The organism is Hydrogenispora ethanolica (assembly GCF_004340685.1).
Taxonomy (GTDB): Bacteria; Bacillota; UBA4882; order UBA8346; family UBA8346; genus Hydrogenispora; species Hydrogenispora ethanolica.
This window is the reverse complement of the sequence record NZ_SLUN01000045.1, coordinates 1-42431: the sequence shown is the minus strand read 5'-3', so window position 1 is coordinate 42431 and position 42431 is coordinate 1. Positions and strand designations below refer to the sequence as shown.

The 42431-nt window shown below is 56.1% G+C and carries 35 protein-coding genes and 1 pseudogene; 29 read left to right on the top strand and 7 right to left on the bottom strand.

Annotated features, from left to right (window positions below; translation table 11 throughout):
• Positions 1-335: 335 nt before the first annotated feature.
• Positions 336-671, top strand: a complete 336-nt coding sequence (locus tag EDC14_RS26960; RefSeq protein ID WP_165908271.1) for a hypothetical protein — start codon at positions 336-338, stop codon at positions 669-671.
• Positions 672-1460: 789 nt separating this feature from the next.
• Here EDC14_RS26960 and EDC14_RS23645 read toward each other — a convergent pair.
• Complete coding sequence (locus EDC14_RS23645; RefSeq protein ID WP_132017088.1) at positions 1461-1775, bottom strand: hypothetical protein; 315 nt, start codon at positions 1773-1775, stop codon at positions 1461-1463.
• Between the two features lie 289 nt (positions 1776-2064).
• Between EDC14_RS23645 and EDC14_RS23640 the strand changes: the two genes are divergently transcribed.
• From EDC14_RS23640 to EDC14_RS23610, 8 genes and pseudogenes are all read left to right on the top strand, one after another.
• A complete protein-coding gene (locus EDC14_RS23640; RefSeq protein ID WP_132017086.1) occupies positions 2065-3990 on the top strand; it encodes an ABC-F family ATP-binding cassette domain-containing protein in 1926 nt (641 codons plus the stop codon).
• A 421-nt stretch (positions 3991-4411) separates the two neighbouring features.
• Positions 4412-5389: a DUF362 domain-containing protein gene (locus EDC14_RS23635; protein ID WP_341540188.1), complete on the top strand. Its 978-nt coding sequence runs from the start codon at positions 4412-4414 to the stop codon at positions 5387-5389.
• A gap of 41 nt (positions 5390-5430) precedes the next feature.
• A pseudogene (locus tag EDC14_RS27440) lies at positions 5431-5589 on the top strand (Sec-independent protein translocase subunit TatA/TatB); the annotation flags it as partial.
• On the top strand, positions 5578-5832 hold the full coding sequence (locus tag EDC14_RS27850) for a zinc ribbon domain-containing protein (RefSeq protein WP_424337432.1): 255 nt from the start codon (positions 5578-5580) through the stop codon (positions 5830-5832). The pseudogene EDC14_RS27440 and the gene EDC14_RS27850, both read left to right, overlap by 12 nt.
• 15 nt (positions 5833-5847) lie before the next feature.
• Positions 5848-6591, top strand: coding sequence for a twin-arginine translocase subunit TatC (gene tatC / locus EDC14_RS23625; protein WP_132017080.1), 744 nt, complete (start codon positions 5848-5850; stop codon positions 6589-6591).
• Between the two features lie 284 nt (positions 6592-6875).
• The gene (locus tag EDC14_RS23620) at positions 6876-7166 is read left to right on the top strand and encodes a hypothetical protein (RefSeq protein ID WP_132017078.1); all 291 of its coding nucleotides are present in this window, start codon (positions 6876-6878) and stop codon (positions 7164-7166) included.
• A 171-nt stretch (positions 7167-7337) separates the two neighbouring features.
• Positions 7338-7688 (top strand): hypothetical protein, encoded by a 351-nt coding sequence (locus EDC14_RS23615; RefSeq protein ID WP_132017076.1) that lies wholly within the window; start codon positions 7338-7340, stop codon positions 7686-7688.
• 20 nt (positions 7689-7708) lie between these two features.
• Positions 7709-8221, top strand: coding sequence for a cupin domain-containing protein (locus tag EDC14_RS23610; protein WP_132017074.1), 513 nt, complete (start codon positions 7709-7711; stop codon positions 8219-8221).
• A 111-nt stretch (positions 8222-8332) separates the two neighbouring features.
• On the opposite strand, the gene EDC14_RS23605 is transcribed toward EDC14_RS23610, so the two are convergent.
• Positions 8333-8860 (bottom strand): GNAT family N-acetyltransferase, encoded by a 528-nt coding sequence (locus EDC14_RS23605; protein ID WP_132017072.1) that lies wholly within the window; start codon positions 8858-8860, stop codon positions 8333-8335.
• Positions 8861-9260: 400 nt separating this feature from the next.
• Here EDC14_RS23605 and EDC14_RS23600 point away from each other — a divergent pair, with 400 nt between their 5' ends.
• Both EDC14_RS23600 and EDC14_RS23595 read left to right on the top strand, forming a co-directional pair.
• Positions 9261-9656, top strand: a complete 396-nt coding sequence (locus tag EDC14_RS23600; protein ID WP_132017070.1) for a winged helix-turn-helix transcriptional regulator — start codon at positions 9261-9263, stop codon at positions 9654-9656.
• A gap of 95 nt (positions 9657-9751) precedes the next feature.
• Complete coding sequence (locus tag EDC14_RS23595; RefSeq protein ID WP_165908269.1) at positions 9752-10282, top strand: GNAT family N-acetyltransferase; 531 nt, start codon at positions 9752-9754, stop codon at positions 10280-10282.
• A 534-nt stretch (positions 10283-10816) separates the two neighbouring features.
• Here the strand turns inward: EDC14_RS23595 and EDC14_RS23590 are convergent.
• Positions 10817-11197 (bottom strand): VOC family protein, encoded by a 381-nt coding sequence (locus tag EDC14_RS23590; protein ID WP_132017066.1) that lies wholly within the window; start codon positions 11195-11197, stop codon positions 10817-10819.
• A gap of 395 nt (positions 11198-11592) precedes the next feature.
• Here EDC14_RS23590 and EDC14_RS23585 point away from each other — a divergent pair, with 395 nt between their 5' ends.
• The 6 genes from EDC14_RS23585 to EDC14_RS23560 all read left to right on the top strand — a co-directional run bounded on the left by EDC14_RS23585 (position 11593) and on the right by EDC14_RS23560 (position 17759).
• Entirely contained in the window at positions 11593-12978 is a 1386-nt protein-coding gene (locus EDC14_RS23585) for a sensor histidine kinase (RefSeq protein WP_132017064.1), read from the top strand.
• Positions 12863-13480 (top strand): response regulator, encoded by a 618-nt coding sequence (locus EDC14_RS26955; protein ID WP_243663096.1) that lies wholly within the window; start codon positions 12863-12865, stop codon positions 13478-13480. The genes EDC14_RS23585 and EDC14_RS26955 overlap by 116 nt, the downstream gene beginning before the upstream one ends.
• A gap of 359 nt (positions 13481-13839) precedes the next feature.
• A complete protein-coding gene (locus EDC14_RS23575) occupies positions 13840-15111 on the top strand; it encodes an ABC transporter substrate-binding protein (protein ID WP_132017060.1) in 1272 nt (423 codons plus the stop codon).
• A gap of 64 nt (positions 15112-15175) precedes the next feature.
• Complete coding sequence (locus EDC14_RS23570) at positions 15176-16036, top strand: carbohydrate ABC transporter permease (RefSeq protein ID WP_132017058.1); 861 nt, start codon at positions 15176-15178, stop codon at positions 16034-16036.
• Positions 16037-16046: 10 nt separating this feature from the next.
• Positions 16047-16892, top strand: a complete 846-nt coding sequence (locus EDC14_RS23565; protein WP_132017056.1) for a carbohydrate ABC transporter permease — start codon at positions 16047-16049, stop codon at positions 16890-16892.
• Positions 16893-16937: 45 nt separating this feature from the next.
• Positions 16938-17759 carry a sugar phosphate isomerase/epimerase family protein gene (locus tag EDC14_RS23560; protein ID WP_165908268.1) on the top strand — a complete coding sequence of 274 codons (822 nt, stop codon included), beginning with the start codon at positions 16938-16940 and terminating at the stop codon, positions 17757-17759.
• A gap of 270 nt (positions 17760-18029) precedes the next feature.
• Here EDC14_RS23560 and EDC14_RS23555 read toward each other — a convergent pair whose 3' ends face one another.
• The gene (locus EDC14_RS23555; RefSeq protein WP_132017052.1) at positions 18030-21347 is read right to left on the bottom strand and encodes a methyl-accepting chemotaxis protein; all 3318 of its coding nucleotides are present in this window, start codon (positions 21345-21347) and stop codon (positions 18030-18032) included.
• 819 nt (positions 21348-22166) lie between these two features.
• Here EDC14_RS23555 and EDC14_RS23550 point away from each other — a divergent pair.
• From EDC14_RS23550 to pdxR, 4 genes are all read left to right on the top strand, one after another.
• Complete coding sequence (locus tag EDC14_RS23550; RefSeq protein WP_132017050.1) at positions 22167-23903, top strand: radical SAM/SPASM domain-containing protein; 1737 nt, start codon at positions 22167-22169, stop codon at positions 23901-23903.
• Positions 23890-24609: a hypothetical protein gene (locus EDC14_RS23545; protein WP_132017048.1), complete on the top strand. Its 720-nt coding sequence runs from the start codon at positions 23890-23892 to the stop codon at positions 24607-24609. The genes EDC14_RS23550 and EDC14_RS23545 overlap by 14 nt, the downstream gene beginning before the upstream one ends.
• A 110-nt stretch (positions 24610-24719) precedes the next feature.
• Positions 24720-25220 carry an HD domain-containing protein gene (locus EDC14_RS23540; protein WP_132017046.1) on the top strand — a complete coding sequence of 167 codons (501 nt, stop codon included), beginning with the start codon at positions 24720-24722 and terminating at the stop codon, positions 25218-25220.
• Positions 25221-25256: 36 nt separating this feature from the next.
• Entirely contained in the window at positions 25257-26663 is a 1407-nt protein-coding gene (gene pdxR / locus EDC14_RS23535; RefSeq protein WP_132017044.1) for a MocR-like pyridoxine biosynthesis transcription factor PdxR, read from the top strand.
• Here the strand turns inward: pdxR and EDC14_RS23530 are convergent.
• Both EDC14_RS23530 and EDC14_RS23525 read right to left on the bottom strand, forming a co-directional pair.
• A complete protein-coding gene (locus tag EDC14_RS23530; RefSeq protein ID WP_132017042.1) occupies positions 26655-27584 on the bottom strand; it encodes a DMT family transporter in 930 nt (309 codons plus the stop codon). The genes pdxR and EDC14_RS23530 overlap by 9 nt on opposite strands.
• A 154-nt stretch (positions 27585-27738) precedes the next feature.
• Positions 27739-28908 carry an MFS transporter gene (locus EDC14_RS23525; protein ID WP_132017040.1) on the bottom strand — a complete coding sequence of 390 codons (1170 nt, stop codon included), beginning with the start codon at positions 28906-28908 and terminating at the stop codon, positions 27739-27741.
• A 396-nt stretch (positions 28909-29304) separates the two neighbouring features.
• Between EDC14_RS23525 and EDC14_RS23520 the strand changes: the two genes are divergently transcribed.
• The 4 genes from EDC14_RS23520 to EDC14_RS23505 all read left to right on the top strand — a co-directional run bounded on the left by EDC14_RS23520 (position 29305) and on the right by EDC14_RS23505 (position 33705).
• Positions 29305-30462 (top strand): efflux RND transporter periplasmic adaptor subunit, encoded by a 1158-nt coding sequence (locus EDC14_RS23520; RefSeq protein ID WP_132017038.1) that lies wholly within the window; start codon positions 29305-29307, stop codon positions 30460-30462.
• A 3-nt stretch (positions 30463-30465) separates the two neighbouring features.
• Positions 30466-31176: an ABC transporter ATP-binding protein gene (locus EDC14_RS23515; protein ID WP_132017036.1), complete on the top strand. Its 711-nt coding sequence runs from the start codon at positions 30466-30468 to the stop codon at positions 31174-31176.
• Complete coding sequence (locus tag EDC14_RS23510; RefSeq protein WP_132017034.1) at positions 31173-32345, top strand: ABC transporter permease; 1173 nt, start codon at positions 31173-31175, stop codon at positions 32343-32345. The genes EDC14_RS23515 and EDC14_RS23510 overlap by 4 nt, the downstream gene beginning before the upstream one ends.
• Positions 32346-32580: 235 nt before the next feature.
• Positions 32581-33705, top strand: a complete 1125-nt coding sequence (locus tag EDC14_RS23505) for a VIT1/CCC1 transporter family protein (RefSeq protein ID WP_132017032.1) — start codon at positions 32581-32583, stop codon at positions 33703-33705.
• An 18-nt stretch (positions 33706-33723) separates the two neighbouring features.
• On the opposite strand, the gene EDC14_RS23500 is transcribed toward EDC14_RS23505, so the two are convergent.
• Entirely contained in the window at positions 33724-36411 is a 2688-nt protein-coding gene (locus EDC14_RS23500; protein WP_132017030.1) for a sigma-54-dependent transcriptional regulator, read from the bottom strand.
• A 645-nt stretch (positions 36412-37056) separates the two neighbouring features.
• Between EDC14_RS23500 and EDC14_RS23495 the strand changes: the two genes are divergently transcribed.
• The 4 genes from EDC14_RS23495 (at position 37057) to EDC14_RS23480 (ending at position 42202) form a co-directional block, all read left to right on the top strand.
• On the top strand, positions 37057-38502 hold the full coding sequence (locus EDC14_RS23495) for a glycoside hydrolase family 1 protein (RefSeq protein WP_132017029.1): 1446 nt from the start codon (positions 37057-37059) through the stop codon (positions 38500-38502).
• 86 nt (positions 38503-38588) lie between these two features.
• Entirely contained in the window at positions 38589-41339 is a 2751-nt protein-coding gene (locus EDC14_RS23490) for an MBL fold metallo-hydrolase (protein ID WP_132017027.1), read from the top strand.
• A 222-nt stretch (positions 41340-41561) separates the two neighbouring features.
• Positions 41562-41870, top strand: a complete 309-nt coding sequence (locus EDC14_RS23485) for a PTS sugar transporter subunit IIA (RefSeq protein WP_132017090.1) — start codon at positions 41562-41564, stop codon at positions 41868-41870.
• Between the two features lie 32 nt (positions 41871-41902).
• Positions 41903-42202: a PTS sugar transporter subunit IIB gene (locus EDC14_RS23480; RefSeq protein ID WP_132017025.1), complete on the top strand. Its 300-nt coding sequence runs from the start codon at positions 41903-41905 to the stop codon at positions 42200-42202.
• The last annotated feature ends 229 nt before the right edge of the window (positions 42203-42431 follow it).

Sequence of the window (42431 nt, the reverse complement as noted above, 5' to 3'; positions counted from 1 at the left end):
CCGTAGGTTTTGTGAAGAACGGATCTTTGATAAATTGCTCAGAGCTTGCGTTTCTCATGTCCCGATTACCTATGCGGATCTAACTTTATAATCATCAGCAAGCTTGTTTTGTGAATGAGAGAGCTCTTTTTGTGAATAAGTGTTCTATTCCTGTGGATAAACGGGATCGTTGAATGAGGTTAATGATTTCGGCTGTGGATAAGTCGGGAAGTACCGGCTAAACCGCATAAAGTAAGGGGCCGGACGTTCAACCTTTGGGACAGTTTGCCGCCCAAAGGCAAATTGGCATGAATTGCAGGTTGAAATCGGGAAGTATTAGGAGTTCATTTTTAAAAGTGGCTGAGCAGGACTATTTGATAATCAGAATACGCTTAATCCGTTTTAGCAATATTGAAACTGCGGGTACAAAGATATCATACATCGAAAAAAGAAGGTTTTTGTTAGCCTTCTTTTTTCACTCCAATCATCCCATTTTCCTTCTCCAAACGCATCAATACACTGCTCAATCAACAGCTCAAGCTGTCCGCTCAAGGATCGCTTATTCTTATCAGCATCACCCTTATTTTATCATAAAGTTCGTCATCCACCCGGAAGGTGAAAACTACTTTTTCTACCTAGCCCGGCACAGCAGGAACCCAAAAGATAGTGAGTTTAATGAAGCGATGAAGTAAGTCCAAAAGCGACCTCTCCCCGGTCCCCTCCCCGACGCAGCAAATTCCGGGGGCGTATTCGGCGGGGAGGGGTCCATCGCTTGAAATGAGGGCCAATGTCTAAAAAAGTAAGTTTTTCCGTGAATTCAATCGACAGAATTTAGGCCCGAGATGAAACTCCAAAATTGGCAACAGTTTATGGCAATTCGCCCCTCCCCGTCGAGTCAACCTTCAAAAAAACTGCGCCGGGGAGGGGAAGGGGGAGAGGTCAGTTTTTAGACAATCAGAGTAACAAGGGGCGAAGGCCATCGTTTCAAAGCGTTTTTTTGCACAAAGTTCCCGGGTGGCAAGGTATCAAGCTATCGTGGGAAAATCTTCCGGACGAAAATGAACGCCGACCGGGCGATAAATCACCCGGCTACAAGGCGAAAGGACCTTAAAAGCCCCTAAAAAACGGGATAAAATATTCTGCTGAAAATTAAGCCACGGAAGGGGCTGCGCGTATTGCCATCCCTGGCCGCTTGCCTTTAGCCGTCCTGGCTCGGACTTCCATCTTGTAGCCGGGGCATTCATGCCCCGATTGGCCCGTATATCGTCTACAGTGTAGGCATCGTTGAAACCAAATTCCAAGATATGTAATCATCGCTTGATGACACTGCCTTGCCAGGGAAGGGAGATAAGTCGTCTTTTAACCAGTATCATCGGCTGAAAATGGGAGAGGGGGACTCGCCGGATTATCAAGGGGTAACATAGCCCGGAAAGTTTAACCCTTGCATTTTTTACGGATTTTGGGTATAATACGAAGGAAAATTAAAGCGCAAATGCGCCAAACCAGTATGAGAGGCATTTGAAGACCATGATCAGCCGTTTCCATCCCATACTGGCGTTGATTTCCGGCGTTTGCTCCGTGCATTGACCAAAGAGTTTTATATTTCGGTTAACTGCTTTGCCCGGAGCTAAATCCGCCAGCAACCGACGCCGTCGCCATGATTCTGCGGTGACTATGAACTGAAACGACCGGCATTCCCCCTGCACGATACGGGAGGTTTGTTTGAGTTTGCCTTGTTTGGGCGTCGGCTGGCGATGGAAAAACGGCTTGAATTCCTCATTGGGATCCCGTTGCATGATGGATCCGAGCGATTTCTCGCCTGGTGTTGATCCGGTTTCAGGATAAGCGCTCAACTTCGCTTATGAGCCGCGGCAAGCAGTACGATGCCGCGGCTTTAATTTTTCACTGTGAAATGCGCACATCGACCCGCGCCGGAGATCATTGCGTAGAATTGCCATGATGGCAATCTGCGATGCTCGGCCGCTTCGTGCTGGCAGTCGAATATTTTACGAAGACCGCGGTAAAACTCCGCGGTCTTTTTGATTTTCGTAAAAGACGCGTATTGCAGCCAAAGGAGCGGTAACGATGAGTTTATTGATATTGGAAAACCTGATGAAAGAGTTCGACGGCAGGACCCTCTTTGACGGAGTGAACCTGCGGGTCCAGCGCGGCGAGCGGGTGGCGCTGGTGGGACCGAACGGTTCCGGAAAATCCACCATCCTGAAGATCGTAATGGGCTTGGAAGAAGCGGACCGGGGCCGGGTGATCGTCGCCAGAAACACCAAAGTGGGCTATATTTCGCAGAGCCTGTCGGAGCTGGCGGACAACAACATCATGAGCGAGACCGCCAAGGTTTTTGCGCACGCTTTCGATCTGGAGCGGCGGCTTCGGGCGGTCGAGGCCGCGATGGCTGAACCCGCCATCGCGGACCGGCCGGAAGCCTTGGAAGAACTGTGCCAGGTATACGGCCGCCTGACGGATGAATATGAAAAGCTGGACGGATACCAGTTGGAGGCCAAAGTGAAATCCACCTTGCTGGGCCTGGGGTTGCGCCGGGAAGCGCTTACCCAATCCATCGCCACCTTGAGCGGAGGCGAAAAGATGCGGGTCGCGCTCGCCCGGACCTTGCTGTTGGCTCCGGAGCTGCTGATTCTGGATGAGCCCACCAACCACCTGGATCTGGTGGGCATGGAATGGCTGGAGAAGTTTTTGCGCCGTTTTGCCGGCGGGGTGCTCTTGGTCTCCCATGACCGCTATTTTCTCGACCAGGTGGCGACCCGGGTGGCTGAATTGGCGGCCGAGGGCATCTCCTGCAAAAGCGGCAATTACAGTACTTTCTGCGCTCAAAAGGAGCGCCGCCGCGACTACCTGGCGGCCGAGCGAAAAAGGATCCAACGGGAGATCCGGCTCAATAACGAGCTGGTCTCCAAGCTCAAAGGCATGCGCCGGATCGGAGCCGCCGCAAGCAGGGCCAAAGCCGGAGAACGGCTGCGGGAAGAGTTAAATACCCGGATCCGGGAGGCGGTGGCCACGGAGCATCTGGTACAGACGGCCGCGCTGAACCTCCCGTTATCCCAGGCGAAGCACATCAGCGCCGAAATCGCCAAGGCGGAAAACCTCACCAAAAAATACGGGGAGGTCGTCATCTTTGATGCGGCCCGCTTTCTGATCCGGGGTGGGGAGCTGATCGGCCTGATCGGACCCAACGGCAGCGGCAAAACGACCCTCCTCAATATCTTGCTGGGAAAGGAGCGTCAGTTCGAAGGGGTCGCCCGGCTGGGGCCATGGGTCCGCTATGGCTACCTGGGACAGGAGATCCGCTTCGCCAGTGCGGACCATACCGTGCTGGAAGAGTTGCTGGCGACCGGCGCGGAGCTTGGGAAGGAGCTCAAAGAGCGGGAGGCCCGGGATTATCTGAGCAAGTTTCAATTCTATGGCGCGGATGTCCAAAAACAGCTGCAGGTTTTGAGCGGCGGCGAGCAAGTGCGGTTGGCTCTGGCCTGCATCTGTCTGCGGGAACCGCATTGCCTCATCCTGGATGAGCCGACCAACCATCTGGATATGCCGGCCCGGGAGGCGCTGGAAACGGCGTTGGCCGGTTTTAAAGGCACCGTGATCGCGGTCTCGCACGATCGCTACTTCTTGAACCGTTGCGTCAACCGGATTTTGGCGATCGAGTCCGGAAAGATAACCTCATACGAGGGGAATTACGAAGATTACCGGAGGCTAAGCGGCAAATCCGCTGAAGCCGACAGCGGACAGCCGCAGCAGCGCGCCGCGGGAACGGCCAAGGCTAAGCCGGGCCGGACGGCGGGACATTCGGGCGGAGGACCCGGCCAAGGCGATGAGCGGGCGGCCATCGAGACGCGGATCGAAGTCATCGAAAAGCGGCTGAAGGAGCTGGAGGCCACCTTCGACCGCGACACTCCTTACCACGCTTATCAGGAGTATCAGTCGCTCATGGCCGAGGTTGACGCGCTCTATGCAGAATGGCACCGGCTGACGGAATAAGCATGAATTGCCGGGGAGCGCTTTTCAGGCAAGATTTTCCGGACAGGGCGTGGTTTGGAAGCTGCCGGGGAAGAGAAACGCCTTGATATTCATGAATCCATTATCGATATTTATCTAAGGAGCAAATTGTAATATAATGGGTTTGTGGCATCTTTATGTAATAATAAAGGAATCGATTGGCGAGGGAGAACCGGGGGATTGGGGAACGCCATCCCCTTGTATACAACTTTGGTGCAAAAATATGAAGGGGGTGGGCATTCCGGCATTGACATCCGTGAAATCCAGCATCATTCCGAGAACCGGAACGCATATGCGGGAGTGCTAATGTGGGTCGCCGGGCCAGGTAAAACCGAGCGCGATAATTTAAAAACTATTCCAGGAGAGGGTGATAATCATGACGAATATGTCAAGGCGGAATTTTTTGAAACTTGCCGGTGGGGCGGTGCTGGGAATGGCCGTTTTGAAAATGACTGGCAACAGCGCTGCTCAAGTCAAAGATGCGTTATCCGGTGGCGGCAAATCGGAGGTATTCTTCACCGATGATATCAGCGTGAAGGGTTTGTTGAATATTTATTCAAAGATTAATCAGGGAATGACCGGGAAAATCGGTATCAAGCTCCATACCGGCGAACCCCATGGCCCCAACCTGCTGCCGGTCGGGCTGATCAAAGGCTTGCAGGCGACGATTCCCAACAGTACCATCGTGGAATGCAACGTGCTCTATGGGGGCCCGCGTTATCAAACAGCCAGCCATCGCGAAGTCATCAAGACGAACGGCTTCGATTTCTGTCCCGTCGATATTATGGACGAAGCAGGCGACGTGATGTTGCCGATACCGGGTATGAAAGAATTCCTCGCCAAAGGCCAGGGTTATCTTCCCGGCGATCATCTCACGGAGGTAGCGGTCGGCGGCCATCTGTTGCGTTATAACTCGTTACTGGTTTATACGCACTTTAAAGGCCATACCATGGGCGGTTTCGGCGGATCGTTGAAAAATATCGGCATCGGCAATGCTTCCGGCCATGTCGGCAAGGCGATGGTCCATGGTCCGGGTTGGCCCACCGGTCCGGGTTTTCTTGAAAGAATGGTTGAAGCGGGCAAGGCGACCACCGAGCATTTCAAAGGGCACATTACTTACATCAATGTATTGAAAAATATGTCGATCGATTGTGATTGCGATCCCAACGGCGCCCCGCCAACCTGTAAAGATATCGGTATCCTCGGTTCAACCGATATTCTGGCGATTGACAAAGCATCGCTCGATCTGGTTTATAATCTCCCGGGCGCACAAAAAACCGATCTCATCGAACGGATTGAATCCCGCAGCGGGCGTCATCAAATCGAATATATGAAGACGCTCGGCATGGGCAATACCGAGTATAACCTCATCCGAGTCTAAACCAACAGCTTGTCGAAGTTAACCAGTGGAGGGTGATGAACATGTTCGGGCTGGGCGGCCAGGAGTTATTACTAATTTTAGTGATTGTACTGATTTTTTTTGGCGCGGAAAAGATCCCGCAGCTCGCTAAAGCTTTGGGCAAGGGAATGGGCGAATTTCGAAAGGCTCAAAATGATCTCAAGCAAGAAATAAACTCCGCGGGGGAAATTCTAGCCAATGGAGCCGCGGCCGAACCGGCATCCGCCAGGACTGATGCCGACACTCCTGCCGAGACCGCGGCGACGGTAATCTGCCCGGCATGTCAGGGAAGAAACTTGGCGGGAGCGCGATACTGCTCCCAATGTGGGAAGCTGTTGGGCGATTCTCCAAAATGTTCAGTCTGTCAGCGGCCCTGGCAGCCTGAGGAAAAATTCTGCCCAAAGTGCGGCGAACGGCGGCCCTGAGCGGGTGAATGGCGCATGGAGATGAACTTTTGGCAACATCTTGCCGAATTACGCAAACGGCTGATGAAAGTTTTGGCTGCCGTCGGCCTGGGTTTTGTGGGCAGCCTCTTTTTTAGCAAAACGTTGTTACTGGTTTTAACCTATCAAGCGGGGAACCTGGTGTTTCTGCGCCCGGCCGAAGCATTGATAGCCCAGATGAAACTGGCATTGTGGAATGGTTTGGTGGTGGCGGCGCCGGTAATCCTTTGGCAACTCGGCGCCTTTTTATGGCCCGCGCTTTACCCGCGGGAACGTCAATTTTTGGGATGGATCATGTCCAGCGGATTCATCCTCTTCTGTGCGGGACTGGCCTTTGGCTACTGGGTGGTGGTGAGATTAGGCTATCGCTTTTTGCTCTCATTCGCCACCGCCAACATCCGGCCGATGATCAGCCTGGAGACGTATCTGGCGTTTATCATGTCGGTAATGGTGTTATGCGGCCTAATTTTTATCATGCCGCTGGTGATCCTCCTCTTGACACGGCTGGGACTGATCAAGGCTTCGCTGTTATGGCGGCATCAAAAGCTGCTGATCATCGGCCTCGCGGTTGCGGTTGCAGTGATCACACCCACGGTGGACTGGTTCAGCATGATCTTAGTGCTCGTCCCCGTGTTGCTGTTATTGGAAATCAGCATTCTCTTGAGTTGGTGGATTGAACGGCGGGCCAAAAAAAGACAGAATCAGTCCCCGGATCATGGCGATGTCGGAGAATCGGTGTAAATTCCGCCGCTGCCGAAAGTGCATTTGCGGAGAGAGCTTGAAGGCTGGGGCGATGCGTGAGCCGGCGGCGTTGCCCATCGCGCCCGCCTGGGCTTTTAAAAAAGGGGTTCCAGGATGGGGAGAAACTCTGAAATTGTTGGGGAAGTGTGCGGTATCTCATAAAAATTCATTCCACCCATATTTTATTTTTTTTTAATCCCTGGGATGAAATGGTTCGACGGGGGGCCATTTTTTGATAGAGGTCCTACCCAAAGTATGGTAAGATAATTGAGGAGGTGATTGGGATGGATGATAACAAGGTCGCTGTATTAATCGAGAATTTATTATCACAATTCCGCAGCTTTGGCGAAGGATTGCAGCAATTAAACGATAAAATCGACCGGACTATCACCGAAAACCGGCGCGAGCATCAGCAAATGATCGAAAGAATGGATCGGATCGTCGGGGAAAACCGCCAGGATCACCTGCAACTGAAACAAATGGTTCGAGAACTAAGCGACGAGCAAAAAGAGTTCAAACAGCAGATAACCGCTCTCGATCAGGAATTTGAGGTCGAATTGCGACGGGCAAAATAAACGAATTCAGTTAACTCATCCTGTTTTCTTCATTTACCTTTTCGTCAAGCTCATCCGTTAACTTCGTTACTTCTTCAAAACATCGAGCCGCCTTTAGCGTTGTTCTGGGTTAACTTGAACCATTTTTACCGGATTAAGGCAAAGGCTTCCACTTCTTCGGTGAAATATCCGTTGCCCCAAACGGCAGAGAATTTGAACGTTCCCGACCGGTTCCTGCAAGACTTGGCCCAGCTCCTGCCGGAACTGGGAATCGGGATGATCCAGGAGCCGCTCCGGGAGCCGGCGGCGCTGCTCGTCGCCGCCGGCGGAAGGCGCTTCTTTAGCCAGGAATTCCGGGACGGGACGGGGCGGGGTTCATCAAGATGCTTGGGGAAGCAAAAGAGGTTGAATGCATTCCACAGTGTGTTTCCGGATAATTCCCATTCGACATTGACGGAGAATAACTGGGAGATTATACTAAAATCAGCGAACCGTCCTCTTGCGCCGCCGGATGTTCTCTCCGGGCGGAACCGCACCCCCTAAAACGCGAAAGGAGCCGAAACATGGTTCAGATCTTTAATCAGAAGAATCTCTCGTTTGAATTCGAACGTTTTGACATGCCGGATTTCTCCAGCCATACCAGTCCGGATTTAGCGCAATGGGTGCAATCGAAACACCTCCAGTTTGACGTGCGCTCCCTCGATCCGGATAAATATTCCTGCCCATACCATTTCCACCGCAACGCCGAAGAACTGTTTGTAATCCTCTCCGGCCGGGCCACGCTCCGGACGCCCGAGGGATTGACCGAATTGTCCGAAGGCGATATCGTATTCTTCGGAACCGGGCCGGAGGGCGCGCACCAACTCTACAACCACACCCAGGAACCCTGCCGCTACCTGGACATCCGTACCGAAATCGGCCTGGACGTCTGCGAGTATCCCGACTCCGGCAAGATCAATGTCCGGCCCTATGGCGAAATCTACCGCAGCGAAAGCAAAGTCGATTATTTCGACGGAGAGGACAAAATCCGGGAGAAATGGCGGGAATTATCGGAGAAGCCGGCGCAAAACCGCTAAATAATCAAAAAGAAGGTTTCAGGACCTTCTTTTTTTTGCAACGGTCATTGTTTCACCACTGCGCTTGATATGCCCCAAAAACCGGAGTCCGCCCGTTGCGTCGAGGCCGCCTCAGCTATTCCTCAACACCGTAATAAATCCATCAAGTATCGGGTGGCTGATGGCAAAACCTTTGCCGAGATAGAACCGGAGCGCCTGGTCGTTGCCGTTGGAGACAAAGATGAACCGGTTGTTGATTGACGCGAAGGATTGGAGCCAAGTCATGGACCTTTCGAATAAAACGGTGCCAATCCCTCGATTGCGGTACTTCTCCCGGATGTAAAATTGGGAAAGGCAGCCCACGTCATTTCCTTTTACCGAATCAAGGTCAAAAAAAGTGGCAAATTCATTTGAATAGGTCTCCTTGGGCGAAATATTGCTATAGGCATACCCCACAATTTGGTCCTCATCTTTGGCAATCAGAATCAAGTTCGCTTTGGCGCGCTTGAGCGACGGGATCATTCTCGTCTCAAAACACATGCTGTCGAAGAGCTCCGGCCGGATACGCGCCAGCGTTTTTTGATACGCCATCAGCTCATTGCATAAATCCCGGATGCAAAGAACTTGATCTTCCGAGACGGCCTCGTAATGAATACTCATTTTCATCTTCCTTTCTAAAAGCCATGTGATAAAGTCTCTTTCCAATCGGTTCAGCCTGAAAAGGTTTAAATATCGACTTTATCACTTGCTTCTCTGAGCTTTTGTGTTCACCCCGACCTTCGGACGGGTTTATCACAACGCTTCTAAAAGAGCTGTGATAATCCCGGCTTAAAAAGCCGGAAGGGTCACAGCGATTATTTAAAGCAAGTGATAAAGTCGTTTCCTTTTAGCAAGAGAATTTCTAATTTGAAAGACTTTATCCCATGGCTTTCTAAATGGATCAAAAACCGGTTTGCTTCAACAAGCGCTTTTCGATACAATTCTATCAGGGACAACGCGGATGGCAAGTATGCAGTTTTTTCTGCCCAAGGAAGCAAAAACTGAGTATTGGAGTGATTCCATGGATGACCAAGCATGGTATAAAAACAGCTTCGACGGCTGCCCATTGACATTTGCCCTCAACCTCATCGGCGGCAAGTGGCGGCTGCCGATCATTTGGGCCTTAAATAAAAACCGCACCATGCGGTATAATGAGCTGAAACGGAGCATCGACGGGATCACCAACATGATGCTGACGCAATCATTAAAAGAACTGGAGCTTTACGGCATCATCCGCCGGGAGCAATTCCCGGAGGTGCCGCCCCGGGTCGAATATTCGCTGACGGAGCATGGGGAAGAGCTTATGGCGGCCCTGAAAGCGCTGGCGGGTTGGGGCAAGAAGATGAAAACCGTGGTGATTCAAAACAATATCGAGTTGGAACCCGCGGCAGGGATCCCTGATTCTTCGGATAGCTAACAGCATCGGGGCTTCCACAATAATGATTGCCCGGGGAGCCGGATGGGATAAACCGGTAACAGGGATGTAATTCTATGGGACAAGGAGGTTTTATCGTGACAATACACTTTCGAAAACTTCGGCAGGAAGAATTCCCTGCGGTCTATGATTTAATGAAATTATCGTTCCCTGCTGCCGAATTACGCAGCTGCGAAGAGGCGTTAGCTCTCTTGAACATCCCCGATTATCAGGTGTTGGTTGTAGAAAAGGGCACGATTCTACAAGCTTTTCTGGCGGAATGGGCGTTACCTGATTTTCATTATATTGAACATTTTGCGGTAAACCCCGCTGCCAGAGGCGCGGGATTGGGGACCCGGATCATGCAGGAATATTTGGACCAAGCCAATCTTCCGGTGGTTATCGAGGTAGAAGCCGCGGCTACAGTCAATGCCAAACGCAGAATCGCATTTTACCAGCGCCTGGGTTTTGTCTTGAGTGACTTGGAATATGTCCAGCCGCCGCTGCGGAAAATGGCTCCGGGAATATTATTGCGATTGATGCATTACCCCGGCGGAATGTCGCAGGAGGCATTACTGGAGGCGAAGCAAAGTATCTTTCGGGCTGTTTACAGCCGGAGCACCGGGTAACCATCACCGGTTGTAGGTACGAGGTTTGGGGCAGGAATCGCCCCGAGGCGGCAGCAATCCATTTTGAGGACTTTGACTTCACATGGTTTTAGAGCTGTACTTTCCCGACTTATCCACAAGCAAAATTCATTGATCCTATTCAATGATCCCGTTTATCCACAAAAATAGATGGCTTATCCACAAAAAGAGCTTGCTGAGCGACTGAGCAAGCTCATTCTTGCGAAAAAGAGCTTGTTCATTCACAAAATGAGCTTGCTTATCCACAAAAAGAGCTCGCTCGACGACTGAACAAGCTCGCTCATTCACAAAACAAGCTTGTTTATTCACAAAAAGAGCTTGTTGAGTGATTGAGCGAGCTCTTTTTCCCCAAAATGAGCTCCTTGAACGACTGAGCGAGCTCTTTCAGTCACCAAAAGAGATCCGTTACCCGCAAAAGGTTCTCTTTCAGCCCCTCAACCCGGTCACTGAGAGTATCAAGTTACCTCCGCGGGGAAATACGGAGGCATCATCGGGATTAAGTCTCGCCAGCATCCTCTAGTTCAAACGGTGTACGATCTCATACTTGTTCCCGCACGGATCCTCGAAATAAGCTGCGTAATAGGTCGGGCTGATCGGAAAAAGCCTCGGCCCGTCGCTGATTTTCCCGCCGCTTCGGACCACCAGTTCCGCGATCCGGTCTACCTGCTCCTGATTCTCAGCCCAAAATCCGATCAGATTCGCATCCGGCCGATGGCCGGGATCTTCGGTAATGGCAAAATAAGCCGCTTCCGGCAAATCCCCGTCCGCCGCGAACACTCTCCAACGCTCGCTGTGGAAAGTGCGGGTAAAGCCCAGGGCCGGCAGGAGCGCTTCATAGAAAGGCAACACGGCTTGGAAACTGTTGACCCTCAAATCGACATGGCTGAAGGGATTCATCGTCAAAAACCTCCTTATAAGTTGGATTCCGGAAAGGATATAAAAACTTCGGCATCGAGCCGGCAAAGGGGCAAGAGACTGAAATGCCGGATTCCGGGTACCTTGCGGCATCCAGTTGATTTCATTATAAAGCATCGCCCGGGGAGTTGCAAAAGAAATGAGACAGCTCAAGCTATCGACGGGAAAGGCAAACTTGCCGATAAAAGAACGGAAGGGCATATTCGCGGCTGCCGTTCGGCCGGCCCGGCGTTTCGTTGAAGGAGTTTCCGGAAAAACCGCCGAAATAGTCGGAATAGCGGATCCGAAGCCGATGAAAATCACCGGTGCAGGGTTTTCATCGGGAATCCGCTTGAAAATGAGTCGTTGCAGCGATGAACGGATGGGAAGGGTAACCGGTGGAGTTGTATCGCAAAGTGGTTTACACACTCATCAACCTCCTGGTGCACCTGGCGGTCCTCCATGACTACTGGGACAGCAATTTGGCGTCGATCTATCCCCAGAAATGGTCCAGCCAGTTTACCATCGCCATCCTGCTGCTGTTGCTGCTGGCCCTGCCGATGCCGTTTGGAAAACCCTTCTTGCAGCAGGGCCTCTTTTTCTGCCGGCTGTTTTTGATCCTGGCGATATCCTTTCCGTTCATCGAATACCCGGGCAACTTCGGCCTTTTACTGATGCTGCTGGCATTCGAAGGTTTTTTTTATTTCTCCAAACGGAGCGCCATCGGCCTGGGCGGCCTCGTCATCGCTTTCCTGTACTGGCTGTACTCCTCGCCGGTGCAATTGTGGGGCTATTACACACCGCAACAATCGCCCAAGCTGGTGGCGTTCATTACGCTCTCGCTCAACTGCCTGCTGGGCGGGATCGTCGGCGAGCTGCTGTCCCGGGAGCAACGCCAGCGGCAGCAGGAAAAGGAACTCATCGGCGAGATGCATTCGGCCAACCGGTATTTGGCCGAGGCCAATATCCAGCTGCAAGACACGGCGGCCCAGGCCGAATTGTCGTCGATGTTCCGCGAACGGACCCGGATCGCCCGGGAGATCCATGATTCCATCGCCTACACGCTCACCAACCTCATCGCCCTGCTCAATGCGCACCGGGCCGAGGTCCAGGAGGAGGGGCAGACAGTCTCGCAAAAGATCGAAGAGGCCCGCATGCTGGCCCGCGAGGGACTGACCGATCTCCGCCGCGCGCTGCGGGCCTTGCGCCCCCGGGAGAACGAGGGCTATAACGGCTTGGGCTCCATCCTGCGGCTGGCCAAAGTCTTTCAGCAGGCGACCGGGATCGCCATCAATGTCCATTACGGCCAAGTTCCCCAGTATATCGGGGAAAAGCTGGAGCAGGTGATTTACCGCCTGGTCCAGGAAGGGCTGACCAATGCCTTCCGCCATGGCCGGGCCAGCGAGGTTTTCATCGCCTTTCACCTCGTCCGGGAGGGGGTCGAGGTCCTGGTCAAGGACAATGGCTGCGGCACGGCGACGCTGCCCGAAGCGGGCGTCTCCGGGTTCGGGCTGGTTGGAGTCCATGAACGGGTATCCGAGTTGGGCGGCACAGTGAAGGTCCACTCGAAGCCGGGCGATGGATTTACACTGCAAGTATGGTTACCCTTGCCAAAGGAGGCAGAGACCGATGGAGCCACTCGAGATCATTATCGTGGACGATCAGAAACTGTTCCGGGAGAATCTGAAGATCGTCATCAACCTGCAAGTTCCCAACGCCAGGGTGGTGGGGATGGCCACCAACGGCCGGGAAGCGTTGGAGATCTGCCGGAACACGCCTCATAATCTGATTCTGCTGGATATCCGGATGCCGGAGATGGACGGGGTGGAATTCATCCGCTGGCTCAGGGCGTCCGGGGACCAGTGCAAGGTGATCGTCCTGACCACCTTCGATGACGATGAATACGTCTTCGAAGCCCTGCGTCTGGGGGCAGTCGGCTATCTGCTCAAAGACATCGATCCCGAGGAACTGACCAAAGCGATTCAGACCGTCCAGGGCGGCGGGACGCTCATATCGCCCGCCATCGCCACCAAGCTTGTAAAAGAGGTTACCCGGTACCGGGCGGTAGATCCGGCGGTCTCCAAGGAGATTCTGGCCAAGCTGACCCCCCGCGAGATCGATGTGCTGCACCGGCTGGCCCAGGGAGAGGACAACCGGGAGATCGCCAGCCAACTGCAACTGGCCGAAGGCACGGTCAAAAACTACATCAGCAGCATCTATGAGAAGCTTGAGCTGAAAGACCGCGCCCAAGCGATCCGTTTCGCCATCATGCACGGCCTGTTGTAGTCCGACCGGCCGGAAACGACCCGCCTCGCGACTCCCGCACATGACTCCAGTCATACCCGCCGCGGATAATCATGACTAAAATAATGAACATGAGCACTGGCTGGCCCGCCAGTGCTTGTGTTACATTTTAGTCAAACATCATTAACCTGAACGCAATATTTCCAATTTCCGTTCCGTTTTTCAGCCTCGGATTCCTTGTTGCATTTCCATGCCCAGTCCTCTTTGACAGGCACGTCCGCGATAACGCGGCGTTCCTGGGCTTATAGGCGTCAACCCGCTAGAAAAACCAGGCGGGAGGAGGTGATCCCGGCAAACCGTACGGTCCACTGAAACGATAAAAACAATGAGGGGGAGATTGAGTGAAGAAGTTATTCCTGATTTGCCTGGTAGCATTATTGGCCTTTTCCAATCAGATTCTGGCCGCCAAGACCGTGGTCCGGTTCCAGGACTGGCATATGACCGAGGAAGTATGGCTCAAATGCCTCAAAGAGATCAAGGCCGACTATGAGAAGCTCCATCCCGACGTGGAGATCCGCTTTGAACCCGTCTCGCAGCCCGAGAAGGCTAAAAAGTTCGTGATCGCCTCCGAAGCGAAAAACGCTCCGGACGTGGTCCACTGCGAGATTCAGGACATTCCGCCCTATATCATGAAAGATTACCTGCTGGACCTGACGCCGCTGATCAAAAAGGAGCATAAAGGGTTCTTCGATCAATTCGCCAATAACGCCAAGGCCATCTGCGTCCAAAAAGGCAAGATCATGGCGATGCCGGACAGCGACCAGACCATCGTCCTTTTCTACAATACCGAGCTGTATAAAAAGGCCGGCCTGGATCCCAACAAACCGCCGAAGACCTGGAACGAGTTCGTCCAGTACGGCAAGAAACTGACCAACGGCAAGGATCAATGGGGCTTCGGCATGGTCGCCAACAAGAGCGCCTCGCTGATCAGCCGTTTCTTCCCGATCCTCTGGTCCTTCGGCGGCGATATCTTTAACGCCAAGATGACCAAATCGATGCTGGATTCGCCCGATTCCATCAGAGCCTTCAAATTCTACGTCGATCTCTTGCTGAAGGAAGGGATCACTCCGCCGACCCCCAACGAGATGTCGGCCCAGGACGTCCGGACCTACATGGCCCAGGAGAAGGTCGCGATGAAGTTCGGTTCCGGCTGGACCATCTCGATCATCGACGGGATCAACCCGGCGCTGAAAGCCGCCGAGGTGTTGCGCTGCGCGCCGTTGCCGGTGGGCAAGAAGAAAGTCACCTTCGCCCAGATGGACTTCTGGGGAATCAGCGCCTACACCAAGCATAAAGACGCCGCCTGGCAATGGGTCAAATACTTGACCAGCAAGGACGTTCAGCTCAAGATCTTCAAGGACAACGGCGTCACCTCCGCCCGGAAGGACGTCGGCGAATCGCCGCTGGTCAAAAACGATAAATTCGCCAGCGTGATCGTATCCCAGATTCCTCACGGCAAAGCGATGCCGATGTTCATCGGAATGAGCGAAGTCAACGATGCGATTATCGTCGCCGCCCAAGAGGCCCTCGTCAAAATCAAGCCGGCCGAGCAAGCCATCCGGGATGCTTCCGCCAAAGTGAACGCGATTATCGCCCGCTACAAGAATCAGTAATTTCCGCGATTGAAGGCCGGGGGATGGGGTTTTAACCCATCCCCCGGAATTTGGGGGTAGATTCATGAGATCACCGATGAGTGACAAAATGTTGGCTTTGCTGCTGGTGCTGCCCGCATCGCTGGTGCTCTTTTTCGTCCTGTTGTTTCCGATCGTGTCCACTTTGACGCTGAGCTTCGGCATCACCTTTGACAAGTACGACTTCACCTTTCATCACTATACCCGCTTGTTTTCCGACCCGGAGTTTTGGAACAGCTTGAAAAACACGTTAACCTTTGTACCCCTGTCGGTGCTGGGCGATTTCGTTCTGGGGCTGGCGGTGGCGCTGCTGTTGAATCAGACGATTCGCGGCAAAGGCTTTTTCCGGGTGCTGACCATCCTGCCCTGGATGATTCCCAGCGTCGTCACGGCGGCCACGTGGCGCTGGATGTACAATCCGGTCTCGGGGATCATCAATGCAGTCTTGATGCAGCTGGGCTTCATTCATGAACCCATTTTATGGCTGAGCACTCCCTCCACCGCGATGTTCAGCATCATCGTGGCCAATATTTGGCGCGGCTTCCCCTATGTGATGCTGGTGCTGCTGGCGGGGCTGCAGACGATACCCCACGATATTTACGAGGCGGGCGCCATCGACGGGGTCAATGTCTGGCAACGCTTCTACTATCTGACCCTGCCCAACCTGAAGAAGAGTATCGCCGTGGTATTGGCCCTGGTGACAGTGTGGGAGTTCCGCCAGATCGATCTGGTGATGACCATGACGGGGGGCGGACCCGGGACACTCACCGACGTGCTGGTTACCACGATCTATAAACAGTATTTTCAGTTCTTCCAGTTCGAGTACGCTTCGGCGATCGCCATTGTGATGAGCGTCTTTATGCTGGTGGTTAGCATCCCGTATATCAAAGGGATCCTGGCGGATTAGGAGGACAGCGATGTTGTTATCACCCAAGGCCAAAAAAGTCTGGTTCACCCGTTCAGTCTATTTCATGCTGTTTTTAGTGGGCATCTTCATTTTGTTCCCGGTCGCCTGGATGGCGTCGACCGCGCTCAAGACCGAGCAGGAGGCGCTGGCCATTCCCCCGACCTTGCTGCCGAAAGTGGCCACGGTTTTCGGGTTTGAGTATATGTGGCAGATGAAGCCGTTCTTGAAATACTTCATGAATAGCCTGTTGACCGCCGGGCCGACCGCGCTGATTTCCACCCTCTTCGGCGGGCTGGCGGCGTACTCGGTCTCCCGGTTCCGGTTCGCCTATCGCAAGCCGTTCATGACCATCGTGTTGTGCACCCAGATGATTCCCGGCGTATTGCTGGTCGGCCCGTATTTCAAAGTCTTGAATCAATTCGGCCTCTTTGATACCCATTTCGGGCTGACCCTGGGCTATACCGCGGTGGCCCTGCCCTTCTGCACCTGGATGCTGAAAGGCTATTTCGACAGCGTGCCTCGGGAACTCGACGAAGCGGCCCTGGTGGACGGTTGCACCAAGATCGGGGCGCTCTTTGTAGTGATTCTGCCCTTATCGGTGCCGGGGATGGTGGCCACCGGAATTTTCGCCTTCCTGCTGGCCTGGGGCGACTTGCTCTGGGCGTTGTGCCTGACCTCTTCGGAGACGGTGACCACGGTGACCCTGGGCATCGCCAACAGCGTCGGCGAGTACCGGGTGGTTTGGCCGGCCTTGATGGCCGCGGCCCTGATCGCCTGCGTTCCCTCGGTGGTCTTCTACTCCTTCCTGCAGAAGTATATCGTCGGCGGAATGACCAAGGGAGGCGTCAAGGGATGACGCGGGGGTTGCGGGCTGAGTAACTTATGAATGGAGGACGACTTCATGCAATTGAGCATTACCATTTCCACTCCGGGATCGAAGTTCGCCCCGATTGTGCTGCAAGGAGAGTATGCGGCCGAGATTGAGCACGCCGCCCGCCTGGGATTTGCCGCGGTGGAGTTGCATATCCGCGATCCCAAGGCCATCGACCGCGCCGCGATCCGGGAGGCATTGCGCCGGACCGGGCTGGCCGTCTCGACCATTGGCACCGGACAGGCGTATGTCGATGAACGGCTCTGTTTCTCCGACCCCGATCCGGGAATCCGCGCCATGGCGGTGCAACGGATCCGGGATCAGATCGATTTTGCGGCCCAACTGGGAACCAAGGTCATTATCGGCACCATCAAAGGCAACCTGCCGGCCGACCCCGGCCAGACCGCGGCCACCCGGGAACGGATCGTCGCCTGCCTGAGCGAGTGCGCATCCTATGCGGCCCAATCCGGCGTGACGCTGACCCTGGAGGCGATTAACCGCTATGAAAGCAATTTTCTGAATTCAGCCGCCGATACCGTGGCTTTCATCCAGAGCATCGGCTCGCCTGCCCTGGGGCTGCACCTGGATACGTTTCATATGAATATCGAGGAGTCCGACATCGCGGCGGCGATCAAAACCTCCGCGCCGTATTTGGCGCATATTCATTTCGCCGACAGCAACCGCTGGCCGCCGGGAATGGGCCACTTGGATTTCGGGCGGATCGTGGCGAGCCTGAAGGAAGCGGGCTATCAGGGCTTCATGGGCGTGGAGTGCCTGCCGCGGCCGGCGGCGGAGAGCGCCGCCCGCCAGAGCCTGGAACATATCGGAAAGATTATGGCCGATCTCCAATAAGGCGGCCGGCCGACCGGAACGCCGCTTGGGATCGCGCTCAAGCCGAGAGACCCTTCGCGGTAAGCGCAATGTCGTCAAGCGATGATTACATATCTTGGAATTTGGTTTCAACGGTGCCTACGATGTAGACGATATGCGGGCCAACCGGGGCATTCATGCCCCGGTTGGCGTTCAATTTTGCCAGCTAAATTTTTCCACGATAGCTTGATGACATTGCGCTTACTGCGAAGGGTCTCTTGCTACCATGATGAGATATGCGAAAAACGCCGCTCAGTACTTCCCGAAGTCCAGCGGATTCGGAAGGGGCTGATCCCCGCCGGCCGCCGCGACTGGCCGCCGGCTCGGGCGGATGGTTTCACCGGCTCCGTCCCGCGCCGGGTCCGCCAGAGCCGAATCCCCGGCCGGAACGGAATTGCCTTTGAGTTTGAACCGCAGGAGCATGCCTTTCAGCCGCTCGGCCTGGCTCGCCAGCTCCTCGCTGGCCGCCGCGCTCTGCTCGGTGGTGGCGGTATGGGTCTGGGTGACCTGGGCTACTTGATGGAGGCCCTGATTGACCTGGGCGATGCCGGTGGCCTGTTCGTTGGAGGCCGCGGCGATCTCTCCGACCAGGACGGCGGTCTGGGAGACCCCCTCGACGATGCGGGTCAGGGCCTCCGCCGTCTCATTGGCGATTGCGGTTCCCGCCGCCACCTTCCGGACGGAGCCCTCGATCAGCGCGGTGGTCTCTTTGGCAGCGGTGGCGCTGCGCGCCGCCAAGTTGCGGACTTCCTCGGCCACCACCGCGAAACCCTTGCCGTGCTGGCCGGCGCGGGCCGCCTCGACTGCCGCGTTCAGGGCCAGGATGTTGGTTTGAAAAGCGATCTCATCGATGACCTTGATGATCTTGGAGATGTCGGTGGAGGCCGCGGCGATCTCCGCCATCGCCGCCAGCATCTGCTGCATCCGGTCGTTGCCCAGGGCGGCCTGCTCTTGGGCGGCCCCCGAAAGCTGGTTGGCCTGGCCGGCGTTGACGGCATTTTGACGGGTTTGGGCGGCGATCTCGGTCATCGAGGCGGTAATCTCCTGGACGGTGCTGGCCTGTTCGGTGGCGGCCTGGGAGAGAACCTGGCTGGAGTCGGAGATGTGTTCGGCGCCGATGGCCACTTGCGCCGCGGCGCGATCCAACTCCAGCAGCACCTGGTTGAAGGAGGACAGGGTGTGGTTCACGGCCCGGGCGATCCGGGCATGATCCCCCTGATAGGCTCCGGTCACCCCGGTATCCAGGTTTCCCTCGGCGATCTGCTGCAAGACGCCGGAGGCCTCGGCGATGGGCGCCAGAACGGCATCCAGCGTCTGGTTGAATCCGGTTACGATCTTTTGGTAGCCGCCGGCGAAACGTCCGGCATCGCCGCGGACCGTCAAGTCGCCGGCCAGTGCGGCGCCGGACAGCCGGTTCACCTCGTCGATCAGGTTCTGAATGCTCTGCATCATGGCGGTGAAAGCGGGCAGCAGCTGATCATGTTCGGAGCGTTTGCCGATCTCCCGGAACTCCGCCAGGCGGGAGGTGTCGCCGCCGGCCACCCGGACGGCGATATCCTGCAAACTGAGCAGCCGGTCGCGGACAGCATTGATCTCCGCCGCAAACTGGCGCAGCATTCCCTGGTACTGCTCCCGATCCATCTCCAGCGAGAAATCGTTGACGCCCATCTTCTGGAGCACCTTCATGGCGTCTTGCAAAGGAGCGACGATTGCATCCAGGGTTTGGTTAAAACCCGCGATCACCCGGCCGTAGTCGCCGGCAAATTGCGCCGCGTCGCCGCGCGCCTCCAGCTTTCCGGCGACCGCCGCCTCGGACAGGCGCAACGACTCGTGGATCAGTCCTTGCACGCTTTCCATCATCGCCACGAACGCCGGCAGCAGTTGATCATTTTCGCTGCGCTTCCCGGCCTCTTTCAGTAGGGGCAAGGCGTGGAAATCGCCCCGAGCCAGAGCGTTGGTGACCCTTTGAATCGTCAGCAGGCATTCGCGGACCTCATGGATGGCGTGAGTAATCTCGCCGTAGACGCCGGGGTAATCCCCTTCCAAGTCCAGCGTGAAGTCGTTCAACGCCATCCGCTGCAGCACCGCGTTGCTTTCGACCAGGGCGCCCAAGCCGTCGATGCAGGCGTTGATGCTTTCTTTGATCTGCCGGAAGTCGCCGGGATAGTTGTCGGTAATCTTGGCCGGAATCTCGCCCCGGCCGATTTGGCTGATATATCCGGCCGTCATCTGCAAGGGCTGGATCACCGCGTCCAGGGTTTGGTTAAACCCGGCGATGATCGCGGCGTAGGCGCCTTCAAAGCGGGCTTGGTCGCCCCGGGCCCGCAGATCGCCGGAGATGGCCGAATGGGTCAGCCGGTCGGCCTCGGCGATCAGGTTGCGCAGCGACTCGGCCATCCGGCTCAGGCTGTGGGACAGGATATCCGCGTCGGAACGGGCCCGGATGGCGACATCCAGATCGCCAGCGGCGATCCGCCCCGCAACCTGGGCTTGTTCCCGGATGTTGGCGGTCATCTCGTCGAAGGCGTGCATCAGGTCGCCGATCTCGTCCCCGGAGGAGGCCGCCACGTTCACCCGGATATCGCCCGCCGCCAGTTGCTTGGCGGCCTGTAACAGCCGGGCAATGGGCCGGCTGACATAGGTCCGGGTGATCCAAAAGATGCTTCCGAGCACCAGGACCAGCGCGGTCAGCGAGATCAGCAAAAAGTTCCGCCCGAGGTCATAGGCTCCTTTGAAAAGGACCGCCTTGGGCGCGGTGATCGCCAGCGACCAGCCGATCCCGGGGAGCGGGGCGTAGGCCATCAGCCTGGCGGAACCCTGATAGGGATAGCCGCCGACCCCGGACTCGCCCTTCACCATGCGCTGTTCCAGGGCCACCAGCTCCTTGAGCCGGGGGTCTTTCTTCACGTTTGCGAAACTGTTATCCTGCCGGACCACCAGTTCGGTCCGGGGATGGGCGATGGTCGTGCCGTTTTGGTCCAGTATGAAGGCATAGCCTTGGCCGCCGGCCACCTCGATATTCTTGATCAGCTGGCCCACCCCAAACCAGTCAAAAGTGGCGAAGAGCACCCCGCGGACCTGGCCGGCCTGATCGCGGATGGGGCTGGCGATCACGACGACCGTCTTTTGATCGTTCTTGCTGGTCAAGGGTTCGCTGATATTGGTGATCCCCTGGCGCGCCTTTTGAAAGAAGGGGCGTTCCGCCAAATTCTTCGGTTCGCCGCTGGTATAGCGGGCGTTGCCGTCCAGGTCGAGCACACCCATGCGGTAGCAGCCGATCCGCTGCATCTCGGCGCGGAGCACCGCCAACTGGACCGGCCAATTCATGGAGCGGATCTCTTGCCGGACCGCCAGGCCTTCCACCTTGGCCATCAGCGTCTCGATCTCCCTGGTCGCCAAGTGCGCGCTGTTCTTGGCGGTATTCATCATCAATGAGCTGGTGCTCTGCTCCATGGCGTCCAGCGCCGCCCGGTACGAGACCAGGCCGACGGCTCCGAAAGCGAGTATCAGCAGGATGCCGGTACTGATGACGATCTTGAATCGGATGGGTAAATCATTGAACCATTTCATGCTGTCCACTCTCCTTGTAATCTGTTAAACTCCTTTTCCACCCATCCCTGGCAAAAGCAATCTGTATTTTAAACTTTTTACCAGGCATTTAAGGTCAACTCCCCCCATGTAATGCATTTCAACGGTGAACCGCAAAGTCCTGGTCCGTTACATTGCAGTACGGTAAACAGTTGATCCCGCCGCCGCGCGGCGCGGCAGCCGTGGAATTGGCGCCGGGCCGGCGGGAAAGAGCCGGCTCAGCGAAAAAACTGAATTCATTCATTTTCATTTCGATCGGGAGAATAATTTAAGATTGGCGTAAAAATGATTAATTCATCTTCGAAATCGTAATTATGGCCCAGCCAAATAAATTTGTCGGGCGGATAATTGAATTTTCCATCATGAAAATAGAATTTCCGGAGTGGAAAATTGAAATTTCAAGATGGAGAATTGAAATCTCGGAATAAAGAATTGGAATTTTGATTCCGGAAATTGAAATATTGCTCTCGAAAATCGAATTTTCCGTCTTGAAAATTGAAAATTCCACCAGGAGAACCGTATTTCCCGGCTGAAGAATTAAAATTCATGGATCAAAAATTGAAATTTGTCCTTGGGAATCGGATTTTTGATCCGGATTGACGTTCTTTGGCTTAACCTACTTCGGCAAGCCGGAATCAAACGGGGAATAAAAAACGGCGCTCGCCAACGAAGGGACTTCAGAAGCTACACTGAATTGGGAAAGTTGCGATATACGATTTCTTTATCTTTGCGTTTGCGAAAGGGATTTATCGGAACGGATCGAAATATTACGACAAATCAATAAAAAACGAGGAACTCAATTTGTTAAACGAAGGAGATTATTATCTTCTATCCGGCAATGTGCGGTTACGTCGCGAAAGTTTCGGGGGGATCGCCTTTGATACGAAAACCGGTCTCACCATGGAACTTGACCGGGAAGCCTTTAGTTTGTTATGGATGGCGCGCCAGGGGATCCCGGTAAATGCTCCAGTCCTTCACGGCAATCATGAAACTGCCCGGGCCGGAGTTGCCAGCATCATGAAGCAGTTTTTGCAGCGGGGTGTTATTCAACGTCAAGTTAAACGCGACGAAATGATACCGGTTTGCGACGACCAGGCTTCAGGCCTCGACGCTTCCGGGCCGCGGCCGGTTTGGCCCGAAACGGGACGGCTGGTCGCTCCGGAAACGGTCCATTGGGCGGTGACGTACCGGTGCCCCTCCAATTGCCCGGATTGTTACACGGCCCGCTTTCCGGGCGAGTTTCAAATGGAAATGACGACCGCTGCCGCTTTTCAGATGTTGGATACCTTGGCGGCTTGGGGCGTCTTCCAATTGGCGATGGGCGGCGGCGAGCCGTTAGTCCGGGAGGATTTGCCGCAACTCGCCGCCCGGGCACGGGAAAATGGCATGGTGGTCCATGTCACCACCGGGCTGGAACGGATCGCTCCGCCTTTACTCCGCCGCCTGGCCGGAGAGGTTCGCTCGCTGCATTTTGGCTTGAGGGACGAACGGTTACTGGGGTCGCCGCGGACGGAGATCTCCCGGCTATCCGATTTGCTGAAAGCCACCGCCGATTTAGGCTTGTTTTGCGGCGTTAATTTGATCTTGTCCAATACGGTGATCCGGAACTTCACGACCATCTGTGAACTGATTGCGCAAACCGGAATCTCCCGGCTGATTCTGCTGCGCTATAAGCCACCGGCCGAAATCGGACGTTGGATCAAGCAAAATCCGACCCCGCAAACTTTACGCCGGTTTGAAACCGTTTTGGCGCAAACGGTCCGTAATTTTCCGGAGTTGGATATCCGGGTTGACTGCGGTTTGAGCTTCCTGCAACGATTCCTGGCGCCGGATAAGGCTTCCGCCGCCGGAATCAAGGGTTGCGCGGCCGCTGAGCGCATTCTGGCGCTGACGCCCGACGGCTCGATCTTTCCGTGTTCGCAACTCATTCACTCCGAATGCCGGATTGGAAATATCCTGACCGATCCGGTGCGCGAGCTTTGGGCGCGGTCGCCGCGGTTACGGTCATACCGCCATTTCCGGGAGAAAGGCGGGTTTGAGGAGACGGCTTGCGGCATTTGCAAAGCCAAATATCAGTGCGGCGGTTGCCGGGTATTTGCCGACGATTTTTGGGGCGCGGATCCCGGTTGTCCCGGCCCGGTTTATCCGGAGCCGCCCCGGCTTGGAAAAGCAGGGCGAAAACTGGATCTGAAAGAATACTGCCAAAAGCATGGCGGGATCAGTGTCGCCCAGTACATGGAACGTTACGGAGTCGGCCAGGAACGGGCGGTCCGGGAATTGAAGGATACCCCGGGGTTGCGGAATAGCGATCCGCGTTCCACCGGACGCAGACTGACTGCTTACTATGGTTATGCCGCTGCGGATCACGAGTTGTTGCTCGACATTCAGGAGAGTATCGGCTTTACTTCGGGAGGGGCTCCGTTTGCCACGCTGGACGAGATCGCCGACTGGGTTACTGATGAGGCCGGAGACGAAACCGGTCATGCCTATCCGCGCTGGATTTTGAAAGGGAGGTTGTCTGATCGTGAAGATTATTAGTATTCGGAACGGGTTTGCGTCCGATCATAGCTCCACATCCTATGAGTTTGCGGCGGTGGACAAACCGCTCGGCAAGGAAGCCCGCCGGGCGGTGGCCGGACTTTCAAGCCGGGCGCGGCCGACGCCCCGGACGGTCAGTTTCGTATATAACGTGGATGGCTACGACATCCCGGGCGGTTGGGAAGCGTTGATGCGCGACTATTATGATGTGATGTACTCCGAGAGCTATGATTGGTGGTTATTGGCGATCGCCTTTAACGCTTCCCCTGAACGACAGGCCGAGCTTCAGCAGTACGATTTTAGAGGCAAAGAAGATTTGGGAATCGATATTGCCTGTTATGGCGAGCGCGTAGTGGTGGCAATTCACTGCCGCCTGAAAGGTGACTATTTGGGTTCCGACGATGACTGGGACTTTATGGAGGACGATGATGCGGAAACGGCAGACGAAGTTGACGGCGAAACCGACCGTACGGATTATGAACCGAATGACCCACTCCTGGCGTTGTTGACCAGAATTCGCCACCAGTTGATGGAAGGAGATTACCGGGCGCTATATGCGGTTTGGGAGGAGTATGGCCAAGCGCTGGTGGAAGATGTTGACGCGGCGGACGAGGATGAATGGCTAACCGCGCCGCCGGAACCGGCCCGGAGCAAAGCTGGGGCGGCCGTAGTCGACAAGTTCCGGGAAATGCTGGATTTACCATGACGATCAAAAAAGCGGGTCGAGATACCGGAGACGGGTAGTGCTCGTAATTTTGGTTCAATCATGGGTTCCGGCATTTTCGCTTGAACCCATGGATAAAGGAGGAACAAAACATGGAAAATGCTCCGGTTGAGCAAGTCAAAGGGAGAATGATCGGGTATTTCGGCAAGGATCTGCGGCGGATCAATCATGCCCTGAAAGTCCATAGCCTGGCGGTCCATATCGGGAGCATGGAGGGCCTCCCCGACGCCGAACTCATCCTGTTGGAGACGGCGGCGCTGTTGCACGATATCGGGATCAAAGAGGCGGAGCTGCGCTATCAATCCGCCGCCGCCCACTATCAGGAAGAACTGGGGCCGGGCGTGGCGCTGGAGCTGTTGGCCGATATGGAGCTGTCCGCCGGCTTCCGGGAGCGTTTGGCATTTCTCATCGGCCACCACCACAGCTACGCCCGGATCGACGGATTGGACTTTCAGATCCTGGTGGAAGCCGACTTCCTGGTCAATATCTTTGAAGACGGCATGGAGCCGCCGGCAGTCCGGAGCATTCGGGAGAAGTATTTCAGGACCCGGACCGGCGCGGCTCTTTGCGACGCCATGTTCGGCAACGGCTGAGGCCGCCGTTGAATCCACAGGCTGGGAAGTGACGGCATGGTCCATATCCATCTGCGGAAGGAAGCAGGCAACCCTTACATCCAACAGATCTACCGGCAAATTCGAGGGATGATTCTGGACGGCGGATTGCCGGCCGGCGAGAAGCTTCCTTCGACCCGCGAGTTGGCCCTGAATCTGAATATCTCCCGGAATACGGTGATCGAAGCTTATGAAATGCTGATCGCCGAAGGGTATCTGGCCAGCGTGCCCGGTTCCGGGATCTATGTGGCCGAGGGAGCGGCTTGCCCGGCCGTTCCGGAGACGATGGCGGAATACCGGCTGACGGCGTTTGCGAGCCAGCCGCTGGCGGCGGATACGATCTGTTTTCACAGCGGCACGCCGGCGCTGGAGCTGTTTCCCCGCTACAAGTGGGGCCGATTGGCGCTGCAGATCATGAACGAAGCGCCCCTGACCGCTCTGGGCTATGATTACCCGCAGGGCCGGCCGGAGCTGCGCCAGACCCTGGCGGCGTACCTGCAGAAGACCCGGGGGATCCGCTGCGATCCGCAGCAGATCCTGGTGACCACCGGCGCCAAACAGGCGCTGACGCTGGTTGCCAAGTGCCTGCTCGGGCCGGACCGCGAGGCCTGGCTGGAGGATCCCACCAATCGCAATGTCCGGCAGATCTTCGGCTATCATACCGCGCGGCTGCTGCCCGTCCCCGTGGACGGCCAGGGAATCGTCACCGCGCGGCTGCCGGCCGGAGGCCGTCCGGCCTTTATTTTCGTCACCCCGTCGCACCAATTTCCGCTGGGCGGGATCCTGCCCGTCCAACGCCGGCTGGAATTGGTCCGCTTCGCCCGGACGGCCGGTTGCTACCTGGTGGAGGATGACTATGACAGCGAGTTCCGCTTCCGGAGCCTGCCCGTCAGCTCGCTGCAGGAATTGGCCCCGGACCGGGTGATCTACGCCGGCACTTTCAGCAAGACGCTCTTTCCCTCGCTGCGCCTCGGCTATCTGGTCCTGCCGCTCCCCCTGGTGGAGCAGTTCAGGGAATGGAAACGGCTCGGCGATCATCACTCCAACTCCCTGAATCAACTCACCTTGACGCGCTTCATCGAGAGCGGCCAATTGGAACGGCATATCGCCCGGATGAGGAAAGTCTATCAAAAGCGACGCGATGTTTTGCTGGACTGTCTGGCCGGAGCGTTCGGAGAAGGAGTCGCCGTTCACGGCGGGGCCGCCGGAATGCATATCGTGGCCGAGTTCGCGGGGGTCGAGTTCACGCCGGACTTGCTGGAAAGGCTGGAACAGTCCGGGGTCGGCGCCGTGCCGGTGGAGGCGCACGCCGCCATTCCGGGCCGCCACCGGAGTCAGCTCATCCTGGGATACGCCCATTTGAGCGAGGCGGAACTGCGCGAAGGAATCAACCGGCTCCGGAAGGCGCTGGCCGCTTCAGGCTGAGCGGTCGGCCGGCGGGGCGGCCAACGCCCGCTTCCGCCGGCCCGAGGCGAGTAGACCCGCCAGGACCAAGGCCGCCCCGCCGCAAAGGTGGCGTCCCGGACGCTCCCCCAAAAGCAGCGGGCTCAGCAGCATGCTGGTGACCGGAACCAGGTAATGAAAGATGATGGTGCGGATCGGATTGGATTTTTGAATCCCGTGATACCAAAAGGAGAACGCCGCCACGGTCCCGCAGAGCACGATATAGGCCATGGCGAGGCCGCCGCGGAGGCTTAAGGCCGACCAGGTTGGAATCGGACTCTGGTACAGGCTGAACGGGATCAGCAAGATGAGGCTGAAGCCCATGGCCAAGGTAGTCAGTTTCACCGGAGAATAGTGGTTGAGCAGGGGTTTGGCGAGGATCCCATAGAGTGAGAACAGCAACGCTCCGGCCAGAACCAGCAAGTCGCCCCACAGATAAGCGGCGTTCATTTGGAGCCCTCCGCCGGAAGCGCCGCCATGGATGATCAGGAAGATGCCGCCGAAGGCGGCCAGGATTCCAGCCCAATTCAGCGAGGTCAGCCGCTCCTCGCCCCGGATGGCGGAGTACAAGCCGGTGAAGATGGGCGAGGTCGAGATGAGCAAGGCGGCATTGGCGGCGGTGGTGCGATGAATGCCGTACGTCCAGAGAATGTTATAGCAACCCACGCCGAGGAGGCCGAGGATCAGAATGGCCGTGCCGTGTTCCTTCCGGAAACGCAGGTCTTCTCCGGTCCAGCGCAACCAGATCACCAGCGCCGCCAGGCTCAGCGTAAAGCGCAGCAACAGAAACTGCCCCTCCGAAACGCCCGCCAGGACCAGCTTGACAACGACGTAATTCAGCCCCCATAACAGGGCCGCCGCCACCGCGTAGCACTCTCCGCCGCCACCATCGAACCGGAACATGGTTCTTCCTCCGCTTTTTCCGTCCTTCGCAATGAAGGGGAATATTCCATTCAACTTATCTAATTAAAGCAGAGATCCGGCCAAAAGTGCAGTACCGGTGGGAGAGAGTTTGGAGGGTACCAGTTCAGTTGGGACGGTTTGCGGCGCTTCCCGCTCATTCCGCCCGTTCCAATGCCGGACGGAGGCTTTCTTTGCGGCCGAGGGCGAGCAGGCAGAACAAAGCCAGGCAGATCGGGACGATGGTCCAGAGATACATCATCCGGTAACCGGCGATCTGGGCCACTGCCCCCCAGAGAATGGAGCCGAGGCCCACCCCGAGATCGAAGCCTGTGAAAAAGGTGCTGTTGGCCGCACCGCGCCGCTCGGAAGGGGCGTCCTTGACCGCCATGGCGGTCAGCCCCGGATTGACGCTGCCATAACCGAGGCCGAAGAGCAGGCCCGCCCAGAGGAACGCACCGAGGTCCCGGGCCAGGTAGAGCAGGAGCATGGCCGCGCCGGTGAGAAGGAGTCCCGGAACGAGGATCACGGCAAAACCGTAACGATCGGCGATTCGGCCGATAAACGGCCGGGTCACCAGCAGGGCGACGACATAGGCGGTGAAGAACGGTCCGACATTGCCGATTCCGAGGTCAGTGGCGTAAAGCCCCAGGAAAGTGATGACCGCGCAGTACGTCATGGCCACGAAGAAGCCGACCGCGGTGGCCGGGATGGCGGTCCGCTCCACCAGGGAGAGTCGCTCCGGAACCGCCGGGCAGCGGGGATAGGCGATGGTGAGCGCCAGCCAGGCTGCTACGCCGGCCAGGAGGGCGGCGCTGAGGAACATCGGCCCGAAACCGAGCCGGTTTACCAGGAACATCCCCAGGGCCGGACCGAGCGCCATGGTGACGGTGCCGGTCAGGCTGAAATAGCCGATTCCCTCACCGAAGCGGGTCTTGGGGATGAGATCGGAGGCCACTGTCGTCGCGGCGGTCTGGCAACTGCCCCAGCCGAAACCATAGAGCAACCGCACCATTAGCAGCAATATCAGGGAGGACGCCAGGGTATTGGCGAGGATCGACGCTCCGAACAGCAGCAGGCCCGCCAGGAAAATGCCTTTGCGTCCGTAACGGTCCATCGTTTGTCCGATCAAAGGCCGGATGAGCACGGCGGAGATGGCAAAGACCCCCATGACCAGGCCGGCCTCGCCGTCGCTGCCGCCCAACCGCTTGACGTACAGCGGGATGGTCGGCAAAAGCATCTGGAACGCCAGAAAGATCAGCGAGTTCAGTACGGCTACGCGCAGGAAGTCTTTGCTCCAAAGCCGGGCGGTATCGGGTTGCTGCATATTGTCATTCTCCTTGGCTTACACCGGGGCCGCTCTCGGCAAAGGTGCGATTCAGCGCGTAGCGTCGTGCGAATATTGGGAGGATGAAACGTTCACGCTTGTCTGGCTTATTATAACTCAATCCTGCGGGGGATGACAATCAAAAAACTGCGGCGCAGGGGGAAGGAGGCTTGGACCCGGTCGTTCCAGCTTTAACGGGGCGACTTTTGCTTTAGAATGAAGTTGCCAGATCTGGAAGCCGTTGCGGGATTTACCGGTGAAATCATACCGCCGCCGCGGAACTTTTCAGCGTCGAAATTCGATGAAATAGAGGTGTGCTTCACCAATCGTTTGGCCCGGAAAAACCAATTCAAAAACAATCGAAAAATTCAACGCTGAAATGAGGAATAGTCCTTGATGAAGAAGAGATTAGCCTGGATTATCGGAGGAATTGCCGTCATCGCCCTGGCGCTCTATTTCTTCCTCCCGAAATCGAACGGCCTCCAAGATCTGGCCAAGCAATACGATTTCCACACCGTAAAACGGATGGATCTCAGCGAACGGATCGACGCCACCGGCAAGGTTCTGGCGCTTGATAAGAAGGATCTCTATGCCGATTACGACGGCGCGGTGGAAAAAGTGCACGTCAAAGCCGGCGACATGGTGAAACAGGGCGATATCATCGTGACGATCGACTCGGCCACCCTGAAGTCGCAGTGGCTGGACGCCAAGTCTACCCTGAACCAGGCCAAAGTGAATCTGACTCAGACGGCCGGACAGGCTGCCACCGAGCTCTATTTGAACCAACTGTCGGAAAAGAATGCGCTGCAGCTGGAGAACTATTACCAACAGGCCGCCATCTACCGGGAGCAGGTCAAACAGGCCCAGGAACGGCTGGACGCCCTGAATGCCAGGAATGACGGTTATTACATGGCTGACAATGAGCGGTTGTTCATCCGCGCTCCCTTCAGCGGCAAAGTAGCCTGGATTCAGGCGCAGAAGGGCGACAAGATCGATCCGCAGACGTTATTGGCGACGGTGATGAAGCCGGAGGGCTTGATCGTGGAGGCGCAGGTCGATCAGAACGACATCAGCGCGGTGAAGACCGGACAGAACGCCCTGGTGACCGGGAAGGATGACGGCCAGAGCCAAAACCCCGGGGTAGTCACGGAGATCAGCACCCAGGGGCGGGAGGCCGGCAACGTCGCCGGAGGCCAGGCGGCCAGCGATATCATTGATTTCCCGGTGCGGATCCGACTGGACGGCGCGACCCGGGGCCTGATGCCGGGGATGATGGCGGATGTGACGGTCCTGGCCCATGAGCTGCCGGACGCGCTGGCGGTGCCGGCGGCGGGAGTGACCCGCCAGAACGGCCGGGATCTGGTGAAGGTGCGGCGGCAGGGCCGGGTGGTCCAGGTCGCCGTGGAATTGGGCCTGAAGAGCGGCAAGTATTGGGAGGTCAAATCGGGCCTCAAGGCGGGCGACGTCGTGGCGGTGCCGAAACCGACCGTGCTGGCGGCCAATCCCGGGGCGGGAACGGGCAAGCGCGGCATGGGGCCGTTCGGGGGGCGATAGATCATGCTGGAGCTGAATCATATCAAAAAAATCTATCATGACGGCGATATCGAAGTCAAGGCCCTGAACGACGTCTCGCTGACCATCGCCAGAGGGGAGATGGTCGCGATCATGGGACCGTCGGGGTCGGGCAAATCGACCTTTATGAATGTCTTGGGCTGCCTCGACCAGCCCACGTCGGGCTCCTACCGGTTGAACGGACAGGAGGTGGCCGAACGGACCCAGCGGGAATTGGCGACGATTCGCAACCGAGAGCTCGGCTTCGTCTTCCAATCCTTTAATCTGCTGCCGAAGCTGACCGCGTTGCAAAACGTGGAATTGCCGCTGGTGTATGCCGGGGTTCCGGCGCAGCGGCGGGCGGAAATGGCGCAGCAGGCCCTGGACCGGGTGGACCTGGCCCACCGGGTGCGGCACCGGCCCAAGGAGCTCTCCGGCGGCCAGCAGCAGCGGGTGGCGATCGCCCGGGCGTTGGTGAATAACCCGCGCCTGATCCTGGCCGACGAGCCCACCGGCAATCTGGACTCGCATTCCAGCGTCGAGGTGATGGCGCTCTTCCAGGAGCTGCACCGGAGCGGGATCACCGTGGTTCTGGTGACGCATGAGCCCGACATCGCCGAGTACACTCAAAGAGTCATCCGTTTTCGCGACGGCCAGGTGGTCGCCGACGAGGTGATCCGGCCCAAACGGGCGGAGAAGGAGGTGGCTTCCGCGTGAAGATCGGCGAAAATATGATGATGGCCATGAAGAACCTGCTCAACAACAGGGCGCGTTCCTTCCTGACCATGCTGGGGATCATCATCGGGGTCGGCGCGGTCATCGCTATGGTTTCCCTGGGTGAAGGGGCCAAGCGGCAGATCACCGACCGGATCGCGGCGATCGGTTCCAATCTGCTCATTGTGACGTCGGGGCGGGACAGCTCCTCCGAGATTACCAACAGCATCGTGCCCCTGGTCCGGGAATCGTCCGACTATATCGAGGAGCTGGCGCCGGCGGCCCGGGGCTCGAAACTGGCCGAGGCCGGAGGTAACAGCCTGCAGACTTCGATCAGCGGCGTCACGCCCGCCTATGCCCGGGTCCGCAATTACCAGGTCGCTTACGGCCGCTTCCTGAATGAGGAGGACGTTTCCGGCGCGGCCCGGGTGGCGGTGATCGGCTCCTATCTCGCGGAACAGTTGTTCCCGGGGGCCAATCCCATCGGCGAGGAGCTGAAAGTCGCCGGGGTCCGCTTGCAAGTGGTAGGCGTCCTGACCTCCAAGGGCCAAAGCGGCTTCGGCAATGCCGACAATGCAATGCTTATCCCGCTGACCACCGCCCAGGAGCGGATCTTCGGCAACCGCAATCTGAGCGAGATCAGCATCCAGGTGCGCAGCGCCGACGATATTCCCATCGTCTCGGAGCAGATCAAAAAGGCTTTGCTGGAGGAGTTCGACGACGAGGACGATTTCTCCATCAACAATATGGCCGAGATTCTGGCAACCGCCCAGGATATGACGCAGATCATGACCATGCTGCTGGCGGGGATCGCCGCCGTCTCCCTGGTGGTCGGGGGGATCGGCATCATGAATATCATGCTGGTTTCGGTGACCGAACGGATCCGCGAGATCGGGATCCGCAAGGCCATCGGCGCCCAGCCCGAGCAGATTCTGGTGCTCTTCCTGATCGAGGCGGTCACGTTGAGCCTGGTCGGCGGGATCATCGGCATCGTCACCGGCGGCGCCCTGGCTCTATTGGTCGGGAAGATCATCGGTTGGGCGATCACGATCTCGCTCAGCGCGGTCCTGGTGGCCTTCACCTTCTCGGTGCTGGTCGGATTGTTTTTCGGCGTGTATCCCGCCTACAAGGCGAGCGGGTTGAATCCGATTGAGGCGCTCCGGCACGACTGATCCGGGGCCCTCCTTTTGAAACAGGAATGGCAATCCATGGGCACTTCGAAGACACCGGCGCGTTTGGCCGGTGTCTTTGCCGTCGCGGTTCCGTGCCGGGGGCGGCGCTTCATCCCCGTTCACTGCCGCGCGGCGGATCGCTTATTGATTTCGTTCGGGCTTTTCGTTGTGAAGATCCGCAAAATATTGTAAGATCATTTCGAAATCAGAAATTTTATTTTGAGGAGCGACTGCCATGGTATCCGATACGGAAGTCCGGCGCTACCGGGAAAACTTGCAGGCGGAACGGGAGGCGATCGCGCTGTATGAGCGGCTGGCCGCCGCCGAGCCCAATCCCGACCTGGCCGACATCTACCGGCGGCTGGTGGCGACCGAGCAGAAGCACGCCGCCTTTTGGGAGGGGAAGCTCCGCGCCGCCGGGCGGGAAGTCCCCGGATTCAAGGCGGGCTGGCGCACCCGGGTCTTCGGCTGGCTGGCCGGCCGGATGGGTCCGGCCTTTGTCCTGCCGGCCATCGCCTCGCTGGAGCGGACCGCGGCTGGCGGCTACAACGGACAGGCCGACGCCGAAGCCGCGAACATGCCGGCCGAGGAACGTTCCCACGCCCGGATCTTCGGCCAGCTGGCCCGGACCACCCAAGGCATGCAAGGGAGCGAGCTGGCCCGCTTCGAGGGACGCCACCGCGCCACCGGCGGCAATGCGCTCCGCGCGGCGGTGCTGGGGGCCAACGACGGGTTGCTTTCCGTCTTCAACCTGGTGATGGGGGTGGCCGGCGCCGGCGTGCCGGGCCGCAGCATTCTCATTACCGGCGTGGCGGGCATGCTGGCCGGCGCGCTCTCGATGGCCCTGGGCGAGTGGCTTTCGGTGCAGAGCTCGCGTGAGCTGTACCAGCATCAATTGGAGATCGAGGAACGGGAGCTTGAGGAGGTTCCCGAAGAAGAAGTCGAGGAGCTGACCCTGATCTATCAAGCCAAGGGGATCGAAGAGGCGACCGCCCGGCAATTGGCGGGCAGGCTGGTCTCCGATCCCGCCACCGCCCTGGACACGCTGGCCCGGGAGGAGTTAGCAATCGACCCGGCGGAGCTGGGCGGTTCGGCCTGGGAAGCGGCGATCACTTCCTTTCTGCTCTTCGCGGTCGGGGCGATCATTCCGGTGCTTCCTTATCTCTTCTTCACGGGCGTGGCCGGGATTCTGGTCAGTGCCGTCTGCAGCGCCGCGGGACTCTTCGCGCTGGGCGCCTTCATCACCGTGATGACCGGCAAGCATCCGCTGCTCTCCGGATTGCGGCAGGTACTGTTCGGGCTGGCCACCGCGGCGATCACTTTCGGGATCGGCCGCCTTATTGGAGTGAACCTGGGGTGAACGGTTGAGCCTCGAATGTCATGAATAATTTTTAGGGTTAAAGAAGATCATCAGGTTGCAGACCTCGTCATCGGAGATGTGAATCTGAAATTTTTGATTTAGCATCTCGCAGTTCCCCTTGATCACTTGGTAAAGCTCGCAGTTTTCCTCGATAAAGCGCGCTTTCCCCTCGAAATGGTCGATCTTTCCGCCGCCTTTCAAGCGATCGATCATGCAGCCGATGTGGATGGCGATGCCGATCAGTACGCTGGTGTCGATCTTGACGCGCAGACGGTTCTCGATGCTGTCGATGAACTGCTTGATTCCTTTCATGGCGTACCGGCCATTGACGTGCTTGAGATGGTTTTCCAGGGTATCGCCGATGGTCCGGTAAGTCGTTTCGATATCGACCAGCTTTTGAATGTCCGGCAGCGCGCTTTGATTTAGCACCGCAGCGATGCCGAATTGGGGCAGGTCGCTGGCGACCTGAAACGAGCCGACCAGACAGATGATCCGGTACCGTTTCTGCAGATTCTCAAGCTTGGCGCCGATGCCCTCATTCCCGGCGAGGCTGAGGGGAAGCACTTCCATAGGATAATCGCCCAATCGCAAATGTTTTTCCAGGATGCTTTTGAGGAGTCCGGCTCCGCCTTCACCCGTAGTACAGAGGGTGACGATGGCCATGGTCTCGGGGCTGGCCGATTCCATTGCCTGGAGCGCCAATGAATGGTCCGGATTTAAAAGGTCATTGACCTGCAAGGTGTCTTGGTATATTTCGTCCAGGGAATATCCCATCATCGCCTTACGGGTGGCCTCGATCCCGTGCAAGGTGCTGACCAGAGGGATAGTCTTGGTCCGGATGCCGAACTCTCTTTCGATTTCTTCGCCGACATTGGTCAAAGACCCCATGTCGACCAGGAACAGGATATCCAATGGGAGCGCGGATTCTTTCAGATGATTTTTTAATCTGGAGATGACTTGTTGCGGCTGCTCATCCAGCGGCAGATTCATGCCAAAGGCATAGTCCACTCCCAGCAGGCTGTTGGCGGTTTCCGCCATCGAAGTCGCGGTGGAGGCGCCATGGGCGATAATAATGACCTTGACCCGACGCCGCGGCTCTCGGACGCTGCCTTCATGATAGACAAAGAACATCGCCAGGAATCCGGCTTCGTCGATCGGCATGGTGATATCCAGCACGCGGTTGATGATTTTCAGGCAATCCACTGCAGTGGAGAATTCCTCGGGGAATTCGGTCCGGATCCTGTTCAATTGGGGATGGACGATTCGCTTGTGCCGCTTGATGCGCTCGATGGAGTTGGCGATGTGGACCGCCATGCCGTAAGGGACTTTTTGGCTAAAGGTCTTTGACAGCTTTTCCTCACTAAAGCGGATGATCTCTTCGACCACGCGAATAATCTCGGGACTGACGATGCTTTCAAGATTAGCGAAACTGGGATTGGAATTGACGCTCCGCAGATAGCTGGAGAAGTATTCCTCGATATCCTTCGCCATCTCCTGTTCCAGCTGCGCATCGCTGATGCCCTTGCTTTTCAGCTCATGCACCCGGAGATCGATCATGTCATAGATGTTCTCTTCTTCTTCCTCAAAGAGGATCTGCTCCTCGCTGCTGTCAAAGATGCAATACCTTTTATTGATCCCGATAAGCTTGTTCCATAATTGGCGGTGTTCCGTCTCCCGGTACAAACCTTCCCGGATATAAGCGGGAAGATCGATGCTGTTGATTTTAATCGTTTCCTTTTTATTGGATACCAGCTCGGCATAGGCTTTGGCGCAGGCCAGCTGGATATCGGTTTTCAATTGACCGACGTTATGGGGACAATGGTAACTCAGGAAAGATTTCATCGAATTGATCGAGACTGAAATGGGCCTGCCGAGGCGGGAGGATTCCTCCCGCAGAAATTGGCTGATCAGGTGAAATCGTTCCTCCATGTTCCTGTCGCTTAGATTGGGCATCCGGATGATCATCGGAATTCTGCGGGTGAAGGTTTTCAGCAGGGCGGAGTCCGGATTTTCAGTGGTGGCGCAGATGATGAGAACCTTGGCTGTCCGCCCGGCATCGGTTTCGCCGAGCTTCCGATAGGCGCCGGTATCCATAAAGGTAAAAAACATCTCTTGCCCTTCCGGCGGGAGCCGGTGGACTTCATCCAGAAAGAGAATGCCGCCGTCCGCTTTTTCGACTAAGCCGGGCTTATCGGAATCGGCTCCGGTATAGGCGCCTTTTTTGACGCCGAATAATTGACTGAGCAGCAGTTGGGGATTGTTGGCATAGTCGGCGCAGTTAAAGACGACGAAGGGCGAATTCTCGGCCATTCGTCCCATCTCCACGGCGTATTGATGGATCAGCCCGGCGAACATGGACTTTCCGGTGCCGGTTTCGCCCAGGATCAAGATGGGCATCCCCTTGGGAGGATAGAGGACCGCCGCTTTGGCTTGTTCAACCGCTGGAAAAAGACTGGGATTCTTCAGCGCCAGGCGATCCAGCGCCGTCGGCCCGGCTTCGGTTGCGGTTTCCCGGCTGGCCACGGCGCGGTACAATACTGGCCGGACCCCTTCTTTGGCCGCTTTGCCGTCTTCGCACAGTTGATTCAGGTCGCTGCTGACATTGGCCCGGCTGAGCCCGAGCGCATCCGCCAGATCATTGGTAGTTACGCCGGCTTCTTGACTAAGCTCTTTCAGCTTTTCATAGACGGTGTCGATTCGGCTCATGCGGATTCCCTCCATCGCATCGCTGGAAGATGTTGAGCTTCCCAGACGGTTCAATCCTTCTCCTTGAACTTGTATATATAAGATGAATTAAATAATCCGAACCAGCTTTTCCAGCCTTAAAGCATGGCTGGAAAAGGGTAAAGAGTGGAATTTATTTCATCTTATCCAGCAAGGAAAATATGTCGCAAAGTTTTTTGTTCGGAATATTTAGAAGCCATGTGATAAAGTCCTCAAATTCGGAAATCACTCTTTCAAAGGATAAAAAATCGACTTTATCACTTGCTTCTCTGAGCTTTTGTGTTCACCCTGGCCTTCGGACAGGGTTTATCACAACGCTTTTAGTGCGACATATATAGAAGCCAGGTGATCGCTTATCGCGGCAACGATTTTGCTGAACGGATGCGTTGAATGAAAAAACGCGCCGGCCCGTTATTTTTTTCAAGCATGATCGTTGCATATAAAACAAGTTTACCGATTATTCATCCGATTTTCAAGTATTATCACTTGCCGTAGCAACCGGCGGTCGATTTGTGAAGTGTTTTGGCATGTTTCTTGCTTCTTCAATAGCATGAGGAGCAGGAGGCGTGCCATTGTTTATTTCGGGAATGTTTTGGAAGGAAACTGGTCAGAAAGGGTGGGAGTTTGATGGATTTTAAAAATGTAAAACCGTTTCCCAAGGATTTCTGGTGGGGGGCATCCACTTCGGCGTTTCAGTTTGAAGGAGCCTACGCCGAGGATGGCAAAGGTCTGTCGGTCGCCGATGTGAAAGCCATTCCCGAAGGAACGACCGATTTTAAGATCGCCAGCGATCATTATCACCGTTATCGGGAAGATGTGGCCTTATTAGCGGAGCTGGGACTCAAGGCATACCGGTTCTCCATCGCCTGGACCCGCATCTTCCCCAACGGCAATGACCCGGTGCCCAACGAAAAAGGATTGCAATTCTACGATCATTTGATCAATGAGCTGATTCGGCACGGCATTATACCGGTGGTCACGCTATACCATTTTGACCTGCCGCTGGCTTTGGAGAAAGCGTACGGCGGTTGGCGCAGTCGCCGGATCATCGATGATTTCGATCGGTACTGCCGCACCGTGTTTCACCATTTCGGCGACCGCGTCAAACACTGGCTGACCATCAATGAGCAGAATATGATGATTCTGTATGAAGTCTATCTCGGCGACGGCCGAAAACGGTTGCCGGCCAAGGAGAAGTACGATATTTGCCATACCATGTTTTTAGCCCAGGCCAAAGCGGTGCAATCCTGCCATGAACTGGTGCCGGGAGGGAAAATCGGACCGGCGCCCAATATCGTCGCGGTGTACCCGGAAACCAGCGCTCCCCGGGATGTACTGGCGGCGATGGATTTTGATCAATTGCGGAACCGCCTGTATTTGGACGTGGCCTGCCTGGGAGCATACCCGGAAGCGTTATGGCAGTGGTTTCTCGACCATCAGTGCGCTCCGGCTATTGAAGCGGGCGATATGGAATTGCTGCAAAACGCCAAACCGGATTTTATCGCCTTCAACTATTACGGAACAACCACAGTGCGTTATCTGCCGCTCGATGCGGAGGGGCCGAAATTCGAAAATGAGCCGGAAGGGCCGGCCAAGCGGAGGGCCTTTATGACCGCCCTGTCATCAGCTCCCGGAATCGCCATGGGCGTCAAAAACCAATATGTCAAGGAAACATCCCTGCAGATGGCGATCGATCCGGTCGGGTTGCATGCGACGTTGCGCCAATTGTGGGAACGCTATCGATTGCCCTTGCTGATTACGGAAAACGGCTGCGGCGTTCCGGATACGCTAGAAAACGGGAAGGTCAACGATGACTACCGGATTGAGTATCTCCGGGCGCATATCGCCGAATGCCAGGTTGCATTGCACGAAGGTGTTCGCTTGCTGGGTTATTCGCCATGGTCGGCGATGGATTTGGTGAGTACCTACCAAGGTTGCACCAAACGGTACGGCTTTGTCTATGTGAACCGGGATGAATTTGATCTGAAAGATCTACGCCGGATCAAAAAGAAATCATTTGACTGGTATCGAAAAGTCATTGCCACCAATGGTGCGGATTTAAGCAATGAATAGTGAATGAGGTCATATAAATTAAGGTGAGTTCCGTAAACCGGTTACCGGGTCGAACGAAAATATGGAATGGAGGTTGAGTGCGAACAATGAAACGGTATTGTATCGTCATTGGGTTTTTTATATTGGTCGCCGTACTCGCGTCAATTGGACCCCGAGCATTTGCCCAGGCGGCGAGTTCCGTTATTTTAATCACCGAGGTATTGCCCACCGGGGAAGTGGCGGCGGCGCTGGCTGTCGAATATGGGACGGCAATTGAAGAATCCGGCGTAGCGGCCGCAACTTATACGGTGAATGCTACGGTGGGCGATAAAACCGCGGCGCGGACCATTACCAGAGTTTACCCCAATGATGTTCCCGCCAGGGACGCGAAGGGCAAACGCGGCCAATACGTGATCATTGAGATGGACCCTAAGGATGCCATTGCCGGGACGATGACTTACGATCCCCAAGCGCGGCTGGCGACCCGATATGCTCTGAACTACGAGGTGACCCAAGTGAAGGAGATCATCGCAGCCAATGGAATGAAATACCCGGCGTCTGCCGTAAAGCTGAAAAGCGGGAAAGAGCGAACACCGATCGTCGATGACTTCAAAAAGCTGGCCACGAAAGACAACGATGGGAATACGTTAAATTATCGCTTGTTCCTTCCCGCCGCCGCTGAAAAGGATAAAAGATTTCCGCTGGTCATCTTTTTGCATGGCGTGGGAGAACGCGGCGCTGACAATGCGTTGCAATTGCTGGGCTATCAAGGCGCTCTGGTCTGGGCCTCGCCGGAGAATCAACGGAAGAATCCATGCTACGTAGCAGCGCCGCAATGTCCGCCGACCGGTTATTGGACCGATGACACCAACTATCATCTGGTTCTCAAAATGCTCGACGATATTCAGCATAGCTATGCCATCGATTTTGGCCGCATCTATATCACCGGTTTATCGATGGGCGGATTTGGAACCTGGAAAATTATCCAGAATAATCCGGATGTCTTTGCCGCGGCCATGCCGGTCTGCGGCGGCGGAGACCCCGCCAATGTCGCCGCGCTGAAAGACATGCCGATCTGGGCGTTTCACGCAGCCGATGATCCGGCCGTTCCGGTTTCGGGACCGCTCGCCATCGGTCCGACCCGCGGGATGGGATCGCGGGATATGGTGGCGGCCCTGAAAGCGGCCGGGAGTACCGTCGTTCAATACACCCAATATGAACCGGGCTACGTAGCGCCCCCTTTGGCTCCGAATGCCCATTTTTCGTGGGTTCCCGCCTATGGAAATCAAGCGGCCATCGACTGGATGTTTGCGCAGACGAAAACGGCCCAATATAAGTCGACCCTGCTTCAACCGGGCCTCTGGCGGATTGACGACTTCCGGGGCGGATTTGGTTCCGCTAGCATGTACCTGGTTGAGGGCAAGGATAAGGCGTTATTGATTGATACTGGCATGGGTACGGGAGATCTGGCCGGTTATGTTCGAACGCTGACGAAGCTGCCGGTAGAAGTGGTGCTCACCCACGGCCATCCCGATCATGTGGGGCAAGCGAATCAGTTCGACAAGGTATATATGGCGCAGAAAGATGTTGCGCTGTTCGGTTTGTTCGGCATCAAGACCGATCCGGCGCGGTTTGTGAATATTCAGGCGGGGGATACCATTGATCTGGGGGGGAAGGCATTTGAAGTCATTGCGATCCCCGGGCATACCCCCGGTTCGATAGCGCTGCTCGATGCGAAAGATCAATTGCTCGCCACCGGCGACGCCATCGGTTCGGGATCCAACGTCTGGATGCATATTCCGGGCACGCTGCCTTTGGACCAATATTGGGTGAGCTTGCGGAAATTGGAAGCCAAATTGAAAGGCTTCAAGCATTTAACCTATCTGGTGGGTCATCAATGGCAGGAGAAAACGCCAATCACGCTTCAATATGTTACGGATATGCGGATTTTGGTAGAGAAAACGCTCCATGGCGAAGTGGTGGCAAAACCGTATCCGGATGGCGGCGACGGCATGGGAGTGGTGGCCGAATACGGCTCGGCGACGCTGGATTATAGCCTTTCCAACCTATGGAGCGCCGGTAAAGCTGATAAAACCAAGTATCAGGCGGTCGAAACGCTCCCCGGAGTTATCATGATCCGCGATTATTCCGGCGACAACATGTATTTTATGAAGGGGACCCAAAAAGCTTTATTGATCGATACCGGAATGGGCGGCGGCAATCTGCGGGAATATGTCGGCAGACTGGCGGGAGGTCTGCCGGTCGCAGTCGTTCTCACCCATGGCCATCCCGATCATGTTGGTCAGGCCGATCAATTCCACCAAGTCTATCTGTCCCGAAAAGATGATGCGGTAGCGGTCAGTATCTCGAACGTAGATCCATCCCGATACATCGATATCAACGAAGGAGACGTAATGGACTTAGGCGGCAGGGCGCTGAAGGTTCTTTCATTCCCGGGACATACGCCCGGTAGCATCGTATTGCTCGATGAGACAAACAGACTGTTATTTACCGGTGACGCCGTGGGCACCCAATCGGCGCGGGGCGGTTTATGGTTGCATTTGGCCGGCTGTCCGTATATTGATGAGTATCTGGCGACGCTGAAGACGGTTCGGGCCAAAATTGACGGGAAATACGACCTGCTTCTGACGGGGCATAATCAAAAAGCGGTAGCTCCCCAGTATTTAGACTATCTGCAAGCGGCCGCCCAGAAATTAGTCGATCAAGGCGAAGCCGCTCTGGTGCCTTCACTCCGCCCAACCGGGCTCAAGATGGTGGTCCACGGCGATGATTCCGACCCCAATGCGGCATCGATTATCGTAAATCCGGAACATCTTTTTTCGCCGCAGCGGAAATAAGATCAGGGTCCGGTATCTATGCCGGCAGGAACGCTTCCATTCCGTTTACGAATGTTATTCACAAGCTGAATCGTGTTGTATCGTGTGACGAAGAGCCGTTTTCTATGGCTCTTTCTTTTTTTGTCCCATCTTGGTGAAGTGTTTTGGCATGGTTTTTGCTTTATAACTTATTGATGAAACAGACCCTCCGATACGCAGAGGATGCAAGAAAGGATGTTTACCATGGATTATCAGGCGATCGTGATGCAGCTCATTATCAATGGGGGGAATGCCCGCAGCAAATCGATGGAGGCGATTCATTTAGCGAAGACGGGCCAGATCGGCGAAGCCAGAGCCTTGCTCGAAAAGGCTGGCGAGGATCTGGCCAAGGCTCATGAAGTTCAGGCGCAACTCATTCAGGATGAGGCGGCCGGGAACCATCGGGAAGTTACCCTGCTGATGGTTCATGCCCAGGACCATTTGATGAATGCGATGACCGTCAAAGACTTGGCACTGGAGATGATCGATATGTATGAAACGATCGGCCGGTAAATCATTTTAATTCAATCAAAGGAGGAAGTAGGATGACGAAAATAACCTTAATCTGCGCAGTGGGCATGTCGACCAGTCTATTGGTTGACAAGATGAAGAGCGCCATGGTCAAACTGGGAGTTGAGGCGGAGATACGGGCCATCGCCGAGAGTAAGTTCAAGGAGTATGAAAAGGATACCGATGTACTGCTGCTCGGCCCCCAGGTGAGTTTCATGGCCAAAAAGTTTAAAGAGACTTATGAACCGCAGGGAATCAAAGTGGCGGTCATTGACAGCATCGACTATGGAATGATGGACGGCGAAAAAGTGTTGAAAATGGCTTTGGGGATTTAATCAAGGGATACCCGGCGGAGGATTCCGCAAATCTTTCTTACTGTCGTTCACCTCAGCCAATGGCATCAAGGGGTGACTAGTTTCCAGTGAACAAGCATTGCAGCGAGTCGCCGCCGGGATTCAGCGGAACCGCTTAAATTAACCTGTTGTGCTAGATGAAGTTAACCAAAGACAAGATGTTTGATCTTTGAAAACTGCATACTATGTCCGATAAGCATATTGATGAAAT

Excerpts from the sequence above, each read along its gene's own strand:
- EDC14_RS23485 (WP_132017090.1), top strand. The coding sequence starts at position 41,562 with ATGGATTATCAGGCGATCGTGATGCAGCTCATTATCAATGGGGGGAAT.
- EDC14_RS23490 (WP_132017027.1), top strand. The coding sequence starts at position 38,589 with ATGAAACGGTATTGTATCGTCATTGGGTTTTTTATATTGGTCGCCGTA.
- EDC14_RS23620 (WP_132017078.1), top strand. The coding sequence starts at position 6,876 with ATGGATGATAACAAGGTCGCTGTATTAATCGAGAATTTATTATCACAA.
- EDC14_RS23600 (WP_132017070.1), top strand. The coding sequence starts at position 9,261 with ATGGATGACCAAGCATGGTATAAAAACAGCTTCGACGGCTGCCCATTG.
- EDC14_RS23500 (WP_132017030.1), bottom strand. The coding sequence starts at position 36,411 with ATGAGCCGAATCGACACCGTCTATGAAAAGCTGAAAGAGCTTAGTCAA.
- EDC14_RS23570 (WP_132017058.1), top strand. The coding sequence starts at position 15,176 with ATGAGATCACCGATGAGTGACAAAATGTTGGCTTTGCTGCTGGTGCTG.
- EDC14_RS23530 (WP_132017042.1), bottom strand. The coding sequence starts at position 27,584 with ATGTTCCGGTTCGATGGTGGCGGCGGAGAGTGCTACGCGGTGGCGGCG.
- EDC14_RS23560 (WP_165908268.1), top strand. The coding sequence starts at position 16,938 with ATGCAATTGAGCATTACCATTTCCACTCCGGGATCGAAGTTCGCCCCG.
- EDC14_RS23515 (WP_132017036.1), top strand. The coding sequence starts at position 30,466 with ATGCTGGAGCTGAATCATATCAAAAAAATCTATCATGACGGCGATATC.
- pdxR (WP_132017044.1), top strand. The coding sequence starts at position 25,257 with ATGGTCCATATCCATCTGCGGAAGGAAGCAGGCAACCCTTACATCCAA.
- EDC14_RS23640 (WP_132017086.1), top strand. The coding sequence starts at position 2,065 with ATGAGTTTATTGATATTGGAAAACCTGATGAAAGAGTTCGACGGCAGG.
- EDC14_RS23480 (WP_132017025.1), top strand. The coding sequence starts at position 41,903 with ATGACGAAAATAACCTTAATCTGCGCAGTGGGCATGTCGACCAGTCTA.
- EDC14_RS23590 (WP_132017066.1), bottom strand. The coding sequence starts at position 11,197 with ATGAATCCCTTCAGCCATGTCGATTTGAGGGTCAACAGTTTCCAAGCC.
- EDC14_RS23520 (WP_132017038.1), top strand. The coding sequence starts at position 29,305 with ATGAAGAAGAGATTAGCCTGGATTATCGGAGGAATTGCCGTCATCGCC.
- EDC14_RS23645 (WP_132017088.1), bottom strand. The coding sequence starts at position 1,775 with ATGCAACGGGATCCCAATGAGGAATTCAAGCCGTTTTTCCATCGCCAG.
- EDC14_RS23505 (WP_132017032.1), top strand. The coding sequence starts at position 32,581 with ATGGTATCCGATACGGAAGTCCGGCGCTACCGGGAAAACTTGCAGGCG.
- EDC14_RS23565 (WP_132017056.1), top strand. The coding sequence starts at position 16,047 with ATGTTGTTATCACCCAAGGCCAAAAAAGTCTGGTTCACCCGTTCAGTC.
- EDC14_RS23605 (WP_132017072.1), bottom strand. The coding sequence starts at position 8,860 with ATGAGTATTCATTACGAGGCCGTCTCGGAAGATCAAGTTCTTTGCATC.
- tatC (WP_132017080.1), top strand. The coding sequence starts at position 5,848 with ATGGAGATGAACTTTTGGCAACATCTTGCCGAATTACGCAAACGGCTG.
- EDC14_RS23610 (WP_132017074.1), top strand. The coding sequence starts at position 7,709 with ATGGTTCAGATCTTTAATCAGAAGAATCTCTCGTTTGAATTCGAACGT.
- EDC14_RS23540 (WP_132017046.1), top strand. The coding sequence starts at position 24,720 with ATGGAAAATGCTCCGGTTGAGCAAGTCAAAGGGAGAATGATCGGGTAT.
- EDC14_RS23555 (WP_132017052.1), bottom strand. The coding sequence starts at position 21,347 with ATGAAATGGTTCAATGATTTACCCATCCGATTCAAGATCGTCATCAGT.
- EDC14_RS23525 (WP_132017040.1), bottom strand. The coding sequence starts at position 28,908 with ATGCAGCAACCCGATACCGCCCGGCTTTGGAGCAAAGACTTCCTGCGC.
- EDC14_RS23495 (WP_132017029.1), top strand. The coding sequence starts at position 37,057 with ATGGATTTTAAAAATGTAAAACCGTTTCCCAAGGATTTCTGGTGGGGG.